Consider the following 57,671-nt stretch of genomic DNA (forward strand, 5'->3'; position numbering starts at 1 on the left):
TTCGGCATTTGGGAAATGCCGAGCAGCCCCAGAATTGCTGGCCGGCCTTGGTGCCCGACTTGTAGCTCCGAACCAGCAGGGCGCTGCCGCATTTCGGGCATTGCCGCTCGGCTGTCGGGTCGCTGCGGCGCTTGAGGTTTTGCACATGCTCGCGATGGGTGGCAAGCGTCGGCGCGCGGCGTCCGGCCTGCAGGGCTTCTAACATGGCGTCGACTTCGGCCTCGCTGAAAACCGCTTCCTCGTACGACTTCATGTAACGAATGAATTTGCTGCCTTGGGTGACGTTGGCCGGCATTGCGGTCTTGAACGTGCTGTCACCCACGAAGGTGATGACCGAATGCAGGTGCGTGGCGTCGACGCCCAACGTTGCCTCCAGCGCCTTGAGGTGCTTGTAGTTCTGCCGCAACGGGTTCTGGAACTTGAAAGTGCGCTTGTAGAGTTTCTGCGTCCACTGCGCCTGCTTTTCACTGCCGAAGATCCAGCCGCTCATGTTTTTGGTTTCCAGCACGAAAATGCCGTACACCGAGATGAACACATGATCAATCTGCGTGGTGCCGTCCGGGGTATCCAGGGTGATGTTGTGCAGGCTGCGATAGACCTGCTCGTCCAGCTTCAGCCAGACGAAGTAGCGCACCAGCAGCTCGCCAAGATACCCCTTGGTCGCGGGCTGCTTGAGTACCATCAGGAGTATGACGAGCGGGACGAACCAGCTCAGGGTGCCCGCGTACTGGCTGATAACTGCGATGAAGTCCATTTCTAGTTGCTCCAGGGTTCCATGGGGCTGCGGACTTTACCGAAATTGACGTGATAGCACGATGGAATTGCTCAGCATCGAAAATAAATGAGGTGATTTCTCATTCTCGTTCGGCCTGTGGATAAGGCCGGAATACAGGCCAGTTGCCGACCCTCCACGGAGCTAGAGAATGAGTTCGACACCGGTACCACAGCGCCATCCATTGAATCGTGCCTTGCACGCAGCAATTCTGGGTTTGGTAGTGAGCAGCTATGCATTGCCGTCGCTGGCGCAAACCTCGGGCGCTGATCAGAACACCCAGATGCAGCAGTGGAATATCCCTGGCGGCCCATTGGCGCCGGCGCTGGACCGCTTTGCCCGTCAGGCAGGGATCAGCCTATCCTTCGATGCGCAGAGCGTGGCAAATCGCACGACCCAAGGCGTGCAGGGCAGCCTGGCGCCATCGGCAGCACTGTCGACGCTGTTGCAGGGTACCGACTTGCAGGTCGAGCAGCAGGGCCCGAACGCCTACCTGGTCATCCCCCAGGCAAAGCCTGCCGGCCCGCTGGAGCTGGGCGCGACCGAGGACTACCGCCTGGCGCCTGTCATCATCAATGCCAAGGTCAAGGCCAGCGCCGACGATGACGCCAACTCGGTGGTTGCCAAGGAGCTGTGGGTTGGGGGCAAGGTGGCGACCAGCATCCTCAACACGCCCGCGTCCGTGTCTGTGGTGACCAACAAGGAAATGCAGCAGCGCAGCGTCAGCACCACCGAAGAGGCGCTGCAGTACACCCCCGGCGTGGTCAGCGACTACTACGGTTCGGACGACCGCAACGACTACTTCCTGATCCGCGGCTTCCAGGCCACCACCTACCGAGACGGCCTGACCCTCAGCTCGATGCGCGGTGTGCGCGAAGACCCTTACGCCTACGAGCGTATCGAAATTCTGCGGGGTGCCAACTCCACCCTGTTCGGCCCGGCAGACCCGGGTGGCTCGGTCAACTTCGTGACCAAGCAACCGCGCTTCGAGAAGTTTGGCCAAGGCTACGTGACCTACGGCTCCTATGACCATGCCGAAACCGGGATTGATGTAGGCGATGCGCTGAACGACGAACAAACCCTGGCCGGCCGCTTCACGGCCAAGATGCAGAACAGCGACCGCGAGTACGACCACTCCCAGGACGACAACCGCTTCGTGATGGGCGGCCTGACCTGGGCGCCAACCGACTTCACCTCGGCCACGGTGGTGCTGGATTACCTGAAGACCAACAGCTCGCCGAACAGCGGTGGCTACCCGCTGGACAAGGAGTACGACCGCAGCGACTTCTACGGCGAGCCCGGCTACAACTTCCACGATGTCGAGCGCACCAGCCTCAGCGGCAACATTACCCACGACTTCGACAACGGCTTCACCCTGCGCAGCAACCTGCGCTACAGCGAGCTGACCGATGACTTCGGCTATGTCTACCTGAGCGACAACGCCTCGCGTGTTGGCACCACCATTCCGCGTTACGTTTTCGGCACCGACAGCGATGCCGACCAGCTCAATGGCAACTTGATGCTGCAGTACGATGCGCAGTTCGAGCACATCGACAGCAGCACGCTGGTGGGCGTCGAGTACCTCGACTCGACGACCAAACAGAGCTCGGTCTACGGCCTGGCGCCTTCCATCGACATCGCCAACCCGGTATTCACCGGCGTGCCCGGCGGCATCACGCCCTATACCCGCAAAAAGAATGACGCCACCACCAAGGCGGTTTTCCTGCAGCAGAACCTGTCGTTCTTTGACCGCGTCATCGCGACCGCAGGCGTGCGCAATGACTCGATGGACCTGTCGAGCAAGGAATACATCGGTGGCGAGCAGACGGAAAAGGACAACTTCTCCGAAACCTCCTACCGCGCGGCACTGACCTATATCGTCAACGATGAAGTGTCGACCTACGTGAGCATGGTGGAGTCCGTCTCGCCCCCGCAAGTAGGCGTTACCCCGCAGACCGGCAAGCAATACGAAGTGGGCATCAAGTATTCGCCCATGGGCATGGACGCACTCTTCTCCGCCGCTGTTTACGACCTGACCCAGGAGAACGTCACCATTGCCGTGGTGTTGCCAAGCGGCATCATCGAGCAGCAGACGGTGGGCGAGTCACGCGTGCGAGGCCTTGACCTGGAAGCCAAGGCACAAGTCACGCAAGACATCAGCGTGATTGGTGCTTACTCCTACATGGAGTCCGAAGTGCTGCGCGGGTCGCTGTATGACGGCTCTTCCTTGAAGGGCAATGAATTCACCACTGCGCCCAAACACACCGCATCGCTGTGGAGCTACTACGACATACCTGGCACTGACGTGAGCGTCGGCCTGGGCGCGCGGTATGTGGGGGCGTACTACATGGATGCTGCCAATACCAAGAAGAGCGATGGGACCACGTTGTTTGATGCGGCGCTGAACTACAAGATCGCCAAAGGAACCGACCTGGCGCTGAATGTGAGCAACCTGTTTGACGAGCAACATGTGGTGGGGTCGGGGACGGCGAATTACTACAACCCGGGGCGGGAGGTGACGGCGAAGGTGAGTTATAGCTGGTAAGGCGGGTGAGGGTGGATGGGGGCGGGCTTTGGTTACTCGGTTGGTTCGCGGTGGTTCAGTGCTGCGAAATGCCTGCTCCCCCCCTTTCGCCCTCAAAGCGGCCCATACAGGAGTGCGTAATGGCCGGTTGGGAGCGCAAGACAGATACTCCCACGGGTTGCGGGCGAAAACTGCCTTGCAAGCTTCAACGCATCATGCCGAGATCGGTATCATCCAGTAGCGCTTTGCCCCAGGGCACAGAGGTAGTGCGCTGCACAGAACAGCTTCGGTTTATCTTCCATCAGCCCGTCGATGGTCAGGTCAAGCGCGTAGCCCATCAGTTCAGAGGCCTGTTCGCGGGCGTTTTGGCAAGGAATGCCGGCTTCGATGCGGAACAGTGGGAGGCTCTGCTTTTCACCTTGAAAGAAGATGGTTTTACCGACAGTGCATTTCGTGTCTTCGGTTGTCATTGTTCGATCTCCCTGGTTTTGCCGATGCAGTGGTCAGCCGGGCTGGTACAGGCTTGCTCGGTATGCGAATCAATGCATCGGTTGCGGATTGGTTGGCTAGCTGTATTTGCACCAGCGCTGATTCGAGTAATCGGCGCAGGGTTTCGAGCTCCTCCCGAATGTGCTGCATCGAGTCCTAACGTGGTAACTGAATACGTTTCTTCAGGTCTGAGGCATGACATGCTCAACGCTCATGCCGATTCTACGTGGGCGGCGGCGTATGGGAGGACAGAGCTGGGTGCGTATTTGATAGAGGGCCCGCATACCATAAGTGTTCTGGTTGTCGATAGTGGCACATGATGGCTATCCTGCGCACTTCAATAGCTAGCAAGAGCCGCACGCATGGAAAGCGTTTATTCGCATCTCTCTCCCCAGGGCGGATCATTCTGCTGTCGCACCAGAAAAGTTAAACGGGCACCGACTCATGCTCGATAAGTCATCCGCATGGGACCATCCTTTTTTTAAAGTACTTGCGAAAAACGACACGGGGCAGGCTTGTGGGCATCAGTCCGGACTGGTTGTGCCTATACCTATTCAGCAGTACCTCCCAGCAATCCAAGGTCAGCCATGCAAGGAAAAGCCATCCATAGCTATTCCGCTGACGGCTCACCTATATGCCGCTGGTGTCAGCCTTGGTGAGGTTGAAACCCGTTATCAAGTTCAATCCTGGGGTGGTCTCAAAAGGGAGCACAGGATAACTTTTGCGCTGATGCCTTTGCTGGGCTCTGCGCGTGCAGGTGATATTTTGCTGCTTCAGAGAAGGTTAGACTCCTGCGATGTATACCGGCTTGAGCTGCTGCCTCAAAATTCCATTCAACATGCTGCTGCACTAAAGCTCACGGGAAAGCGTCGCTGGGGGGCTCTAGATATTCTGAAGGTGCCTGAGTCCTTCGCTCAGGAGCTGGAAGAAGCTCTTGAGCAGGAGAGGGAAAGGCAAGCATCGGCGTTCTCGCTTTTCGAGGATGTCCCGGATATCAACGTATCTGTAGTCAAGAAATTTGCCCGCTCTCTGGCGTTCAGAAAAAGTGTTCTGATGCAGTACGGTAATCGCTGCGCAATTTGCAAGGTAGGGTTTCTGGCACCGGCTGGCCTCTATGGAGTGGAGGCTGCACACGTGGTTCCACGGTCCGAGAAGGGGACTGACGACGTTCGCAATGGCATCGCGCTCTGCAGAAATCACCACTGGGCATTCGATGCGGGCCTGTTCGGTGTAGGTGATGATCTGAAGGTGTTCGTCCCAGATTCAGTTGCTGCCATCTCTGCAAACAAGTCTCTGGCAGTTCTTCATGGCAGGAAAATCCTGCAGGCTGCCGACATTACACTGAGAGTAGATCCAGCAGCGTTCCGTTGGCATATGGCCAAGCTGTTGAATAGAAAATAAGGAAATACCCATGGAGTCACTCCGTCATCACTTCACTGGCATCGCTACCAAATACTTGTCTCGCGTTGATGCAACGCGAAACTCCAACCAGCATGAAATCGGGTCGAATGCCTTCGCAAGCATTCTAGGCCAGCCTGGTCATGTTTCTGTATTCCTGCGTGGTGTGTTCCTCTATTTCGGTGACGGTGCAGAAGAACCGCTTCGTGCCGCCGGGCAGCTGACTTGGTACGATGCCCGGCGTCATCAGCCACATCGAGGCCCTGAGTATCGCCTTTACTACCCGGATAATCCCGTTACGCTAAAGATGAACGAGACGGACTTCTGCATAGTCGCAGTCAAGCCTGACAACACGGTGATGATAATCGTCACGCCCCATGGTTCGACAAGCGAGAGGCAGCTGCGTTGGCTGTTTGGCATCGGCCACGTATCCAGTGATCGCTTCCAGACTCAGGAGGTACAGGGGGCACGGCAGGTCAGCATCATCGAAGCGATGATCCTTGAGGAGCTTGGGCTTGAGCCTATTGGTGGTGATGAAAACTGGCTTGGAGTACTGCTTGAGCGTTTTGGTCCCAGTTTTCCTACTACTGCAATATTCAGCCAATTTGCCCGAGAAACCTGCCCCCAGAATGTGAACAGTTTTGGCTCGGCCGATGCTGTTCTGATGGCGTGGATGGAGCACGAGGAAATGCTATTCCGCACACTGGAACGCCACCTTGTCCAGATTCAGCTGAATAGTGGTTTTGAGAGTGTCGAGCACTTTATCCGGGTCTCCCTAAGTGTTCAAAACCGAAGAAAGTCTCGTGTTGGCTATGCTCTCGAGCACCACCTTGCGGCTATCTTTACCGCGCATCAGATACCATTTGGCAGGCAGGTTCAGACTGAGAATCGAGCTACTGCAGACTTCCTATTTCCAGGACAGCGAGCCTACCTCGATCCGTTGTACCCAGATAACAGGCTGATGATGCTCGCCTCCAAATCAACCTGCAAGGACCGTTGGCGTCAGGTTCTGACCGAGGCAGCGCGTATCAGGGTCAAGCACCTGTTTACCCTAGAGCCTGGGATTAGTCTCCACCAGACGAACGAAATGCAGGCTCATAATCTTCAGCTTGTGATTCCCGGTAGCTTGTTTGGCAGTTACAGTCTGGCCCAGCAGCAATGGTTACAAAGTCTTGATCAGTACATCAGTAAGACTAAACAGATTATCGGAAGCTGAATCATGCAAACGCCACTTGGGCTTATCGCTGACCTTGATCTGGATAATCCGCAAACAGTGTACGACATCCTGGCGCAGGATAAGCATAGTATTGCCGAAGGTATGGTGGTTGAGAGTATTTTTGACCAAATTATCGAGCACATCCCTAAGGTGGTTGAGGGGGATTCTGCAATACTGCTCGATGTGGAAACATTCATTACTAGGGATCCGAAAAATTTTGGCAATGCGCATGCTTTTGTCTGGGCGCGTACAATGGGGGAGGGTTTGGGAAGGTACCTCCGCACACTGTCGAAAGGCTTTAATGTTTATTTGCTTAAGTGGTGTGATTCGTCAGTGAGCTTCAAGGCTGGGATCTTTCAGGCGGGACAGCCAATAAAATGGATGCCGCTTGAAGAACTTGTTGGGGGACTGGGGCATGAGCACTGTCAACGCTATGAGGTTGTTGAGAGTGTGCGTAACAGACAGCGTCAGCTCGGAGCCTTCTGGGGGTACTTGAAGGAGAGTCATGGAAAGTATCTTAAAGAACGTGTAGCATTGCCGCGACTTCTGGTCAATTGGGGGATTCAGCCGTGGTTCAAAAGTGTCTGGAATATTGATAGGGTTATTATTATTGGTGGACAAATCTGGGCTTTGGAAGTAAAGCATAAGTTCCCGTACGGAGAGCCCGGTCCCCTGAAGTTTGGACTGAATGTCGGCGAAGGATATATGCTCCGCGATCTTGCGAGGGTCGGCATAAAGGGACTTCACGCTATTGTGGTTAAACCTTATTGGAATACGAATGTAGGGTCATCCTACTTGGTATCCAACTACGATGTGCGAGACCAAGCCATGGTGGTGGGGATGACGATTAATGAAAGAGAAATTGGTAGGATTTTAGCGCGTTCATCTGAAAGCTCGCCTACTCATACTAGCGTTAATGGTAAGACGAAGCCAAAATACAAGCCGATGCTATTATCTGAATTTACGTCACTGTCGTTCCTTGCCAAGCGGGAGGAAATAGCCAAGCGTATTTGCCTCTTGCTACAGGGTAGGTTGAATGAGCCATGCAACGATGACCAGCTCAGAGCCTTGAAAATAGAAAAATAAGTGAATAACTGTGAGGTGGGCTGATTTGCAAAAAAGAAAATGCGCGGTAGTGCCCTAGGCCGGTGCTCAAAAAATAACTGCCGTAGCCAAGTGAAAGGCTGATGATCCTTGAAAGTTTCGTCGTTGAGGCGAGAGGCCTTGGGGTGGGCTTGAGACTACGCTTACGAATGAGCCAAAGAGGCGCTCGAATTGAGCCTGCCTCTTAGCTTTAGGTACTCGAAAATCGAGGATGCTTGACCTATGATTTTCAGCTGGTAAGAGCCATTTCCAGCTGTGACCTCTCTATATCTTGGACTTTCCCCTTGGCTGCCAGAATGCGTTCCTCCATCATTCGTGCGACCGCTTCGAAAACTGGTACCGCTACGGAGTTGCCGAACTGGCGGTACGCCTGCGTGTCAGACACGGGAATGATAAAGGTGCTTTCACCAGGTTTGTCGAACCCCATTAGCCGGGCGCATTCGTGAGGAGTCAGACGACGTGGGCGGTTCATCTGGTTAAGTTCGCTATGGAATTCCAGCTTTTCCGAAAAACCACGATCAACCAAAATCTCGGATCCGTCCTTATGGTAGCGTGCAGATAGCGTCCGCGCTACATCGTTTGGACCCGTTAATCCGAAGCCGAAACCGTTACCTTTTTCCCTGTGCTTTTGAGCGTACGTGTAAAGGTACTCCCAGAGTTTTGGCGTAAGGATGTACTTGCTGTCTACTTCCTTATCAAGAAGGTCGCCAAACGAGGGCAGTTGCGCTGGCTGGTATTTTACGATGTCCTTCAGTGTGAATCCTTGATGGACATTCAGATCCCTTCTGAAACCGACTAAGACGATCCGCTCACGGTGTTGCGGCAAAAACTTCGCCGCATCAATTACCTTCGGGTCTGTGCCCTTAGGTGCGTTAACATCAGCGACCTCGTAACCGAGCTCATCCAGCGTTTCGCAGATGATGCGGAAAGTATTGCCCTTGTCGTGGCTTTTGAGATTCTTCACGTTCTCGAGCAAAAACGCAGCTGGGCGCTTGGCTGCGATGATTCGAGCAACATCGAAAAACAGGGTGCCTTGGGTTTCACACTCGAATCCGTGCTTGCGACCTAGAGAGTTCTTTTTAGATACGCCCGCTAGTGAGAATGGCTGGCAAGGAAAGCCGGCAAGTAGTACATCGTGGTCTGGGATTTCGCGATCTATATTGCGGTAGGCCTCCTCGTCGCTGATCTCAGGCTTGTCTGAGAGGGTCACGGACCTGATGTCCAGGTTGAAACGATGGCGAATCGGATCGCAGTAATGGTTGGCCTTGTAGGTTCGGACCGCATACTTGTTCCATTCGGAGGTGAACAGGCATTCCCCCCCGATCGCTTCGAAGCCCTTACGGATCCCGCCAATCCCGGCAAAAAGATCGATGAAGGTAAACGTTCGCTTGCCTTCGACCCTGCGCGGAAGAAGCTCGCTCAACCGCTTGTGATCAACATATGAAAGCTTAGGAGATGCTTTGCCTTTGTACCAGCGGTTGATTGTTTCACGGCACCAATGGCCTGGGCTGGCTTCATTCAGTATTTCTGCGAGGAAACCTTGGTCATAAATCTCGAGTAGCTTGTGTAGTAGCGCTAAATCACTGCCTGCGTGGTTTCCGGACCGATCTGCAGTGGCAGAGACGTCGGCATAGGTGGAAGGTTGCTCATTATCAAGAAAATCCATTGAGTACCCCTCTGGGTCAAAACTGTGACGAAATGTCACTATTCTATCCCTATTGGAATGAATGTGAAGCGTTTTTGGCCGATCGCCTGATGGCATGGTATAAAACGCCATGAGTGCTGTATATAGATACAGTATAGGCCGAGCGCAAGGGCCCGACCAGAATACTCATATCCGTGATCTTGGCTTGAGCGGAGTCGCTGCTGTATAAGCGCCAGATGATCGATGATTTGGTGTGCCACAGTCGCCGGCCGCAGCCTATAGGTGATCGCTGAAAATCTCGCCTTTTTGGAGCAGATATGGACATAGTCGACCCGGATACCCGTTCCAAGATGATGTCCGCTATCCGGGGTAAGGATACCGTGCCGGAGATGATCGTCAGGCGCTTCCTGCATAGCCGGGGTTATCGCTATCGGATACATCGGAAGGATCTCCCGGGTAGGCCCGATCTTGTGCTCACTCGTTTGAAGGTCTGCATCTTCGTCCATGGCTGTTTCTGGCACCGCCATCCAGGTTGCGCCTTCGCAACAACTCCGAAGACACGCCCAGAATTTTGGAGCGAGAAATTGCAAAAGAACGTCATGAGAGATCTTGCCAATGTCGAAGCGCTTGAATCTGCGGGCTGGAATGTCCTAATCATCTGGGAATGCCAGCTGAAGAAGGATCCAGTAGCGTTGCATAGGTTGGATCAGAAACTGCGCCTTCTCGACGCCGCTCAATCGCCAACGTAACAATGTAGGAAGGCGTATCGAGTGCCACATCCTGATGTGGACGGTTTTGGACGTCGGAATGGCGTTTAACACCATCGGACATAGGAATGGATGAAACCTCAGAATGGCTTGGCTATAAGGTGGGGGCGCGGCTGTCGCTTATGGCGGCAAGCCCTCAAGCGACGAAGCCAGAAGAGCAGGCTTCAGTGGGCGCGCTATAGACGCCAAGCCGACCTTTACATACCAAGCCTCAGAACTGCTCATCCTCACCTAGGGGAACGCTTCGCGTCACGTACCTGAGGCAGGAGCCGTATGTGGTAGTTCCGAACGTACGGATCTGTGCGGGGGGCAGGTAACGGCCATCCCTACCGCGACCGATCGATCGGAGTGACGGGGCCAAGCGGCTGACGCTGACCCCTTTAAGCATCGCGGTGCGTGATTCAACGCATCATGCCGAGTTCTGCATCATCCAGTAGCGCTTTGCCCAAAGCACAGAGATAGTGCGCCGCCCAGATCAGTTTGGGCTTGTCTTCCATCAGCCCGTCGATGGTCAGGTCCCGTGCGTAGCCCATCAGTTCCGAGGCCTGCTCGCGAGCGTTTTGGCAAGGAATGCCGGCTTCGATGCGGAACAGTGGGTGGGTCTGGTTTTCGCCTTGAAAGAAGATGGTTTTACCAACTGTGCATTGGGTGTCTTCGGTTGTCATTGTTAAATCTCCCTGGTTCTGCTGATGCGCCGGTAAGCCGGGCTCCCACAGTTTTTCCGCTCGGTCTGCGAATCAATGCATCGGTTGCGGGTTGGCTGTTTGCTGTATTTGCGTCAGCGCGGATTCGAGTAGCCGCCGCAGGGTTTCAAGCTCGTGCATCGAGGCCATGATCAAAACCGATGCGGGTGACTTGGGCTGCATCAGTATTGCCTGCTGGGCTACGGCTTCTGCACAGAGCGCGTAGTCCGAGGCCATCATGATCGTGTCTTCCAGGGAGTGGAGGTGGTGGGGTGGGTCGGGGACTATCTTTAGCATGGCGTGGCTCCTGTCGTAGTGAAGCAACCACCCTCCGCGGCTAAACAGTAAGGTGGCAGCTGTACGCGGGTTAGCCGACCGGGACGTCAGGCACCCGGCGCACCCGAAGGTGCCCCACGCACAGCCGCCATAAAGCGCCAATGCCGATTGCTCGGAATTGCACGGCTGTGTTGTCTGACGAAAGCGGGCGGCTAAACCCGGTCGTTGAATGCCAACGACACGTCGAGACTAGAGACCGTATTTAACGTGTGCAACGGAAAACAGGCGCAGGCAGTATCTTTGGGAAACGCCCTACAAGAAAGGGGATAAATCCGAACTTTTCGACCCGCAGCGCCCAAATGCCAGGCACAAAAAAAGACGCCCGAGGGCGTCTTCTTTTTGGATTTGGTGGAGCCGGGGGGATTTGAACCCCCGTCCGCCAGTACTCCGCTGTCGGTACTACATGCTTAGCCGTGTCTACTGATTTAATCCGCAGCCGCCCGACGGGCAGGGTGCTTTGGATGAGTTGTGTAAGTTTTAGTCACTTCGCCCACAACGTGCTACGCGACGATCCTGTTCTGTATGACAATCATTTCGGGTTTACAGGCATCCCCTAGTGATTGCTGGAGCCGAAGCTACCAGAAGCAAAGGTCACTTACGCTGCGAGAGCGTAGGATTCCTCGCCGTAGGTTTCGTCATTGGCAACTATAGAAGTTGCAACAGTGGATTTACGAGTTCTGTTACCAACTCGGCATGCACCTAGAGTTTCGCTACCGGCGTCGAATCCTAATCGGCCCCGCACTAGCTCTTGGCTAACGCACCTTACGGCGCGTAGGACGGAGTATACGCCATTGCGCGGGCGACGTCGACAGCCGGTCCAGTCGCCCGCTTTTGGGCTTACGCGCCGCCGCTGCTGCTGCCGCTGCCTTTCTCGGTTTTTTCCAGGCGCTCCAGGACCTTGCTGGTAATGGCAATGCATTCCTTGGTATCGCCCGAGGCCTGGGCGGCCTTGGCTTTGTCGACGTGCTCGGTGATGGCTTTGTCCAGGCCTTCGGAAGTGGCGCCGGCGGTGGCCATGCTGTCGTCGATCTTTTGCAGGTTGGCGGCGCAGAGGTCATCGGCGGCGAACACCGGCGAAGCCAGCAGGGTGGCGGCCGCGAACAGGGCCGAAAGTGCGGTACCTTTCATGGGTGTCTCCTCTGGGGCCTCTGGAAGGTGGGCCTGTAAGGTGGACTGCGGGGGATTGGCGGGGGTTCCATCGGGATGTGGCGGGGCGATATTGAGGTGGGGATGGCACCGGCGTTGCCGGTGTTCGCGGGTGAACCCGCGGATACGGCGGGCTGTGTATAACCACCGATGTGTGGGCACCACCAATCGGTGTAGGGGCGGGTTTACCCGCGAATGCGGTGGTGGCTGCGACGGTGGACGACGGGTAGAGATTTGCCAGCAGGGCTGGCCTCTTCGCGGGTAAACCCGCTCCTACGGGGGGGCTGTGTATAACCACCGATGTGGGCACCACCAATCGGTGTAGGGGCGGGTTTACCCGCGAATGCGGTGGTGGCTGCGACGGTGGACGGCGGGTGGGGATTGGTCAGCAGGGCCGGCCTCTTCGCGGGTGAACCCGCTCCTACGGGGGGGGGGCTGTGTATAACCACCGTTGTGTGGGCACCACCAATCGGTGTAGGGGCGGGTTTACCCGCGAATGCGGTGGTGGCTGCGACGGTGGACGACGGGTAGAGATTGGCCAGCAGGGCCGGCCTCTTCGCGGGTAAACCCGCTCCTACGGGGGGGCTGTGTACAACCACCGATGTGTGGGCACCACCAATCGGTGTAGGAGCGGATTTACCCGCGAATGCGGTGGTGGCTGCGACGGTGAGCGGCGGGTAGAGATTGGCCAGCAGGGCCGGCCTCTTCGCGGGTAAACCCGCTCCTACACAGCGCTCCCCACCTATATCAACGCGTTAGAGGCTGCGTGGCCGGGTGACGCGGTCCACCAGGTAGACCAGGCCGTGGTAGTCGATGCCGCTGTGGCTCGACAGGCCAATCTCGCAGGTGCGGCTGGTGGAAATACCTTCGCTGCAATACTGCACGGCGTCCTTCAGGCTGCGCAGCGAGTGGGCGTTCAGCTCGGGGGTGGTGAAGCCTTTGTCACCGGCAAACCCGCAGCAATGAATGCCTTCCGGGATCACCACCTGTTTGCTGCAACGCCGCGCCAGGTCGATCAAGGCCTGGCTTTCGCCCAAGTGCTGGGTGCTGCAGGTCACGTGCACGGCTACCGGTTCGTCCTGGGGGGTGAACTCCAGTCGGTCAAGCAGGTGGGTGCGGATGAAGCGCACTGGGTCGTACAGGTCCAGCCGGGTGTCGCCCAGGTCCTGCACCAGGCGCAGGGTGCAGGGGCTGGTGTCGCAGTAGATCGGGTCGAGGCCACCGCGGCTGGCGTGCAGCAGGGCGGTGATCAGTTCCTGGCGTTTGTGTTCGGCCTGCTCGGGGTAGCCCTTGGAGGCGAACGGCTGGCCGCAGCACAGGCTGTCGGCGTTGTCGGGGAACACCACCTGGTAACCGGCCTTTTCCAGCAGGGCGCGGGTTTTGTCCAGCAGCGAGCTTTGCTCGCGGTCGGCATAGGCCGGGCCCATTACCCGGGAAACGCAGGCAGCCAGGTACACCACGCGGGGGCGGGCGTCGTTGCTGGTGGCGCCGAAGGCCAGGGGGCGCAGCGGTTGCGGCATGGCCGGGGTCCATTGGGGCAGGCGGCCTTTGCTGGCTTTGCTCAGCGAAGCGCTCAGGCGGCCCAGGCGCGGGGCGCCTAGCAGCTTGCGTGCGGTGTTGGCGGCGGTCAGGGTCAGGCGCGCACCGCTTAGGGCAGTGTGGAAATGCTCGGCCAGCCAGTTGGCGGTTTTAGCGTGGTCGGCGGCCTGGCTGCGCAGTTTCTTCACCAGCTCGCCGGTGTTGATGCCGACCGGGCAGCGCTGGGCGCACAGGCCGGTAGCGGCGCAGGTGTCGATGCCCTGGTACTGGTAGCTTTGCATCAGTGCGCGGGTATCGATGCCGGCGCGCTGCTTGGCCTGGATGTCACGCCACATGACGATGCGCTGGCGCGGGCTGAGGGTCAGGCCCTTGGACGGGCACACCGGTTCGCAGAAGCCGCACTCGATGCACTTGTCGACAATTTCGTCGGCGGCAGGCAGCGGCTTGAGGTTTTTCAGGTGGATATCCGGGTCGTCGCTCAACACCACGTCAGGGTTGAGGATGCCGTTGGGGTCGAGCAGGCGCTTGAGCTTCCACATCAGCTGGTAGGCGTCGTGCCCCCACTCCAGCTCCACGAAGGGCGCCATGTTGCGCCCGGTACCGTGTTCGGCCTTGAGCGAGCCGCCAAACTCCACCGCCACCAGCTGCGCCACGTCGTCCATGAACGCCTGGTAACGGGCGACTTCTTCGGCGCTGTTGAAACCTTGGGTAAAGACGAAGTGCAGGTTGCCTTCCAGCGCGTGGCCGAAAATGATCGCTTCGTCATAGTGATGCTTGTCGAACAGCTGGATCAGGCGGTTGACGCCTTCGGCCAGTTGCTCGACGGGGAAGGTCACGTCTTCGATGATGACCGTGGTGCCGGTCTGGCGCACGGCACCGACGGCGGGGAAAGTGTCCTTGCGGATTTTCCACAGCTGGTTGTACACGGCCGGGTCTTCGCTGAAGTCCACCTGCTGTTCCAGCGGGAAGTCGGCGATCGAGGCCATGATCTGCTGCAGTTGCTCGTGCAGCAGGCTCTGGCTGGCGGCGCGGGATTCGATCAGCAGGGCGCAGGCATTGTCCGACAGGCCTTTTACCCACAGCGGCATGCCGGGCATGTTCTGCACCGAGCGCAGGCTGCGGCGGTCGAGCAGTTCCACGGCCGAGACCGGCTGCTGCTTGAGCACGGGTACCGCGCGGCAGCAGCTTTCGACGCTGGGGAACACCAGCAGGGCGCTGGCCTTGTGCGGGTGGTCGGGCACGGTGTCGTACGTGACGGCGCTGATGAAGCCCAGCGTGCCTTCCGAGCCGACCAGCAGGTGCTGCAGGATGTCCAGCGGCTGGTCGTAGTCTACCAGTGCGTTCAGCGACAGGCCCGTGGTGTTCTTCAGCCTGTATTTGTGCCGGATGCGTTCGGCCAGCGCGGTGTTGGCGCGGGTTTCGCGGCCCAGGCGGGCCAGTGCTTCCAGCAGATCGGCGTGGCTGCTTTCGAAGGCGGCGACGCTGGCCGGGTCTTCGCTGTCCAGGCGGGTGCCGTCGGCCAGCACCAGGCGCAGGCCCGCCAGGGTGTGGTAGGTGTTCTGCGCGGTGCCGCAGCACATGCCACTGGCGTTGTTGGCGACGATGCCGCCGATCTTGCAGGCGTTGATCGAGGCCGGGTCGGGGCCGATCTTGCGCCCGAAGGGGGCCAGCCAGGCGTTGGCCTGGGCGCCGATCACGCCGGGTTGCAGGCGAATCTGCTCGCCCTGGCGACGGATTTCGCGGCCGTTCCAGTTATCGCCGAGCACGATCAGCACCGAGTCGCTGATGGCCTGGCCAGACAGGCTGGTGCCGGCAGCGCGGAAGGTGACCGGCACCCGCTCGCGCTGGGCCAGTTTGATCAGGCCGACCACTTCGTCCTCGGACTCGACGCGCACCACCAGCTTGGGGATCAAGCGGTAGAAGCTGGCGTCGGTGCCGAAGGCCAGGGTGGAGGTGGGGTCGTCGAAGCGGCGTTCGGCGGGGATCAGGCGCTCGGCATCACGCAGGAACGCGGCGGGCAGGCTCATGCAGTCTCCTCGCGGGGCTGTGGCGTCTGTGCGCTACATGCCCCGGGTCATTCAGGCGGTGGTTCTTGCAGGCGTTCAGGCGCCCAGTTCGCGTACCAGCGAGTCGCGGGTGATCTCGCTGATCGACTTGGCACCGGTCAGCACCATGGCCACGCGCATTTCCTTTTCGAACAGCTCAAGCAGGTTTTTCACGCCGGCCTGGCCATGCACGGCAAGGGCGTAGAGGAAGGCGCGGCCGATCAGTACGGTGTCGGCACCCAGGGCGATCATGCGCACTACGTCCAGGCCACTGCGAATGCCCGAGTCGGCCAGGATCTTCAGGTCGCCTTTGACCGCGTCGGCAATGGCCGGCAGGGCACGGGCGCTGGACAGCACGCCGTCGAGCTGGCGGCCGCCGTGGTTGGACACCACGATACCGTCGGCACCGAACTTGACCGCATCGCGGGCGTCATCGGCATCGAGAATACCCTTGATGATCATCGGGCCGTCCCAGAACTCGCGGATCCACTCCAGGTCTTTCCAGGAAATGGACGGGTCGAAGTTGTTGCCCAGCCAGCCGATGTAGTCGGCAAGGCCGGTGGGGTTGCCACGGTATTTGGAGATGTTGCCCAGGTCATGCGGGCGGCCCATCACGCCCACGTCCCATGCCCACTCGGGGTGAGTCATGGCTTGCAGCACGCGGCGCAGCGGGCCGTTCTTGCCGCTCATGCCAGAGTGGGCGTCGCGGTAGCGGGCACCGGGTACGGGCATGTCCACGGTGAACACCAGGGTCTTGACGCCGGCGGCCTTGGCCCGCTCCAGGGCATTACGCATGAAGCCGCGGTCCTTGAGTACATACAGCTGGAACCACATTGGCCGGTTGATGGCGGGCGCCACTTCTTCGATCGGGCACACCGACACAGTCGACATCGTGAACGGGATGCCGTGGGCCGCCGCTGCACGCGCGGCCTGCACTTCGCCACGGCGGGCGTACATGCCGGTGAGGCCGACCGGGGCCAAGGCCACCGGCATGCTCAGGGTTTCGTCGAACAGCTTGGTTTCCAGGCTGAGCTCGGACATGTTGTTCAGCACGCGCTGGCGCAGGGCGATGCCGGCCAGGTCCGAGACGTTGTGGCGCAGGGTGTGCTCGGCGTAGGCGCCGCCGTCAGCGTAGTGGAACAGGAAGGGGGGCAGCTTGCGTTGGGCCGCGGCGCGATAGTCGGTAGAGGCAGAAATGATCATGGATTCTCGCAGCGTTGCTTGTGGGAGTGCCGGGCGCGCGACGGCGCCCGGCCCCTTTCACTTTAGTGATGAACCAGCATGCCGGTCAGCCAGTAAGCCTGGACCAGGGTGATCAGGCCGACGATGGTGGCGAAGAACAGGCTGTGCTTGACGGTAAAGCGGAACAGGTCGGATTCCTTGCCGACCAGGCCGGTAGCGGCGCAGGCCACGGCGATCGATTGCGGCGAGATCATCTTGCCGGTTACGCCGCCGCTGGTGTTGGCTGCCACCAGCAGGGTGTCGTTGACCCCGATCTGGTGCGCGGTGGTGGCCTGCAGCGAGCTGAACAGGGCGTTGGACGAGGTGTCCGAGCCGGTCAGGAACACGCCCAGCCAGCCGAGGAACGGCGAGAAGAACGGGAACGCGGCGCCGGTACCGGCCAGCACCAGGGCCATGGTCGAGGACATGCCCGAGTAGTTGGTGACGAAGGCGAAGGCCAACACCATGCCGATCGACAGAATCGGCCAGCGCAGTTCCCAGAAGGTTTCTTTGAAAGTGGTAAGACCAGTTTTGAAGTTGATCTTCAGCACCGCCATCGAGATCAGCGCCGAAAGGAAGATCGCGGTGCCGGTGGCGGAGATCGGGTCCAGCTTGAACACCGCTGGCATGGCGGTCGGCGCGGCAACGATCGGTGCGGTCTTGATCACCAGCTGGTCGAGGTGCGGGATGGCGAAGTTGAACACGAAGTTGTACATCGCGCCGCCCGGAGCGAAAGCCGCCTTGAACGGCTTCAGGGTCCAGATGGTGACCAGCACGGTGAGGATCAGGAACGGCGACCAGGCCTTGAAGATCTCGCCAAAGCTGTACGGGCTAGGCTGGCTGCCGCTTGGCTGCACAACGGCTGCGCCGACACTGCCTTTGGCCTCGCTGAACGCACGCTTGGGCTGCCAGACTTTCAGGAACAGGGTGAGGCAGATCAGGCTGGCCAGGGCCGAGGTGATGTCTGGCAGTTCCGGGCCGATGAAGTTCGAGGTGAAGTACTGGGTGACGGCAAAGCTCAGGCCGGCGACCAGGGCGGCAGGCCAGGTTTCCTTCACGCCACGCAGGCCATCCATCATGAACACCAGCCAGAACGGCACGAACAGCGACAGCAGCGGCAGCTGGCGGCCGGTCATGGCGCCGATGTGGAAGGCGTCGATACCGGTGACCTGGCCGGCCACGATGATCGGGATGCCCAGGGCGCCGAAGGCCACTGGCGCGGTGTTGGCGATCAGGCACAGGCCGGCAGCGTACAGCGGGTTGAAGCCCAGGCCCACCAGCAGTGCGGCCGTGATGGCCACCGGTGCGCCAAAGCCTGCCGCACCTTCGAGGAAGGCGCCGAAGCAGAAGCCGATCAGCAGCACTTGCAGGCGCTGGTCGTCGGTAATCGACAGCACCGAGCTGCGGATCACTTCGAACTGGCCGCTCTTGACCGTGAGTTTGTACAGGAACACCGCGGCAACGATGATCCAGGCAATTGGCCAGAGGCCATAGAGGAAGCCGTAACCCGCGGCGGCGAGGGCCATGTCGACAGGCATCTGGAAGGCGAAGATCGCCACCAGGATCGACAGCGCGAGGGTGATGCTGCCCGCTACGTGGCCCTTGAGGCGGAACACGGCGAGGGCCAGGAAGAAGAACACGATAGGGATGACCGCCGCCAGTGCGGACAGGCCAAGACTACCAAGCGGGCTATAGAGTTGTTGCCAGGTTTGCATATGGGGTGGCCCCTAATTGTTGTTGGTCAGGCACTGGCATTGGATAATTGGTAAGACCAATTTACAATGACTGGGCGCTAGGTTAAAAGCGCTGCCGTGGGTGTGTCAATTTGTCCTGTGCAAAACTTTGGTCGCGTACCGATGAGCGGGCATCTGATGTGCTGGGAAAATCGCGGCTTGATGGGTGTTTGCGTGGCCTGGATCGGCGAGAATAGACACCCCCTGAAATTTGCCGGGGGTTTGTGGAGAGCATGTGATGGTTTTTGATCAGGTACGCCAACGGCGCCTGTCCGACGACATTGTCGATCGGCTGGAAGGGATGATTCTGGAAGGCACGCTGACCTCGGGGCAGCGGCTGCCGGCCGAGCGCGTCCTGGCCGAGCAGTTTGGTGTGTCCCGCCCGTCACTGCGCGAGGCGATCCAGAAGCTGGTGGCCAAGGGGCTATTGGTCAGCCGTCAGGGCGGGGGCAATTTTGTGGCGGAGTCTTTGGGGTCCACCTTCAGCGACCCGTTGCTGCAGTTGCTCGAGCACAGTGCCGAAGCGCAGCGTGACCTGCTCGAGTTCCGCCATACCCTGGAGGCGTCCTGCGCCTATTACGCTGCCCAGCGTGCCACCGAGCCGGACCGGGCACGGTTGAAGGCGGCCTTCGATGCGCTGCAGGATTGCTATGCCAGGGTCGATGAGGTGACCCGTGCGGAAGAGGGCGCGGCTGATGCGCGCTTCCACCTGGCGATCGCCGAGGCCAGTCATAACGCGGTGTTGCTGCACACCATCCGGGGGCTGTTCGACCTGCTCAAGCGCAACGTGGTGACCAACATCGGCGGCATGTACCAGCAGCGCACCGAAACCCGGGACATGCTGATCAGCCAGCACCGGGAACTGTACCTGGCGATTGTCGAGGGCAGGGCGGAGGATGCGCGAGAGGTGTCCAGCCGGCACATTTTGTATGTGCAGGAGGTGCTGCATGAGGCGCACGAAGAAGCGCAGCGGGTGGCGCGGGCAGAGCGGCGCAGCGGGCGCTGAAACTTTTATGGGCAGTACCGGCCTCTTCGCGGGCAAGCCCGCTCCCACAGGATAGGCGCCGGGCTTGAATCTGGTGCCATTCCTGTGGGAGCGGGCTTGCCCGCGAAGAGGCCGGAACAGGCTGAAGAGTAGTTACTCTTCCTTGCCCTTGTTCCGCACAGCCCGCTGCAGCTCGCGGTTGGAATCGCGTTCGCGCATGGTGTCGCGCTTGTCGAATTCCTTCTTGCCCTTGCCCAGTGCGATTTCGCACTTGATCAGGTGCTTGCTCCAGTACAGCGCCAAAGCCACACAGGTGTAGCCTTTTTGCGCCACAGCCGCTTCCACGCGCTCGAGCTCGCGCTTGTTCAGCAGCAGCTTGCGGGTGCGTGTAGGGTCGGCGATGACGTGGGTGCTGGCCGTGGTCAGCGGGGTGATGTGGCTGCCGAACAGCCAGGCCTCACCGTCCTTGAGCAGCACGTAGCTGTCAGTCAGGTGCGCCTTGCCGGCTCGCAGGCTTTTTACTTCCCAGCCGGACAGGACCAGCCCGGCCTCGAACTTGTGTTCGATGAAGTAATCGTGTCGCGCTTTCTTGTTTTGCGCGATGGTCCCGGTCGGATGTTTTTTTTGCTTAGCCATAGGGGCGGCATTATAGGCAAGTCCGCGCGTCGTCCGCTATGGGATTTCGGTGTGCTTGAGCCACTGGAATGAATACCGGACAATACAAACCCTGTCATACGCACAGAACCTGTTTTCGGCACGCTGCGAAGCGCCGCCACCCAGCCTTGGAAGTGACGCCTGGATGACTACCCATATTCAACGCTCCGCCCTGCTGCCATACCCCGCCCAGGCGCTTTACGATCTGGTCAACGATGTGGCCAGCTACCCTGAATTTTTGCCGTGGTGCTCGGCCTCGACGGTGATCGAAACCAGCGATACACACATGCGTGCCAAGCTCGAAGTGGCCAAGGGTGGCATGAGCCAGCACTTCGTGACGCGTAACGTGCTGGTGCCGGGGCAGTCCATCGAAATGAACCTCGAAGAAGGGCCGTTCACCCAGCTGCATGGTGTTTGGGTGTTCAAGGCGCTGGGTGAAAAAGCCTGCAAGATCAGCCTGGACCTGTCCTTCGATTACGCTGGGCCGATTGTGCGCGCCACGTTGGGCCCGCTGTTCAATCAGGCGGCCAACACACTGGTCGATGCGTTCTGTCAGCGTGCCAAGCAATTGAATGCCTGACGGATAAGGCACAAACAAAAAGCCCGGACCAGGTCCGGGCTTTTTTGCATCTGCTGTTCCCGCTTAGCGGGTTTCCAGCGGTGCCGGGGTCGGGACCGGGGTGGTCTCGATGGTGTCGATCTCGCGCTGGATGGACTCTTCGGTCGAACCAGGCTTGGCCGGTTTTTCTTCAGGTTGCGCTGCCGGCTGTTCGGTCTGGCCTGGCTCGGTGGCCGGGCTGACGGTGGTATCGCTGCTGCCGCCGAGGATTTCCTGATCGCGGCTGACGCCTGGCATGAAGTCGCCAGACAGGCTGACCAGTTGATCGCTTTCGTTGAAAAATACACTCATGCGTTCTTGCTGGCGCTTACCGCCACCAGGCTGCAGGCTGTACAGGTAATCCCAACGATTGGTGTTGAAGGTGTCCTGAATAAGCGGGTTGCCCATGATAAACCTTACTTGCCGGCGGGTCATTCCCGGGCGTAATTGGTCTATCATGTCTTGCGTGACGACATTGCCCTGCTGGATGTCGATTTTGTAAACCCCGGGAAACGAGCAACCGGCGAGTGCGAGCAGTCCCACTAGGGTGAGGCTGGTTAGCAAGAGCTTGGTGTTTTGCATCGGTGGGCGACTTCCACTATCTTGGCTGGACAACGTAAACCCCGATCATACCCGTATTAAGAGAAGCTGCGAAGCAGCATCGGCGAGAAAGCTGACCATGGTTGAAAATAGCGAATTGCGCAAAGCCGGTCTCAAGGTGACCCTGCCTCGAGTCAAGATCCTTCAGATGCTCGACTCTACCGAGCAGCGTCACATGAGTGCAGAGGATGTCTACAAGGCGCTGATGGAGGCTGGCGAGGATGTAGGCCTGGCCACCGTCTATCGCGTGCTGACCCAGTTCGAGGCGGCGGGTCTGGTGGTTCGCCACAACTTCGACGGCGGTCATGCAGTGTTCGAGCTGGCCGATGGCGGTCACCACGACCACATGGTGAACGTGGATACCAGTGAAGTCATCGAATTCATGGATGCCGAAATCGAGAAGCGCCAGCGCGAAATCGTGGCCGAGCATGGCTTCGAGCTGGTGGACCACAATCTGGTCCTGTATGTGCGTAAGAAGAAGTAACGGTTTTTCGTTATGGATAGCAAAGGCGACCTTCGGGTCGCCTTTGTGCTTTCTGGGGCTGAAAGATGTGTTGTCCGTGCCGGCCTCTTCGCGGGCGCGCCCGCTCCCACAGGTACACCTCAGGTTTCAGATCCTGTGATCACCCAGTGGGAGCGGGCGTGCCCGCGAATCGTCCTGGAAAAGCAAGGCTCAGGCCTTGCCGCTCACCACCATCTTGCGTGCATGGGCCAGGGACTCCTTGGTCAGGTCGATCCCGCCGAGCATCCGCGCCACTTCTTCCACGCGCTCACGCTTGCCAAGGCTAGCCACGGCGGTGTGGGTGGTGTCGCTGTTGCGCACCTTGTGCACGAACAAATGGTGATGCCCCTGCGCCGCCACCTGCGGCAGGTGGGTCACGGTCAGTACCTGGCCGCGTTCGCCCAGGCGCCGCAGCAGTTGGCCGACGATTTCTGCCGTTGGCCCGCCAATGCCCACGTCGACTTCGTCGAACACCAGGGTAGGAATGCGCGAGGTCTGCGCGGTAATGACCTGGATCGCCAGGCTGATACGCGACAGTTCGCCACCCGACGCCACCTTCGCCAGGGCCTTGAGCGGCTGGCCAGGGTTGGCACTGACCAGCAGTTCGATCTGCTCCAGGCCATGGGGTGACAGTTCGGTGCCTTCGTTCGCTGTCAGTTCGATGCAGAAGCGCCCGCCAGGCATGCCCAGGCGCTGGATTTCCTGCTCCACCGCGCCTGCCAGCTGCTGCGCTGCTTGCTGGCGCAGGCCGCTGAGTTCGCGTGCCTTCTCTTTATAGTGCTGGGCGTAGGCGGCAAGCTCTTCGCCCAGCCGCTCGATCGACTCGTCACTGGCGTTAAGGCCTTCCAGCTCCTCCATCAGTTGCTGTTGCAGGTGGGGCAGTTCGGTGGGGTGCACCCGGTGTTTGCGCGCCAGGGTGTAGATGGTGTCCAGGCGCTCTTCCAGGGCTTGCAGGCGCATCGGGTCGGCGTCGAAGTTGTCGAGGAAGCGGTTGAGTTCGCCCACGGCTTCCTCGACCTGAATCTGCGCGCTGGCGATCAGGTTGGCCGCTTCGCTCAGCGCCTTGGGCGAGTTGGTGGCGGCACCCAGGCGGTTGAGGCTGGAGGTGAGGGCGCTGAGCACATTGCCCGAATCGCTTTCGCTGCACTGGTCGATGACCTGGCGGCAGATGCCGAACAGGGCTTCGGCGCTGGTCAGGTTCTTGTGTTCCTGTTCCAGCTGCTCCAGTTCGTGCTCGCCCAGGCCGAGGTTGTCCAGTTCTTCCAGCTGGTAACTGAGCAGCTGGTGGCGGGCGCGCTGCTCGTCGCCCGAGTTGGACAGGCGCTCCAGCTCCAGGCGGGTCTGGTTCCAGCGCTTGGCTGCAAGCTGTACCTGGCGGGCCAGGTCGACGGCGCCGGCATACTCGTCAAGCAGGCGACGGTGGGTGTCGGTCTTGAGCAGGGACTGGTGCTCGTGCTGGCTGTGGATATCGATCAGCAGTTCGCCCAGCGCCTTGAGGTCGCCGAGCGGGCAGGGCGTGCCGTTGATGTAGCCGCGGCTGCGGCCTTCGGCGGTGATCACCCGGCGCAAGATGCACAGGCCTTCGTTGTCCAGGTCGCGCTCGGCCAGCCAGGCGTGCGCTTCGGGAATGTCCACCAGGTCGAAGGTGGCCAGGATGTCCGCCTTGTCGGTGCCGGGGCGCACCACGCCGCTGTCGGCACGGTCGCCCAGGGCAAGGCCGAGGGCGTCAAGCATGATCGATTTGCCGGCGCCGGTCTCGCCAGTGATGACGGACATGCCACGGGCGATTTCGAGGTCGAGGTGCTCGACGATGGCGTAGTTGTGAATGGACAGGTGCACCAGCATGGGGTCGGCTCCCGGAAATCAGGTCTGGTTATTTATACAGTACTTTTTTCAGGCCTGCCAATGCCCCTTCGCAGATTATGTTGCAGCCTTGAAAACCACCTTGCCCCTTGAACCTGGTTTTTCCGGCCCCATATAGCCGACATCCAAGGCGAGCCTGGCTCGCAGTCCACAAAATTGCGCAGGAGAGACCCCATGGCTGATGAGCAGCTGAACGAGAAAGACCTTAACGTGGAAGAAACCGGTGCAGGCAATGCAGCTGATACCCGTGTTCTGGAGCTCGAGGAACAGCTGGCCGCAGCCAAGGATCAGGCGCTGCGCGCCGTTGCCGACCTGCAGAACGTACGCCGTCGTGCCGAGCAGGATGTGGAGAAAGCCCACAAGTTCGCCCTGGAGAAGTTCTCCAGCGACTTGCTGCCGGTGATCGACAGCCTGGAACTGGCCCTTGCTCACTCCAGTGCCGACGATGAGCACGTCAAGCAGATCCGCGAAGGTGTCGAGCTGACCCTGAAGATGTTCCAGGACACCCTCAAGCGCTACAACCTTGAAGCCGTCGACCCGCACGGCCAGCCGTTCAACCCTGAGCACCACCAGGCCATGGCCATGCAGGAAAACGCCGAGGTCGAGCCAAACAGCGTGTTGAACGTGTTCCAGAAGGGTTACCTGCTGAACGGCCGCCTGCTGCGCCCCGCCATGGTGGTGGTCAGCAAGGCGCCGAGCGCGGCGCAACCCTCGATCAATGAAAAGGCTTGAAATCCTTCGGGGCATCCCCATCTAGGTGTCAAGCCTTCAAGTATTACCGCAGTTGGCCAAAGTAGTCGCTGCTACCAAATTCAAGTTTCGGGAGAGTTAACATGGGTAAAATCATCGGTATCGACCTGGGGACCACCAACTCGTGCGTCTCCATTCTGGAAAACGGTAACGTCAAAGTCATCGAAAACGCCGAAGGTGCGCGTACTACCCCTTCGATCGTGGCCTACGCCAACGATGGCGAAATCCTGGTTGGCCAGTCGGCCAAGCGCCAGGCGGTCACCAACCCGCACAACACCCTGTTCGCAGTGAAGCGCCTGATTGGCCGCCGCTTCGAAGAAGATGTCGTGCAGAAAGACATCAAGCTGGTGCCGTACAAGATCGTCAAGGCGAACAACGGTGACGCCTGGGTCGAGGCTGCTGGCAAGGAAATGGCTCCGCCGCAGATCAGCGCCGAAGTCCTGAAGAAAATGAAGAAGACCGCCGAAGACTACCTCGGCGAGCCAGTCACCGAAGCGGTCATCACCGTTCCGGCCTACTTCAACGACAGCCAGCGTCAGGCTACCAAAGACGCCGGCCGCATCGCTGGCCTGGACGTAAAACGCATCATCAACGAGCCGACTGCCGCTGCACTGGCTTACGGTATGGACAAGGCCAAGGGCGACCACACCGTCATCGTTTATGACCTGGGTGGTGGTACCTTCGACGTTTCGGTCATCGAAATCGCCGAAGTCGACGGTGAACACCAGTTCGAAGTACTGGCTACCAACGGCGACACCTTCCTGGGTGGCGAAGACTTCGACATGCGCCTGATCGACTACCTTGTCGACGAGTTCAAGAAAGAGTCGGGCATGGACCTGAAGAACGATCCTCTGGCCCTGCAGCGTCTGAAAGAAGCCGCAGAAAAAGCCAAGATCGAGCTGTCGTCCGCTCAGTCGACCGACGTCAACCTGCCGTACATCACTGCAGATGCCACCGGTCCTAAGCACCTGAACGTGAAGATCTCCCGCGCCAAGCTGGAGTCGCTGGTCGAAGACCTGGTCAAGCGTACCATCGAGCCTTGCCGCATCGCCCTGAAAGACGCCGGCATCGACGCCAGCAAGATCGACGACGTGATCCTGGTCGGCGGTCAGACCCGTATGCCGCTGGTGCAGAAAGAAGTGGCCGACTTCTTCGGTAAAGAAGCGCGCAAGGACGTCAACCCGGACGAGGCCGTCGCCATGGGCGCTGCCATCCAAGGCGCGGTACTGGCCGGTGACGTGAAAGACGTCCTGCTGCTGGACGTAAGCCCGCTGACCCTGGGTATCGAAACCATGGGCGGCGTGATGACCGCGCTGATCGAGAAGAACACCACCATCCCGACCAAGAAGTCGCAGGTGTTCTCGACTGCCGACGACAACCAGAGCGCCGTGACCATTCACGTGCTGCAAGGTGAGCGTAAGCAGGCTGCGCAGAACAAGTCGCTGGGCAAGTTCGACCTGGCTGACATTCCGCCAGCACCGCGCGGCGTGCCGCAAATCGAAGTGACCTTCGACATCGACGCCAACGGCATCCTGCACGTAGGTGCGAAAGACAAGGCCACCGGCAAGACTCAGTCGATCGTGATCAAGGCCAACTCCGGCCTGTCGGACGAAGAGATCGAGCGCATGGTGCGTGACGCCGAGGCCAACGCCGAGGAAGACCGCAAGTTCGAAGAGCTGGCTGCTGCCCGTAACCAGGGTGACGCGCTGGTACACTCGACCCGTAAGATGGTCGCTGATGCAGGTGACAAGGTTACCGCTGAAGAGAAAACCGCCATCGAGGCCGCCGTTGTTGCCCTGGAAGCCGCTGTCAAAGGCGACGACAAGGCTGCCATCGACGCCAAGGTTGAAGAGCTGTCCAAGGTCTCTGCCCCGGTTGCCCAGAAGATGTACGCCGAGCAGTCGGCTGAACAGCCTCAGGGTGGCGCGCAGCAGGCCGAGCCGGAAGCCAAGCACGATGACGTGGTTGACGCCGAGTTCGAAGAAGTGAAAGACAACAACAAGCAGTAATCCCTGCATGTTGTCGGCCGGTTCACCGTCGTTTGCCGGTGAGCTGGTAGGATGTCGCCGCGCGGGGGCTTGCTCCCGCGTTGGCGTATCTGGAATTCGAGAATTTTTACAGCATCTGTCAGCGGCTCTTGAGGGTCGCACGCGGGTGCTGATGGCGTGGCGCAGATGCCACACGCCCAACAAGGTGCAAATGACCTATGTCCAAGCGTGATTATTATGAGGTCCTGGGTGTCGAGCGCGGCGCCACTGAAGCGGACCTCAAGAAGGCTTACCGCCGTTTGGCGATGAAGTACCACCCGGACCGCAACCCGGGCGATAAAGAATCGGAAGACAAGTTCAAGGAGGCCAACGAGGCCTACGAAGTGCTGTCGGACGCGAGCAAGCGTGCGGCCTTCGACCAGTATGGCCATGCAGGTGTCGACCCAAGCATGGGTGGCGGTGGTGCCGGCTTTGGTGGTGCCAACTTCTCCGACATCTTCGGCGATGTGTTCAGCGACTTCTTCGGCGGCGGTGGTCGCGGTGGCGGTCGAGGCGGTGCCCAGCGCGGCAGCGACCTGCGCTACACCCTGGAGCTGAACCTGGAAGAAGCGGTGCGTGGCACCACGGTCAGCATCCGCGTGCCCACCCTGGTCAACTGCAAGCCTTGCGACGGTTCCGGTGCCAAGAAGGGCTCGACCCCGTCGACCTGCCCGACCTGTGGCGGCATCGGCCAGGTACGCATGCAGCAAGGCTTCTTCTCGGTGCAGCAAACCTGCCCGCGCTGCCATGGCCAAGGCAAGATCATTACCGACCCGTGCACTTCGTGCCATGGTGAAGGTCGTGTCGAGGAATACAAGACGCTGTCGGTCAAGGTGCCGGCAGGTGTCGATACCGGCGACCGTATCCGTCTGTCGGGTGAGGGCGAGGCCGGTACTCATGGTGGCCCGACTGGCGATCTGTACGTGGTGATCAGCGTGCGTGAGCACGAGATTTTCCAGCGCGACGGCAAGCATTTGTACTGTGAAGTGCCGATCAGCTACACCGATGCTGCCCTGGGTGGCGAGCTGGAAGTGCCGACCCTGGATGGTCGCGTGAAGCTGAAGATTCCGGAAGGCACCCAGACTGGTAAGCAGTTCCGTCTGCGTGGCAAGGGCGTTGCCCCGGTGCGTGGTGGTGGTGCGGGTGACCTGCTGTGCCGTGTGGCCGTAGAAACCCCGGTCAATCTCAGTCGCCGTCAGCGCGAGCTGCTCGAAGAGCTGCGTGATTCGCTGGAAGGTGACAGTTCCCACTCGCCCAAGGCCAGCGGCTGGTTCGATGGTGTGAAGCGCTTCTTCGGCGATCTCTGACAAGGAACAGGTTATGCGACGTATTGCAGTGATGGGCGCGGCGGGGCGGATGGGCAAAACCCTCATCGAAGCCGTGCAACAAACCCCGGGCGCGGGGCTGACTGCGGCGATCGATCGCCCTGACAGCTCGTTGGTCGGGGCTGATGCCGGAGAGCTGGCGGCACTTGGCCGAATTGGCGTGCTGTTGTCCGACGACCTGGCCAAGGTTGCCGACGAGTTCGATGTGCTGATCGATTTCACTCACCCCTCGGTGACCCTGAAAAACCTCGCGTTCTGCCGCAAGCACGGCAAGGCGATGATCATCGGCACGACCGGTTTTACAGTCGAAGAGAAGCAGTTGTTGGCGGAGGCCGGCAAGGACATTCCAATCGTGTTCGCCGCCAACTTCAGCGTGGGTGTCAACCTTAGCCTCAAGCTGCTGGATATGGCTGCGCGGGTGCTGGGCGATGATGTCGATATCGAAATCATCGAGGCGCACCACCGGCACAAGGTCGATGCGCCGTCGGGTACTGCACTGCGCATGGGTGAAGTGGTTGCCAATGCGCTGGGCCGTGATCTGCAGGAAGTGGCCGTGTATGGCCGTGAAGGGCAAACCGGCGCGCGTGATCGCAAAACCATCGGTTTCGCCACCGTGCGTGCCGGCGATGTGGTGGGCGATCACACCGTGTTGTTCGCTGCCGAAGGCGAGCGCCTGGAAATCACCCACAAGGCCTCCAGCCGCATGACCTTCGCCAAGGGTGCCGTGCGTGCGGCGCTGTGGCTGGACGGGCGCGAGCCGGGGCTGTACGACATGCAGGATGTGCTTGAGCTGCGTTAAGCCGTGAGTGTGGTGTGGGCTTCTTCGCGGGCTTGCCCGCTCCCACAGGTGCGGCGTTGCTCTTGGGCTGGTGCGATCCCTGTGGAAGCGCACCAGCCCGCGTAGAAGCCAACACAGATGTCAGTCTGTCGCATTGATGTGTTTTAGAGACACATCCGCGGTAGACCGAAAACACACTTTTCTGTAAGCTACAGCTTTAGTGTGTCCACTAAAAGCGCGCAGCGAATTGAATTCAGCACATGAAAGCGGGGTGACGTGTCCATACGTCACTCCGCTTTTTTGCAACCTGCGATCGCCCTTTCATGCTTGATTTACGGGAGGTCTTCTTGACAAAGCCAGCCATACTCGCCCTTGCCGACGGCAGTATTTTCCGCGGTGAAGCCATCGGTGCCGACGGTCAGACCGTTGGTGAGGTGGTATTCAACACCGCTATGACCGGCTACCAGGAAATCCTTACAGACCCTTCCTACGCGCAGCAAATCGTTACCCTGACCTACCCGCACATCGGCAACACCGGTACTACCCCGGAAGACGCCGAGTCGAACCGCGTCTGGTCCGCAGGCCTGGTCATCCGTGACCTGCCGCTGCTGGCCAGCAACTGGCGTAACACCCAGTCGCTGCCTGAGTACCTCAAGGCCAACAACGTCGTCGCCATCGCCGGCATCGACACCCGTCGCCTGACCCGTATCCTGCGTGAAAAGGGCGCCCAGAACGGCTGCATTCTGGCAGGTGACAACATCAGCGAAGAAGCTGCCATCGCCGCTGCCCGCGGCTTCCCGGGCCTGAAGGGCATGGACCTGGCCAAGGTCGTCTCCACCAAGGAACGTTACGAGTGGCGCTCCAGTGTGTGGGAGCTGAAAACCGACAGCCACCCGACCATCGACGCTGCCGACCTGCCGTACCACGTGGTTGCCTTCGACTATGGCGTCAAGCTGAACATCCTGCGCATGCTGGTGGCCCGCGGCTGCCGCGTGACCGTGGTACCAGCCCAGACCCCGGCCAGCGAAGTGCTGGCACTCAACCCGGACGGCGTGTTCCTGTCCAACGGCCCTGGTGACCCTGAGCCGTGCGACTACGCGATCCAGGCGATCAAGGAAATCCTCGAAACCGAGATTCCGGTATTCGGCATCTGCCTCGGCCACCAGCTGCTGGCCCTGGCGTCCGGCGCCAAGACCGTGAAAATGGGCCACGGCCACCACGGTGCCAACCACCCGGTCCAGGACCTGGATACCGGTGTGGTCATGATCACCAGCCAGAACCACGGCTTCGCCGTTGACGAGGCGACCCTGCCGGGTAACGTTCGCGCCATTCACAAGTCGCTGTTCGACGGCACCCTGCAGGGTATCGAGCGTACCGACAAGAGCGCGTTCAGCTTCCAGGGCCACCCTGAAGCGAGCCCGGGCCCGACCGACGTCGCGCCTCTGTTCGATCGTTTCACCGATGCCATGGCCAAGCGCCGCTGAGCATCCTGCTTCAAGGCCCCGGGCCGGCACACGCCGCGCCCGGCAGCGCCTGACCCAGATTGTTCAAAGCGGCTTGCCGACTGACCCCGGATTTGAGTGACCACCATGCCAAAACGTACAGACATCAAAAGCATCCTGATTCTCGGCGCTGGCCCGATCGTGATCGGCCAGGCCTGCGAATTCGACTACTCCGGCGCCCAGGCCTGTAAAGCCCTGCGCGAGGAAGGTTTCCGCGTCATCCTGGTGAACTCCAACCCAGCCACCATCATGACCGACCCGGCCATGGCCGACGCCACCTACATCGAGCCGATCAAGTGGCAATCGGTGGCCAAGATCATCGAGAAAGAGCGCCCGGACGCCGTCCTGCCGACCATGGGTGGCCAGACCGCCCTGAACTGCGCCCTGGACCTGGAGCGCCACGGCGTTCTGGAGAAGTTCGGCGTGGAGATGATCGGTGCCAACGCTGACACCATCGACAAGGCCGAAGACCGTTCGCGCTTCGACAAGGCCATGAAGGACATCGGCCTGGAGTGCCCGCGCTCCGGTATCGCCCACAGCATGGAAGAGGCCAATGCGGTCCTCGAGAAGCTCGGCTTCCCATGCATCATTCGCCCGTCGTTCACCATGGGCGGCACCGGCGGCGGTATCGCTTACAACCGTGAAGAGTTCGAAGAAATCTGCACCCGTGGTCTGGACCTGTCGCCGACCAAAGAGCTGCTGATCGACGAATCGCTGATCGGCTGGAAGGAATACGAGATGGAGGTGGTCCGCGACAAGAAGGACAACTGCATCATCGTCTGCTCGATCGAAAACTTCGACCCGATGGGTGTGCACACCGGTGACTCGATCACTGTTGCCCCGGCACAGACCCTGACCGACAAGGAATACCAGATCATGCGCAACGCCTCGCTGGCGGTGCTGCGTGAAATCGGTGTGGAAACCGGCGGTTCCAACGTCCAGTTCGGCATTTGCCCGAACACCGGCCGCATGGTCGTCATCGAGATGAACCCGCGCGTATCGCGTTCGTCCGCCCTGGCCTCCAAGGCCACCGGCTTCCCGATCGCCAAGATCGCCGCCAAGCTGGCCATTGGTTACACCCTCGACGAGCTGCAGAACGACATCACTGGCGGTCGCACCCCGGCGTCCTTCGAGCCGTCGATCGACTACGTCGTCACCAAGCTGCCACGCTTCGCCTTCGAGAAATTCCCGAAAGCCGACGCCCGCCTGACCACCCAGATGAAATCCGTGGGTGAAGTCATGGCCATCGGCCGTACTTTCCAGGAATCCCTGCAGAAAGCCCTGCGCGGCCTGGAAGTCGGCGCCTGCGGCCTCGACCCGAAAGTCGACCTGGCCAGCCCGGAAGCCGCCAGCATCCTCAAGCGCGAACTGACCGTGCCGGGTGCCGAGCGTATCTGGTATGTGGCTGACGCCATGCGTTCGGGCATGACCTGCGAAGAAATCTTCAATCTGACCGGCATCGACATGTGGTTCCTGGTGCAGATGGAAGACCTGATCAAGGAAGAAGAGAAGGTCAAGACCCTGGCCCTGTCGGCAATCGACAAGGACTACATGCTGCGCCTCAAGCGCAAGGGCTTCTCGGACCAGCGCCTGGCAGTGCTGCTGGGTATCACCGACAAGAACCTGCGTCGCCACCGCCACAAGCTGGAAGTGTTCCCGGTGTACAAGCGCGTCGACACCTGCGCCGCCGAGTTCGCCACCGACACCGCCTACCTGTACTCCACCTACGAGGAAGAGTGCGAGGCCAATCCGTCGACCCGCGACAAGATCATGATCCTGGGTGGCGGCCCGAACCGTATCGGCCAAGGTATCGAGTTCGACTACTGCTGCGTACACGCCGCCCTGGCGCTGCGTGAAGACGGTTACGAGACCATCATGGTCAACTGCAACCCGGAAACCGTCTCCACCGACTACGACACTTCCGACCGCCTGTACTTCGAGCCGTTGACCCTGGAAGACGTGCTGGAAGTCTGCCGCGTCGAGAAGCCGAAGGGCGTGATCGTTCACTACGGCGGCCAGACCCCGCTGAAGCTGGCCCGCGCTCTGGAAGAAGCTGGCGTGCCGATCATCGGTACCAGCCCTGACGCCATCGACCGCGCCGAAGACCGTGAGCGCTTCCAGCAGATGGTTCAGCGCCTGAGCCTGCTGCAGCCGCCAAACGCCACCGTGCGCAGCGAAGAAGAAGCTATCCGTGCTGCGGGCAGCATCGGCTACCCGCTGGTCGTGCGTCCGTCCTACGTGCTGGGCGGCCGGGCCATGGAGATCGTCTACGAGCTGGACGAGCTCAAGCGCTACCTGCGTGAAGCGGTACAAGTGTCGAACGACAGCCCGGTACTGCTCGACCACTTCCTCAACTGCGCCATCGAGATGGACGTGGATGCGGTGTGCGACGGCACCGACGTGGTCATCGGCGCGATCATGCAGCACATCGAGCAGGCCGGCGTACACTCCGGCGACTCGGCGTGCTCGCTGCCACCTTACTCGCTGAGCAAGGAAGTGCAGGACGAAGTCCGCGTTCAGGTCAAGAAAATGGCGCTGGAGCTGGGCGTAGTCGGCCTGATGAACGTGCAGTTGGCCCTGCAGGGCGACAAGATCTACGTGATCGAAGTCAACCCGCGTGCCTCGCGTACCGTACCGTTCGTGTCCAAGTGCATCGGCACGTCCCTGGCGATGATCGCAGCCCGTGTCATGGCGGGTAAAACCCTGAAAGAGCTGGGTTTCACACAGGAAATCATCCCGAACTTCTACAGCGTGAAGGAAGCCGTCTTCCCGTTCGCCAAGTTCCCAGGGGTTGACCCGATCCTCGGCCCTGAGATGAAATCGACCGGTGAAGTCATGGGTGTCGGTGACAGCTTCGGTGAAGCCTTCGCCAAAGCCCAGATGGGTGCCAGCGAAGTGCTGCCGACTGGCGGTACCGCGTTCATCAGCGTGCGCGACGACGACAAGCCACAAGTGGCCGGCGTTGCCCGCGACCTGATCGCCCTGGGCTTCGAAGTGGTTGCCACTGCCGGCACCGCCAAGGTTATCGAGGCGGCTGGCCTGAAAGTGCGCCGTGTGAACAAAGTGACCGAAGGTCGCCCTCACGTGGTCGACATGATCAAGAACGACGAAGTGTCGCTGATCATCAACACCACCGAAGGTCGCCAGTCGATCGCCGACTCCTACTCGATTCGTCGCAATGCGCTGCAGCACAAGATTTACTGCACCACTACCATTGCGGCTGGTGAAGCCATCTGCGAAGCGCTGAAATTCGGTCCGGAAAAGACCGTTCGTCGCTTGCAGGATCTGCATGCAGGACTGAAAGCATGAGCATTACCAAATACCCGATGACCGTCCAGGGCGCTCGCGCCCTGGAAGAAGAGCACCTGTTCCTGAGCAAGACCGAGCGCCCGCGCCTGAGTCAGGCCATTGGTGAAGCGCGTGAGCTGGGTGACCTCAAGGAAAACGCCGAATACCATGCCGCCCGTGAGGAGCAGGGCATGGTCGAAGCGCGTATCCGTGATATCGAAGGCCGTCTGCAGAATTCGGTGGTCATCGATGTGACCACCATCCCTCACACCGGCAAGGTGATTTTCGGTACCACCGTGGTACTGGCCAACACTGAAACCGATGAAGAGGTGACCTACCAGATCGTTGGCGAGGATGAAGCTGACGTGAAGCAGGGCAAGCTGTCGAGCGGCGCACCCATTGCCCGTGCCATCATCGGCAAGGAAGAAGGTGATACTGTCGTCGTCAAGACGCCTAGTGGCACGGTCGAGTACGAGATTGTCGAAGTCAAGCACATCTGACCGACGCCTGCGGGCGCCATCCCTCGAGGGGATCCTCTGGCAACTGGCCCAGGTTTTTTGGGTCGGTGGCCTGTGGGTGTTCCATGTCGGGCTGGTGCCTGCGCTCAAGGTCAGTGGCCTGGCCCCGCTGCTGGTGCAGGATATCGCCGGGCAGATCGACCGCTGGTTGATCGGCGTGGCGTTGCTTGGCTTGTTGACCCAGCTGGCAGTGCTGGCGAGGGTGGACGGCCTGGCGGCCTGGTGGCGGCAGTTCCGCGGCCAGATGCTGTTGCTCGGCTTCGGTGCCTGCGTGGGGTATTACACCTTGCGCTACGGTATTTCCGTGGGCGAGCGCTGGCAGATGTTCTGCTTCCTGGTGCTGGGCTTTTCCGGCATCGTGCTGGTGGCCCAGCCGGTACCGGTCAGGGCGCGTTCACCGCGCCACTGATCGGAGCTACCGTTACTTGTAACGGTGGATGTTGGACAGCTGCTTGTTCGGCTGTGGGTTCTTGCGGTAGATCAGGGCTTTCTTGCCGATGGTCTGCACCAGCTCGGCACGGCCGGCCTTGCACAGCTCGGCGATGGTCTCGGCGCGTTCCTCGCGGTCTTCCGAGCGAATTTCGACCTTGATCAGCTCATGGTCGACCAGAGCGCGCTCCAGTTCGGCGATCACGCCTTCATTCAAACCGTTGCCAGCAACGATCAGGACCGGCTTCAGGTCATGACCAATGGACTTGTATTGCTTCTTCTGCTCGTTATTGAGCGGCATAATCTGACCCTTTCCGTCTGATTCTGTAAAATTGACCGGCATTTTACCCGAGGGCCACCGGCTCCGCCCAGTCAATCACGACGCATATCATCGAGGTGCCCCGTGGTACAACGTTCCAAAAGCAGCGCAAACTGGCTGCGAGAGCATTTCAACGACCCTTTTGTGAAGCAGGCGCAGAAGGATGGGTATCGCTCGCGTGCGAGCTACAAACTGCTGGAGATCCAGGAGAAGGACCGCCTTATCCGCCCAGGCATGAGCGTGATCGACCTCGGCGCGGCCCCTGGTGGCTGGTCCCAGGTGACCAGTCGTCTGATTGGTGGCCAGGGTCGCCTGATCGCTTCCGACATTCTGGAAATGGACTCGATCGCCGACGTGACCTTCATTCAAGGTGACTTCACCCACGACGAAGTGCTGCAGCGCATTCTCGAAGCGGTGGGCGATTCGCATGTAGACCTTGTGATTTCCGACATGGCCCCCAATATGAGTGGTACGCCCGCGGTGGACATTCCGCGTGCCATGTTCCTCTGCGAGCTGGCCCTCGATCTGGCGACCCGCGTACTCAAGCCCGGGGGCGACTTCCTGATCAAGATTTTCCAGGGCGAAGGTTTTGACGTGTACCTGAAGGACGTGCGCAGCAAGTTCGACAAGGTGCAAATGCGCAAGCCGTCGTCGTCACGGGACCGTTCCCGCGAGCAATACCTGTTGGGCAGGGGCTTCAAAGGGTAATGAAAGGTGTGAAGCGGGGTGGTCGATAGTTAATTCCAATCGGCCACTGCGTCAGGATCGTCCGAACTTCGTGTAGTCTAGCTTTCACAAAGGGTTACAGACGGTGCCTGCGGCTGCGTAGGTAATGTAGTAAGTTAGGGCGATGAATATCATGCGAGGCACGGCTGCGTCGTGCGCCGGCCTCAGAGGGTAGCTAATTGAACGACATGGCAAAGAATCTGATCCTGTGGTTGATCATCGCAGCTGTCCTGGTGACAGTGATGAACAACTTCTCCAGCCCTAACGAGCCGCAGACCCTCAACTACTCCGACTTCATCCAGCAGGTCAAGGATGGCAAGGTCGAGCGTGTGACCGTCGATGGCTACATCATTACTGGCAAGCGCACCGATGGCGACAACTTCAAGACTGTGCGCCCGGCCATCACCGACAATGGCCTGATCGGCGATCTGGTCGACAACCACGTGGTCGTCGAAGGCAAGCAGCCTGAGCAACAGAGCATCTGGACGCAGTTGCTGGTGGCGAGCTTCCCGATCCTGGTGATCATTGCCGTGTTCATGTTCTTCATGCGCCAGATGCAAGGTGGCGCGGGCGGCAAGGGCGGGCCGATGAGCTTCGGCAAGAGCAAGGCACGCCTGCTGTCCGAAGATCAGGTCAAGACCACGTTGGCTGACGTTGCGGGCTGCGACGAGGCCAAGGAAGAGGTTGGCGAGCTGGTCGAGTTCCTGCGCGATCCGGGCAAGTTCCAGCGCCTGGGTGGCCGTATCCCGCGCGGTGTGCTGATGGTCGGCCCACCCGGTACCGGTAAGACCCTGCTGGCCAAGGCCATCGCGGGCGAGGCGAAAGTACCGTTCTTCACCATTTCCGGTTCGGACTTCGTGGAAATGTTCGTGGGTGTCGGTGCCAGCCGTGTGCGCGACATGTTCGAGCAGGCCAAGAAGCACGCCCCGTGCATCATCTTCATCGACGAAATCGACGCCGTTGGTCGCCATCGTGGCGCCGGCATGGGCGGCGGTCACGACGAGCGTGAGCAAACCCTCAACCAGTTGCTGGTGGAGATGGACGGCTTCGAGATGAACGATGGCATCATCGTCATCGCCGCCACCAACCGTCCGGATGTGCTCGACCCTGCGCTGCTGCGCCCCGGCCGCTTCGACCGCCAGGTTGTGGTTGGCCTGCCGGACATTCGTGGTCGTGAGCAGATCCTCAAGGTGCACATGCGCAAGGTGCCGATCGGCGAGAACGTCAACCCGGCGGTCATCGCACGGGGCACCCCAGGCTTCTCCGGTGCCGACCTGGCCAACCTGGTCAACGAGGCTTCGCTGTTTGCCGCGCGTTCCAACAAGCGCCTGGTCGAAATGAAAGAGTTCGAGCTGGCCAAGGACAAGATCATGATGGGCGCCGAGCGCAAGACCATGGTCATGTCCGAAAAGGAAAAGAGAAACACGGCTTATCACGAGGCCGGCCACGCCATTGTCGGTCGCCTGGTGCCTGAGCACGACCCGGTCTACAAGGTTTCGATCATCCCGCGTGGTCGTGCCTTGGGTGTGACCATGTTCCTGCCGGAAGAAGACCGCTACAGCCTCTCCAAGCGTGCGCTGATCAGCCAGATCTGCTCGCTGTATGGCGGCCGTATCGCCGAGGAGATGACCTTGGGCTTCGATGGCGTGACCACTGGCGCGTCCAACGACATCATGCGCGCCAGCCAGCTCGCTCGTAACATGGTGACCAAGTGGGGCCTGTCCGAGAAGCTCGGCCCGCTGATGTATGCAGAGGAAGAGGGCGAGGTGTTCCTCGGCCGCAGTGCCGGTAGCCAGCATGCCAGCGTGTCCGGCGAGACTGCCAAATTGATCGACTCCGAGGTGCGCAGCATCATCGATCAGTGCTATGCCACTGCCAAGCAGTTGCTGATCGACAACCGCGACAAGCTCGAGGCGATGACCGAAGCGCTGATGAAGTACGAGACCATCGATGCCGATCAGATTGACGACATCATGGCTGGGCGCACACCACGTGAGCCACGTGATTGGGACGATGACAAGCACTCGGGCACGCCTGCGGCCCAGGATGAGCGTCCGGAATCGCCAATCGGCGGCCCAGCGGCTGAACACTAAGGGCATCTATGAGCTCAGTGCAGTACCCCACCCGGTTGCCTTGCGGCAACCGGGTTCTTGATTTGTCGCATACCCATGTCATGGGTATTCTCAATATCACCCCCGATTCCTTCTCCGATGGCGGTCGTTTCAGTCAGCGCGACGAGGCCCTGCGCCACGCCGAAGCGATGGTTGCCGCCGGCGCAACGCTGATCGACATCGGTGGCGAGTCCACGCGCCCGGGTGCGCGTGCAGTCTCGGTGACCGAGGAGCTGGAGCGTGTGGCGCCAATGGTCGAGGCCATCAACAGTCGCCTCGACGTGGTCATTTCGGTCGATACCTCCACGCCTGCTGTCATGCGTGAAGCCGCGCGCCTGGGGGCCGGGCTGATCAACGACGTGCGGGCCCTGGAGCGCGATGGCGCCCTGGACGCTGCGGCGGATACCGGTCTGCCGGTGTGCCTCATGCACATGCGTGGCGAGCCAGGCAACATGCAGGACGATCCGCAGTACCAGGACGTGACCGCCGACGTCACTCGTTATCTTGAACAGCGGATGGCCGCCTGCGCAGCAGCGGGCATCGACGCTGATAGAATCATCCTTGACCCAGGCTTCGGTTTCGCCAAGACACTGGCGCACAATCTGAGCCTGTTCAAGCACATGGAAGCGCTCTATCGCCTTGGGCGCCCACTGCTGGTGGGCGTTTCACGAAAGAGCATGATCGGCCTGACGCTGGAACGTCCGGTCGGCGAGCGCTTGTACGGCAGCCTTGCGCTGGCGGCGTTGGCCATGACCAAAGGGGCGAGCATCCTTCGGGTACATGACGTGGCCGAAACCGTTGATGTGGTACGCATGATCGCTGCGGTGCAAAACGCCGAATAAGAACATTGGAGTCCCTATGAGCAGAAAATACTTTGGTACCGACGGCATTCGTGGCCGCGTCGGCGAATACCCGATCACGCCTGACTTCATGCTGAAGCTTGGCTGGGCGGCCGGCATGGCCTTCCGCAAGCAAGGCCATTGCCGCGTGCTGGTAGGCAAGGACACGCGTATCTCCGGCTACATGTTCGAGTCCGCACTCGAAGCCGGCCTGTCCGCGGCAGGTGCCGATGTGATGCTGCTCGGGCCGATGCCGACACCGGCCATCGCCTACCTCACGCGTACCTTCCACGCCGAAGCCGGCATCGTCATCAGTGCCTCGCACAACCCGCACGATGACAACGGCATCAAGTTCTTCTCGGGTCAGGGCACCAAGCTGCCGGACGAGGTCGAGCTGATGATCGAAGAGCTGCTCGACCAACCGATGACCGTTGTCGAGTCGGGCAAGCTGGGCAAGGTTTCGCGTATCAACGATGCCGCCGGCCGCTACATCGAATTCTGCAAGAGCAGCGTGCCGAGCAGCACCAGCTTCGAAGGCCTCAAGCTGGTGGTCGACTGCGCCCATGGTGCTACCTACAAGGTTGCGCCCAGCGTATTCCGTGAGCTGGGTGCCGACGTGACCGTGCTGCATGCGCAACCGGACGGCCTGAACATCAACGAAGGTTGCGGCTCGACACACATCGAATCGCTGCAGGCCGCTGTACTGGTCGGGCATGCCGATCTCGGCATTGCCTTTGACGGTGACGGCGATCGCGTGCTGATGGTCGACCACACGGGCGCCATCGTCGACGGTGACGAGCTGCTGTTCATCATTGCTCGCGACCTGCAGGAACAGGGCAAGCTGCAAGGCGGGGTGGTCGGTACGCTGATGAGTAACCTGGGCCTGGAGCTGGCGCTCAAGGACCTGGACATCCCGTTTGTGCGGGCCAAGGTCGGCGACCGTTACGTCATGGCCGAGCTGTTGGAGCGTGAATGGCTGGTCGGCGGTGAAAACTCCGGTCACGTCGTGTGCTGCAACCACACCACAACGGGCGACGCGATCATTGCCGCGCTGCAGGTGTTGATGGCGCTCAAGCGCCGGGGCGAAACCCTGGCCCAGGCCCGTCAGGCCCTGCGCAAGTGCCCGCAGGTGCTGATCAATGTGCGCTTTGGCGCCAGCAAGGTCGACCCGCTGGAGCACCCCGCCGTCAAGGAAGCCAGTGCCAAGGTCACCGAAGCGCTGGCGGGGCGGGGGCGTGTGCTGTTGCGCAAGTCCGGTACCGAGCCGTTGGTGCGGGTCATGGTTGAGGGCGAGGACGAAAGCCAGGTGCGGGCCCATGCTGAAGCGCTGGCCAAACTGGTCGGCGAAGTTTGTGTCTGAAGGCGCTTGCCAGCGCAGATCTGGTTGGGTAAGATCTGCGCCCACTTTGACCGACGAGGTAAAGCATGCGTCGCCCTATGGTAGCTGGTAACTGGAAAATGCACGGTACCCGCGCTAGCGTCGCTGAGCTGACCAAAGGCTTGAGTAATCTCGCCTTGCCGAGCGGAGTGGAAGTCGCCGTATTTCCACCGGCCTTGTTCATCAATCAGGTGATTGATGGCCTGGCAGGTAAAGAAATTACTGTCGGCGCACAGAATTCTGCTGTACAACCCGAACAGGGTGCGCTGACCGGGGAAGTTGCTCCCGAGCAGCTGGTTGAAGCAGGTTGCAAGTTGGTGTTGATTGGCCATTCGGAGCGTCGCCAGATTATTGGTGAAACCGACGAAGTGCTCAATCGCAAGTTTGCAGCAGCCCAGGCCAAAGGCTTGAAGCCAGTGCTTTGCATAGGGGAAACCCTTGAGGAGCGCGAGGCTGGCAAGACGCTCGAAGTTGTCGGGCGTCAACTAAGCAGTATCATCGAAGCATTCGGTGTTAAGGCTTTTGCCGATGCAGTAATTGCCTATGAGCCTGTATGGGCCATCGGTACGGGCCTTACGGCCACGCCACAGCAGGCCCAGGATGTGCACGCCGCCATCCGCGGCCAGTTGGCGGCAGAAGATGCTGAAGTGGCTGCGAAGGTGCAGTTGCTATACGGCGGCAGCGTGAAGGCGGCCAATGCGGCCGAACTGTTCGGCATGCCGGATATCGATGGGGGTCTCATTGGTGGGGCTTCCCTGAACGCAGACGAATTCGGTGCAATTTGTCGCGCCGCAGGAAACTGAACAAATGCTGGAAACAGTCATCGTTGTTTTTCATCTGTTGGCAGCGCTGTCGCTTGTAGTGCTGGTTCTGTTGCAACAGGGTAAAGGTGCTGAAGCAGGTGCATCTTTCGGCGCGGGGGCCTCAAACACCGTGTTCGGGAGCCAAGGCTCTGCAACGTTCCTAAGTAAATTAACTGCTATACTCGCTGCCACTTTCTTTTTGACAGCACTTGGGTTAGGATACTTCGCGAAGCAACAAGCTCACCAGCTTAGCCAAGCAGGTCTTCCAGATCCAGCAGTGCTAGAAGTGAAAGAGCCGCAAAAACCGGCAGTTAATGATGATGTACCGGTGCTCCAACAGCAGAAGAGCGAAACCACCAATAATACGGGTGATGTACCTCCTCCGGCTCAAGAGCAGAAGTAACGGGTTTCAAGTAGTAGTATTGCCGAGGTGGTGGAATTGGTAGACACGCAACCTTGAGGTGGTTGTGCCCATAGGGTGTAGGGGTTCGAGTCCCCTTCTCGGTACCAATTAAAGCTTGAGAGCCCGCTTTAGCGGGCTTTCTTGTAGGTGAATGTTTGGATTTGACCCTCAACAGGGTTCGGTCTTATACTTTTGCCCCAGCTTTGTCGCGGGGTGGAGCAGCTTGGTAGCTCGTCGGGCTCATAACCCGAAGGTCGTTGGTTCAAATCCAGCCCCCGCAACCAGCTTCAGCGGAGCCCCTTTTCAGGGGCTTTTTGCTAACCGAACAGTTTCGGCGTCGTTGTCCTACGGCGCTTTCAGGGATGGGCGCTTCGCCCATTTTTTATTTGCACAGCATGCACGAGGGGGTTCAGGTGTCGAGCAAGCTAGAACAGTTGCAGGCCTTGTTGGCCCCGGTTGTCGAGGGTCTGGGCTATCAGTGCTGGGGGATCGAATACGTTTCCCAGGGTAAGCATTCGGTACTGCGCATCTACATCGACAAGGAAGGCGGTATTCTGGTGGACGACTGCGAAGCAGTCAGCCGTCAGGCCAGCGCAATCCTCGATGTGGAAGATCCAATCAGCAGTGAGTACACCCTCGAGGTGTCTTCTCCAGGCATGGATCGCCCACTGTTCACGCTGGAACAGTTTGCCTCGCATGCCGGCGAACAAGTGAAGATCAAGCTGCGCTCACCCTTCGAGGGTCGTCGTAACTTCCAGGGCCTTCTCCGCGGTGTGGAGGAGCAGGATGTGGTGGTCCAGGTGGACAACCAGGAGTTCCTGTTACCGATCGACTCGATCGACAAGGCCAATATTATTCCCAGTTTTGACTGAGACGTGCCGGGCCCGGCGGACTATCCGGGCCCAATGGCTTGCGCAAGGCGAGGCGTACGATGAGCAAAGAAGTACTGCTGGTTGTTGAATCGGTATCCAACGAAAAAGGTGTACCGCCCGGCGTCATTTTCGAAGCGCTGGAAGTGGCCCTGGCCACTGCAACCAAAAAACGTTTTGAAGACGAAGTCGACCTACGTGTGGAAATCAACCGCCACACCGGTAGCTACGAGACTTTCCGTCGCTGGACCGTGGTCGACGAAGCCGATCTTGATGATCCGGCGATCGAGACCTGGCTGGACAAGATCAAGGACACCCACCCTGAAGCCAAGGTTGGTGACGTGATCGAAGAGAAGATCGAGTCCATCGAGTTCGGTCGTATTGCCGCCCAGACCGCCAAGCAGGTCATCGTGCAGAAGGTCCGTGAGGCCGAACGTGCCCAGGTGGTCGATGCCTACCGTGAGCGCGTTGGCGAGATCATCTCCGGTACCGTAAAGAAGGTTACCCGCGACAACGTCATCGTTGACCTGGGCAACAACGCCGAGGCCTTGCTGGCTCGCGAAGACATCATTCCGCGCGAAACCTTCCGTGTTGGCGTGCGCCTGCGTGCGCTGCTCAAGGAAATTCGCACCGAAAACCGTGGCCCACAGCTGATTCTGTCGCGCACCGCGCCGCAGATGCTGATCGAGCTTTTCCGCATTGAAGTGCCGGAAATTGCCGAGGGCCTCATCGAAGTCATGGCTGCTTCCCGTGATCCGGGTTCGCGAGCCAAGATTGCCGTCCGCTCCAAGGACAAGCGTATCGATCCGCAAGGTGCCTGTATCGGCATGCGTGGTTCGCGCGTCCAGGCCGTATCCGGGGAGCTGGGTGGTGAGCGTGTGGATATCGTCCTGTGGGACGATAACCCGGCGCAGTTCGTCATCAACGCCATGTCGCCGGCTGAAGTCGCGGCGATCATCGTTGATGAAGATGCCCATGCCATGGACATCGCCGTCGCCGAGGACAACCTGGCCCAGGCCATTGGCCGTGGCGGTCAGAACGTTCGCCTGGCCAGTCAGTTGACCGGCTGGACCCTGAACGTGATGACCGAGAAGGACATCCAGGCCAAGCAACAGGCCGAAACCGGTGACATCCTGCGCAATTTCATCGAGGAACTGGAAGTCGACGAGGAGCTGGCCCAAGTGCTGGTCGACGAAGGCTTCACCAGCCTTGAAGAAATTGCCTACGTACCGTTGGAAGAAATGCTCAACATCGATGGCTTTGACGAAGACATCGTCAATGAGCTCCGCGCTCGAGCCAAGGACCGTTTGTTGACCAAGGCCATCGCTACCGAAGAAAAACTGGCAGACGCCCACCCGGCCGAAGACCTGCTCTCCCTTGAGGGCATGGACAAAGACCTGGCGGCTGAACTGGCGGTGCGCGGCGTGGTTAACCGCGAAGACCTGGCCGAGCAGTCGATCGACGATCTGCTCGACATCGACGGCATCGACGAAGAGCGTGCCGGCAAGTTGATCATGGCCGCCCGAGCCCACTGGTTCGAGTAATTAGGCGCGGCCTGAGGAGAGAAGTGCATGACGCAAGTCACGGTGAAAGAACTGGCCCAAGAGGTCGAGGCACCGGTAGAGCGCCTGCTGCAGCAGATGCGTGAGGCAGGTCTGCCGCACACCGACGCCGGTCAGGTAGTGACCGACAATGAGAAGCAGACCTTGCTGACTCATTTGAAAAGCAGCCACAAGAGCAAGGCGGAAGAGCCGCGCAAGATTACCTTGCAGCGCAAAACCACCAGCACCCTGCGTGTCGCCGGTAGCAAGAGCATCAGCGTAGAAGTACGCAAGAAGAAAGTTTTCGTTCAGCGCAGCCCTGAAGAAATCCAGGCTGAGCAGAAGCGTGAGCTGGATGAGCGCCGCGCGGCTGAAAATGCCGCTCGCGACAAGGTCGAGGCCGAAGTTCGCCAGCGCAACGAAGAGCAGGCTCGCCGTCAGGCCGCCGGCTCCGCAGCCGCCGCCCCTGCGCCTGCTGCCAAGCCAGAGCCGGCTCCTGCCGCTGCTCCGGTCGCTGCTCCGGCCCCGGTAGTCGCAGACGCCCCGGCCTCTGAAGACGCCGCAGCCCGTGCTGCCGAGCGCAAGAAAGACGAGACCCGTCGCAACGAAAGCCGTACCCGTGATGACGACCGTCGTCGTGGCGAGGCACCTCGCGTGTCGATCAAGGTCAAGGTCAAGGAGAAGGAAAAGGCGCCGACTCCGCGTGCCGCTCCGCGCACTACCGACGAAGAGAGCGATGGCGCTCGTCGTGGTCGTGGTGGCAAGAGCAAGCTGAAAAAGCGTAATCAGCACGGCTTCCAGAACCCGACTGGCCCCGTCATCCGTGACGTGACCATCGGCGAGACCATCACGGTCTCCGAGCTGGCCAACCAGATGTCCGTCAAGGGCGCTGAAGTGGTCAAGTTCATGTTCAAGATGGGGACCCCGGTTACCATCAACCAGGTGCTCGACCAGGAAACCGCTCAGCTGATCGCCGAAGAGCTGGGCCACAAGGTCACTCTGGTCAGCGATACCGCCCTGGAAGACTCCCTGGCCGAATCGCTGAAGTTCGAAGGCCAGACCGAGTCGCGTGCGCCGGTGGTTACCGTCATGGGTCACGTTGACCATGGTAAGACCTCGCTGCTCGACTACATCCGTCGTGCCAAGGTTGCCGCTGGCGAAGCCGGTGGTATCACCCAGCACATCGGTGCCTACCACGTGGAAACCGACCGCGGCATGGTCACCTTCCTCGATACCCCAGGTCACGCTGCGTTTACCCAGATGCGTGCCCGTGGTGCCAAGGCGACCGACATTGTCATCCTGGTGGTGGCGGCGGACGACGGTGTGATGCCACAAACCCGCGAAGCCGTTCAGCATGCCAAGGCAGCCGGTGTTCCGCTGGTCGTTGCGGTGAACAAGATCGACAAGCCAGGTGCTGACCTCGATCGCATCCGTAACGAGCTGTCCGTCGAAGGCGTTACCTCTGAGGACTGGGGTGGTGACACGCCGTTCGTCAAGGTTTCGGCGAAGATGGGTACCGGTGTCGACGAGCTGCTCGAAGCCGTTCTGCTGCAGGCCGAGATCCTCGAACTGACCGCTACCCCAACCGCGCCAGGTCGTGGTGTGGTTGTCGAATCGCGCCTGGACAAGGGCCGTGGCCCGGTGGCGACCATCCTGGTTCAGGACGGTACCCTGCGTCAGGGCGACATGGTCCTGTGCGGTTCCAACTATGGCCGCGTTCGCGCCATGCTCGACGAGAACGGCAAGCCTGTGAAGGAAGCTGGCCCGTCGATCCCGGTCGAGATCCTCGGCCTGGACGGTACTCCGGAAGCCGGTGACGAGCTGTCCGTGGTTGCCGACGAGAAGAAAGCCCGTGAAGTTGCCCTGTTCCGTCAAGGCAAATATCGCGAGGTCAAGCTGGCCCGTGCTCACGCCGGCAAGCTGGAAAACATCTTCGAGACCATGGGTCAGGAAGAGAAGAAAACCCTCAACATCGTTCTCAAGACCGATGTGCGTGGTTCTCTGGAAGCGCTGCAGGGTTCGCTCGGCGGCCTGGGCAACGACGAAGTGCAAGTGCGCGTGATTGGTGGTGGCGTCGGTGGTATCACCGAGAGCGATGCCAACCTGGCGCTGGCTTCGAATGCAGTACTGTTCGGCTTCAACGTGCGTGCCGATGCCGGTGCGCGCAAGATCGTCGAGCAGGAAGGTCTGGATATGCGTTATTACAACGTGATCTACGACATCATCGAAGACGTCAAGAAGGCCCTGACCGGCATGCTCGGCAGCGATGTTCGCGAGAACATCCTGGGTGTCGCCGAAGTGCGTGACGTGTTCCGTTCGCCGAAGTTCGGCGCCATCGCTGGCTGTATGGTCATCGAGGGTACCGTGTACCGCAACCGTCCGATTCGCGTACTGCGTGATGACGTTGTGATCTTCGAAGGCGAGCTGGAATCGCTGCGTCGCTTCAAGGACGATGCTTCCGAAGTCCGTTCTGGCATGGAGTGCGGTATTGGCGTCAAGAGCTACAACGACGTCAAGGTCGGCGACAAGATCGAAGTCTTCGAGAAAGTCCAGGTGGCTCGTACCCTTTAAGGGCGAGCGAGCCGCAAGCGCCTGCTACAGGGCGGCTTGCGGTACCTCTTCAGGTAGCGCCCGGTCAGGCATTCGTCTGTCCGGGCGTTTGCCGCTTTAAGTTACAGGTAGCAAGAATGGCCAAAGAATATAGCCGTACCCAACGTATTGGCGATCAGATGCAGCGCGAGCTGGCCGAGCTGATCCGTCGCGAAGTCAAGGATCCGCGTGTCGGTCTGGTGACTATCACCGCCGTGGACGTGAGCCGTGACCTGGGCCATGCCAAGGTGTTCATCACCGTCATGGGCGAGGAAACCCCGGATGCCGTGCAGCAGTCGCTCAAGGCATTGAATAGCGCCGCCAGCTTCCTGCGTCTGCACCTGGGGCGTTCGATGCAACTGCGCAGCGTGCCGCAGCTGCACTTCCATTTCGATGAAAGTGTCAGCCGTGGTGTGCACCTGTCGGCGCTGATCGAGCGTGCAGTGGCCGAAGACCGCCTGCACAAGGATGCCGACGAGTCGGACACCAAGGAGTAAGCGGTGGCCCAGGTCAAACGTATCCGCCGCAATGTCAGCGGCATCATCCTGCTCGACAAGCCGCTGGGCTTCACTTCCAATGCCGCCTTGCAGAAGGTGCGTTGGCTGCTGAATGCGGAAAAGGCCGGCCATACCGGTAGCCTCGACCCGCTGGCGACCGGCGTGTTGCCGCTGTGCTTCGGTGAAGCGACCAAGTTTTCGCAGTACTTGCTGGATTCCGACAAGGGCTACGAAACCGTCATGCAGATGGGGCAGACTACCAACACCGGCGATGCCGAGGGTGAGGTGCTGCAGACCCGCGACGTGACCGTTGGTCGCGCCGACATCGAAGCACTGCTGCCACGTTTTCGCGGCCCGATCAGCCAGATACCGCCTATGTACTCGGCGCTCAAGCGTGACGGCCAGCCGTTGTACAAGCTGGCACGTGCAGGAGAGGTAGTGGAGCGCGAGGCGCGTTCTGTTACTATTAACCGCTTGGAGTTGCTCGAGTGCGAAGGTACCCGTGCGCGGCTGAGCGTAGGATGCAGCAAAGGCACCTATATCCGCACGCTGGTGGAGGATATCGGTGAAGCCCTTGGTTGCGGCGCCTATGTCGCCGAGCTGCGCAGGACCCAGGCAGGGCCCTTTGCGCTGGCACAGACGGTCACCCTCGAGGAACTCGAACAGGCCCATGCCGAAGGTGGCAACGAAGCGCTCGACCGCTTCCTGATGCCATCGGACAGCGGGCTGCAGGACTGGCCGTTGGTCAGCCTGTCGGAACACAGTGCGTTCTACTGGCTGCATGGCCAGGCGGTACGCGCGCCGGACGCGCCACAATTTGGCATGGTTCGGGTACAGGATCACAATGCACGCTTCATCGGTATCGGTGAAGTGAGCGAAGACGGGCGCATTGCGCCGCGTCGGCTGATTCGGTCGGAATGACCGAAACCGCGGGGTCAGGAAGTTGCCGAGCCCCACGGCATCAAGGGTGGCTGTCAGTAGGCACGGTCACACCTTTTTTATTAATACAGGGATTTGTCCCTGGCCTATTGGACCCCGCATGCGGGATCCGTTATCAGGAGAAGCCAAATGGCCCTCAGCGTTGAAGAAAAAGCTCAGATCGTTGCCGAATATCAGCAAGCCGCCGGCGATACCGGTAGCCCGGAAGTGCAGGTTGCTCTGCTGACCGCCAACATCAACAAGCTGCAAGGCCACTTCAAGGCCAACGACAAAGACCACCACTCCCGTCGTGGTCTGATCCGTATGGTCAACCAGCGTCGTAAGCTGCTGGATTACCTGAAGGGCAAAGACACCACTCGTTACAGCGCCCTGATCGGTCGCCTGGGCCTGCGTCGCTAATAGCGGCCTGGTCAGTGGTGTGCGTGGGGTGTCGCAGGCTTCGGCAGGGCTGTTTTGCAGCGCTGCCGTTGGGCACTTCACGCGTATCTCCGAGGTTGGCAGCCTGGCAATGCTGAGCGGTTTTTCCGCTTGGTGCCAGGCTCCCAGCCTCGTGTTGTATCTGGACGGTCAATGGGGCCGATTCCCCGTTCTGCCCAAGAATTCGCAAGAAACCAGTTCCCCCAAGAGCCACTGAAAAAGGTAGGAAACCGTGAACCCGGTAATCAAGACTTTCCAGTTCGGTCAATCGACCGTCACTCTCGAAACGGGCCGTATTGCCCGTCAGGCAACCGGCGCCGTGCTGGTTACCGTCGACAACGACGTCACCGTGCTGGTGACTGTGGTAGGCGCCAAACAGGCTGATCCAGGCAAGGGTTTCTTCCCGCTGTCGGTTCACTACCAGGAAAAGACCTACGCCGCTGGCAAGATCCCAGGTGGCTTCTTCAAGCGTGAAGGCCGTCCTTCCGAGAAAGAGACGCTGACCTCGCGCCTGATCGACCGTCCGATCCGTCCGCTGTTCCCGGAAGGCTTCATGAACGAAGTGCAGGTCGTCTGCACCGTGGTTTCCACCAGCAAGAAGACCGACCCGGACATCGCTGCGATGATCGGTACCTCGGCTGCCCTGGCCATTTCCGGCATTCCGTTCGAAGGCCCGATCGGCGCTGCCCGCGTTGCCTTCCACGAAAGCACTGGCTACCTGCTGAACCCGACCTATGAGCAACTGGCTGCCTCGAGCCTGGACATGGTCGTTGCCGGTACCTCCGACGCTGTACTGATGGTTGAGTCGGAAGCTCAAGAGCTGACCGAAGACCAGATGCTGGGTGCCGTACTGTTCGCCCACGACGAATTCCAGGCTGTTATCCAGGCTGTCAAAGAGCTGGCTGCCGAAGCTGGCAAGCCGACTTGGGACTGGAAACCTGCCGTTGCCAACACCGAGCTGTTCAATGCTATCCGCGCCGAGTTCGGCGAAGCGGTTTCGCAGGGTTACACCATCACCGTCAAAGCCGACCGCTACGCGCGTCTGGGTGAGCTGCGTGACCAGGCGGTTGCCAAGTTCTCCGGTGAAGAAGGCCAGCCTTCGGCTTCCGAAGTAAAAGAGATCTTCGGCGAAATCGAATACCGCACCGTTCGCGAAAACATCGTCAACGGCAAGCCACGTATCGACGGCCGCGACACCAAGACTGTACGCCCGCTGAACATCGAAGTCGGTGTGCTGCCGAAAACTCACGGTTCGGCACTGTTCACCCGTGGCGAAACCCAGGCCCTGGTCGTTGCGACCCTGGGTACTGCCCGTGATGCCCAGCTGCTGGACACCCTCGAAGGCGAGAAGAAAGACCCCTTCATGCTGCACTACAACTTCCCACCGTTCTCGGTAGGTGAGTGTGGCCGCATGGGCGGTGCTGGCCGTCGCGAAATCGGCCACGGCCGTCTGGCCCGCCGTTCGGTTCAGGCCATGCTGCCTGCTGCTGACGTGTTCCCGTACACCATCCGTGTGGTTTCGGAAATCACCGAATCCAACGGTTCCAGCTCCATGGCTTCGGTCTGCGGTGCATCCCTGGCCCTGATGGACGCCGGTGTGCCGATGAAGGCGCCGGTTGCCGGTATCGCCATGGGCCTGGTCAAGGAAGGCGACAAGTTCGCAGTCCTGACTGACATCCTGGGTGACGAAGACCACCTGGGCGACATGGACTTCAAGGTAGCCGGTACCGCCAAGGGCGTCACCGCGCTGCAGATGGACATCAAGATCAACGGCATCACCGAAGAGATCATGGAAATCGCCCTGGGCCAAGCCCTGGAAGCGCGCCTGAACATCCTCGGCCAGATGAACCAGGTCATTGGCCAGTCGCGTACCGAACTGTCGGCCAACGCCCCGACCATGATCGCGATGAAGATCGACACCGACAAGATCCGCGACGTCATCGGTAAAGGCGGCGCCACCATTCGCGCCATCTGCGAAGAGACCAAGGCTTCGATCGACATCGAAGACGACGGCTCGATCAAGATCTTCGGCGAAACCAAGGAAGCGGCAGATGCTGCCAAGCAGCGCATCCTGGGCATCACCGCTGAGGCCGAGATCGGCAAGATCTACGTCGGCAAGGTTGAGCGCATTGTCGACTTCGGCGCCTTCGTCAACATCCTGCCTGGCAAGGACGGTTTGGTGCACATCTCCATGCTGAGCGATGCTCGCGTCGAGAAAGTCACCGACATCCTCAAGGAAGGCCAGGAAGTTGAAGTGCTGGTACTGGACGTGGACAACCGCGGCCGTATCAAGCTGTCGATCAAGGACGTCGCTGCGGCCAAGGCCTCGGGCGTCTAAGCGACCGTCACGCAATAGAGAAAGGGCCCTTCGGGGCCCTTTTTTCATGGGGACGGGAACCTTTTGCGGACTTGCATCTTGCATGCAGGTTTACCGCGCAGATTGCAAAATGCACGACCACCGAAGTGATGGATATTTGTTAACTCATTGATTTAAAAGGAAATAATAGAAGCGGCAAAGCTGGCACAGCCCCTGCAACTACCTTCATACCTGACGCCAGGACATACGGCGCAGACCTTTCGAAAAACAGGAGTGACCCACATGAAGAAGTTCGCCATTGCTGCCGCTACTGCTACCGCTCTGACCCTGACCATGGCTAACGGTGCATTCGCCGCTGAGCCAACCCAGGCTCCAGTCATGTTGGCGGCCAACACCGTCGACAACGCCAAGCAAGAAGGCTCCGACACTTGGATCACTACCAAGGTCAAAGCTGATCTGCTGACTGAAAAAGGCATCCCAGGCAGCGACATCAAAGTCGAGACCAGCCAAGGTGTTGTTTCGCTGTCTTCTGATGTGAAGGTTACCGAATCGCAGAAAGCAGAAGCGGTGCGCATTACCAAGAACATCAAAGGCGTCAAGAGCGTAATGTCTGACGGCCTGAAAGCCGAATAAGGAATGTCCCGTCGGCCAAATGGATTTGGCCACTTTCATCGAAGCCCTGGCCCGTGCCAGGGCTTTTTCTTGCGCTCAATACACCGGGTTGCGCGCGATCACATCGCTTTCGAAGCATTCCTGCTCAAGGATCAGAGGCTCCACCAATGGACGGCTGTCGCGAAAATGCGCGGTCTGGGTATGCGCGTCATACGCCGCATCATCGCGGTAGATTTCGTACAGGTAGATCACCTCCGGGTCGGCCCGGTCCTGCGACACATCGAACACCAGGCAGCCTGGCTCACTCGCCACGGAGGCTGCAGCATTGTCCTTGATTGCACTGAGGAAAGCTTCGGCGCATCCAGGCTTCACTCGGGTCTTGATGAACAGGCTATACACAAATCTCTCCTTTTGTTTTAAATTCAATAATGAATTGTATACAAAAATGGAGCTTCGCCAATGTCCGAATTGCCCGCCCGTCCTGGCCGCCTGAACGGCCTGCGCCATATCGCCCTGCTGGTGCCCAACCTTGAGGAATGTGAGCGTTTCTACGTCGATGTGCTGGGCATGGAAGTGCTGAACCGCGCCAATGAGGATCTGGTGTACCTCACCTGCGGTAACGACAACCTGTCATTGGGGCGTGGGGCAGGGGCGGCCAACGGGTTGCAGACCCTGGATCACTACGGGTTCATTGTCGACAGCGTGGAGGAGTTGGAAGCCTGGTACCAGTACTTCAAGGCTCATGGCGTGACCTTGCTCGACCGGCCGTTCAACCATGGTGACGGCGCACGCAGCTTCCACCTGCTGGACCCGGCCGGGAACAAGGTTCAACCGCTGTATCACCCGGCGGTGTCGGGGCAGCGGTTGGTTTGAGGCCCGTACTGGCCTCTTCGCGGGCATGCCCGCTCCCCCAGGTATTGCGCAGGCCTGTGGGGCGGGCATGCTTGCGAAGAGGCCAGGCCTGCCAGAGGGGATTACTCGGCATCCAGGTGCATCGGTGTCACCACCCGGTCATCGCTCTGAGGCTGCCCCAGGCTGGTGTCGATGAAGTACACCCGGTCGTCTTCCAGCTTGCCCTTGTCGACCAGGTAGTCCTTGATGCTGCTGGCCCGCTCCTGGCCCAGTGTACGCAGCAAGGCGGTACTCTCAGCCCAAGACTTGATCACCGCGGCGCGCAGCTTGGCGGTACGCTCGTCACGGCTCAGTTGCTCCCATTCTGCTGGCGGCTGCTGTTTCAGGCGGGTGCGGTAGATGCCTTCGAGCATCGCGGGCTTGTCGCTGTCGTCCACCACCAGCATCGAGGCATTGGCCGGCACCTTGTCACCCCGTCGCTGCAGGATCTTGTACCAGGTGGCCTGGTACTCACGCTCAAGGCGCTGCTGGGCAATCAACGGGCCGTCGCTGGCCTGGGCGCTGGTGCCTTCGATTTCCAGGCGCAGTTCCGGGCGCTCTTTCAGCGCGGATGCCAGCTTGTCCAGGGACGACTGGGCCTCGCTGCTGAGTTCGCTGGAGCCGGGGGCGAACGCCACGTTGCCAAGGTCTTCCGAGCTGCCGCCGCTGATCAGCCCGCCAATGAATTTGAATGGCGCCTGCGCCGCGCGCAGCACCAGGTTGCGCAGGGTTTGCCAAACAATCGGCATCACGCTGAATTGCGGGTTGTTGAGGTCGCCAGACACCGGCAGCTCGATCGAGATCTTGCCCTCGGTATCCTTCAGCAATGCCACCGCCAGGCGGATTGGCAGGTCGACCGCATCCGGGCTGTCGACTTTCTCGCCCAGCTGCAGTTGTTCCACTACTACCTTGTTCTCGGCCTTGAGTTGGCCGTTGGTGATCAGATAGTGCAGGTCCAGGTTCAGCCGGCCCTTGCGGATGCGGAAGCCGGCGAACTTGCCGGAGTAGGGCGTCAGCGTGGTCAGTTCGACGCGCTTGAAGCTGGTGGCAATGTCCAGGCTGGCCAGTGGGTTGAACGGGTTGAGTGCGCCCTTGATGGTGACCGGTGCGTAGCGGTCTACCTTGCCCTTGACGTCGACCTTGGCCGGCTGTGGCTTGCGGTTGTCGATGGTGCCGATCTGGCCGTTGAGTTGCTGGATGGCCGTGGCGAAGTTGGGGGTAAGCGACAGGTCGGCAAAGTTGGCCGAGCCGTCGTTGATGTCGATCTGCCCGATATGGATGCCAAGCGGCTTGTTGTTGCTCGCCGTGGTCGGCTTGGGCTGGCTGCTCGCCGGGGCGTCGGCCGGTTGCGGGATCAGCAGGTCATTGACATTGGTGGTGCGGTCTTCGTTGATGATGAAGCGTGCATAGGGCTGCAGCAGGGTCACCTTGTCGATCGACAGAGCATCGCCGTGCACGTAGGACAAGCCATCGACGTTCACCTGCTGCCATTTGACGAAGTCGCGGCTCTTGATGGTGTCGAGTGTGTGCAACTGGCTGACCTGCGCCTTGCCGGTCACATTGAAGGCCAGCGGCGCGGTGTTCTTCAGGTCGACCTTGAGGTCGCTGGAGAGCATGCCGCTGCGCAGCTCCAGCAGGATGAACGGGCTGATGTAGGCCTGGGCCACACGCAGGTCGATGTCGCGGGTGCTCACATCCAGCTTTGCCCATATCGGTGCCAGGTTGACCTGGCCTGCGGCCTGCAGCTTGCCTTGCTTGCCCACACCGGTATCGAGTTTGAGGGTGAAGGGCGACTGGTTGAGGCTGTCGAAACCTTGCAGGTCGGCGTTGAGGGGGCCAATGTCCAAGGCTACCGGTTCCTTCTGGCTGCGATCTGCCAGGTGCACCAGGTAGTTGCGCAACTGCACGTCCTTGAGCAGCACTTGCCAAGGCTTGCTTGGCTCTTTGGCAGCTTTCTCTTCAGGCGTAGGTTCTGCGGCAGCCGGCTCGGCCTTTTCCTTCGGCGTGGCCTTGGCGGGTTGGCTGGCAAACAGCTTCTGCCAGTCGAGCTGGCCATCTTTTTCCAGCGCCGCCCAGGTTTCGAGCTTTTCGCTGCGGACCTTGCCCACGGTGACCTGCTGCTTGACCATATCGATGGAGGTTTCGCTAACCTCCAGGCTTGCCAGGCGTGCCAACGGTCGGCCATCCGGCGCCTTGATGGCGAATGGCGCGATGCGCACGGAGACGTTATCCAGCAGCAGTTCGGTCTGTTTGGCGAGGTTGAGCTTGTAATGCGTATCGAGGCTTACCACGCCGTCTTCCAGCACCAGTGGCACGGCATCGCGCACGTAGGGCCAGAACAGCTTCATCTTGCCGTCAGTGACCTTCAGTGTGCCTTCGGAGGCGATCGGCGACAGGCTCAGGGTGCCCTTCCAGTCGATGCGTCCGCCATTGGGGCCGCTGGCCACCAAGGTCATGTCGGCATTGTCGTTGGGCAGGGTGCTGAGGTTTTTCAGCTCCAGATTCATGTTGTCGTAGAGGAACTCGATCGGCTCGCTGGGCCGCAGGTCCTCGAAGTGCAGGTAGCCGTCGACGAGCTTGATGCTGCCAATACGCAGCGGGAACGGGTCGCTGGGCGGCTCTTCGGGTTTGGCTTCGCTGGCCGGTAGTTTGAACAACCCGGTCAGGTTGAGGGTACCGTCCTTGGCGAACAGCACTTCGTTGCGCGGCTTGTCGAGTTCCACCGCTTCCAGATGCAGGGCTTTGGTCCACAGGCTGTCGAGCGAGGCGTTAGCGTAAAGACGCTCGAAGCCGACCTGCTCCTTGCCCGGCTCGCCGATCTGCAGGCCCCACAGCGTCAGCTCGAGGCTGAAGGGGTTGAGTTCGATCCGTTCGAGGTGGGCCGGCACGGTGGCGTATTGGGCCAACTGCTGGTTGGCGATGCGCAGTGCGACACCGGGAAGAATGAGAAAGCCGAGCAGGCTATACAGGGCTACCAAGGCCACGATTGCGCCAGCGGCGCGAGTCAATCCTTTGTACATGTGTCGCTTCGTCAGTCTAAGCAGGAGTGCTTGGAGTATGGCACGTTAAATCAGTTCCGCAGGGGCCACCCTTTGCGCTCAATCAATGCCCATGCGCCGTTTGGCTCGGTGTGCCGAACCGTCGCGCATTGCCCAGCGCAGTACCGGCGCGGTGCGGCGCAGGCCCAGGCGGATCAGGCGCTGCTGCAGGGGCCCGTGCTGCAGGCCGAGCAGGGCCTGGGCCCAGCCGGGCAGCAAGTCGATACCCGCGTGCAGCATCAGTTTGCCAACCGGCTGTGCCAGGCGGCTGGGGGCAGGGGCGTCGAGCAGGATTCGTATCACCTCATGGCTGCGCGCATCACAATGCAGCTGCGGGCGTATGTGTTGCAGATAGTCTTCAACTTGCTGACACGAGCGCGGCACGTCACGGGCGCCAAGGCGCTCGGCGATCAGGGCGATTTCGTTGTAATAGGCATCCTGCTCGGCGCGTGGCAGGCGTGGGTTGCGGTAACGCAGGTGGGCAGCGAGGAAACGGCTGACCTCCGCTACATGCACCCAGGTCAACAGGTCCGGGTCGCTGGCCGCATAGGGGCGGCCATCTGGTGCCGTGCCGGTGACCTGCAGGTGAATGGTGCGCACTTTGTCGATCAGCCACTCGGCATCGCCCGTGGCGCCGAAGGTGGTGCCGGAAATGAACTGGCTGGTGCGGCGCAAGCGGCCGAGCAGGTCTTCACGAAAGTTGGAGTGGTCCCACACACCGGCCAGGGCCAGGGGATGCAACAACTGCAGCATCAGCGCGCTGATGCCACCGACCAGCATGCTCGGAAAGTCGCCATGTACCCGCCAGCTGATGCTGTGCGGGCCGAACAGGCCGGGGTCGCCCTTGGGCGATTCCAGGTCGAGCTGGCCGAGGGCCAGCCCGGTGAGGCTCATGACCTGGGTTTCGATGCGGCGACGAAGGGCTTCCATGGCGACCTGCTGTGCAGGGCGGCCATGATGGGTGGCCGCCGGTTACTGGTTGAGGCGTTTGTCGATCAGGCCCTGTACCACGCTTGGGTCGGCCAGGGTCGAGGTATCGCCCAGGTTTTCCAGCTCATTGCAGGCGATTTTGCGCAGTATACGCCGCATGATCTTGCCTGAGCGCGTCTTGGGTAGCGCTGGCGCCCACTGAATCAGCTCAGGCTTGGCGAAGCTGCCGATTTCCTTGCTGACCAGGGCCAGCAGCTCGGCCTTGAGCGTATCATCTGGCGTCACGCCATTCATGGTCGTGACGAAGGCGTAGACGCCTTGGCCCTTGAGGTCGTGGGGGTAGCCGACCACCGCGGCTTCGGCCACGCTGTCATGCAGCACCAGTGCACTTTCCACTTCAGCGGTGCCGATGCGGTGCCCGGACACGTTGATCACATCGTCGATGCGCCCGGTGATCCAGTAGTCGCCATCGGCATCGCGACGGGCACCGTCGCCAGTGAAGTAGTAGCCGGGCAAGGGCTTGAAGTAGGTGTCGACCATCCGTTGGTGGTCGCCGTAGACGCTGCGGATCTGCCCGGGCCAGCTGGCTTTGATCGCCAGCACGCCAGCGCCGGGGCCTTCGATCAGTTTGCCTTTTTCGTCCAGCAGCACCGGTTGCACGCCGAACATCGGCTGGGTGGCGCAGCCGGGTTTGAGTGACTGTGTGCCGGGCAGTGGGGTGAGCATGATGCCGCCGGTTTCGGTCTGCCACCAGGTATCCACAATCGGGCAGCGCTTTTGCCCAACCTCCTCGAAATACCATTCCCAGGCTTCCGGGTTGATCGGCTCGCCGACGCTGCCCAGCAGACGCAGGCTTTTGCGTGAGGTGCTCTGCAGTGGCGCGGAGCCCTCACGCATCAGTGCGCGCAGGGCGGTCGGGGCGGTATAGAAGATGTTCACCTGGTGCTTGTCCACCACCTGCCAGAAGCGCGAGGTATCCGGGTAGTTGGGCACGCCTTCGAACATCAGCGAGATTGCGCCATTGGCCAGCGGGCCATAGACGATGTAGCTGTGGCCGGTCACCCAGCCGACATCGGCGGTGCACCAGAACACCTCGCCGTCACGATAATCGAACACCACCTTGAAGGTCATCGTTGCCTGCAGCAGGTAGCCGCCGGTGGTATGCAGCACCCCTTTGGGTTTGCCGGTGCTGCCGGAGGTGTAGAGGATGAACAGCGGGTCTTCGGCCTCCATCGGTTCTGGGGGGCAGTCGTCGCCGGCATCCTTCGTCGCTTCGTGATACCAGAGGTCTCGGCCCTCGGTCCAGGCAACATCGCCGCCAGTGCGGCGCACCACCAACACGCTACTGACCGCTGGGCAGCTGGCCAGGGCCTTGTCGACGTTCTGTTTCAGCGGGATGCGTTTGCCGCCACGCACGCCTTCATCGGCGGTGATCACGGTGCGGCAGTCGGCATCGAGAATGCGGTCTCGCAAGGCATCGGGGGAGAAACCGCCGAACACCACCGAGTGGATGGCGCCGATGCGGGTGCAGGCGAGCATGGCGAAGGCGGCCTCGGGAATCATTGGCATGTAGATGCACACCCGGTCGCCTTTCTTCACACCGCGCGCTTTCATTGCATTGGCCAGGCGGCAGACCTGACGGTGCAGTTCGCGGTAGGTGATGGCCTTGGAGTCCTTGGGATCGTCGCCTTCCCACAGCAGGGCCGTTTGCTCGCCGCGCTGGGCCAGGTGACGGTCGATGCAGTTGTAGCTGACGTTGAGTTGCGCACCGTCGAACCAGCGGGCCTTGCCGGTATGCAGGTCGCATTGCTGCACGCTTGACCACGGTTTGATCCAGTCCAGGCGTTTGGCCTGTTCGGCCCAGAAGGTGTCTGGGTCTTCGACCGACTGGCGGTAGAGGCGGCGGTAGTCTTCGGGGGTGAGGGCGGCGGACTGGCTGACGGCCAGGGCCTGGGGGTATTTGCGGATATCGAACATGGCGGGTGGTCCTGCTCTTGTAAGGGGCGATGGACTGC

At 60.2% G+C, this 57,671-nt stretch carries 47 protein-coding genes, 2 tRNA genes, 1 other RNA gene and 1 pseudogene (1 of these 51 cut by a window edge); 33 read left to right on the top strand and 18 right to left on the bottom strand.

All coding sequences use genetic code 11. The annotated features are described in order from the left end of the window. Positions 1-754 carry the 5' portion of a nuclease-related domain-containing protein gene (locus C4Q27_RS15455; protein ID WP_104887032.1) on the bottom strand. The gene continues 17 nt to the left of window position 1, outside the view, so 754 of the gene's 771 nt are visible here — the first part of the coding sequence; it begins with the start codon at positions 752-754; the stop codon falls past the left edge of the window. Between the two features lie 169 nt (positions 755-923). On the opposite strand from C4Q27_RS15455, the gene C4Q27_RS15460 reads away from it, so the two are divergent. Next, the gene (locus C4Q27_RS15460; protein ID WP_104887033.1) at positions 924-3,317 is read left to right on the top strand and encodes a TonB-dependent siderophore receptor; all 2,394 of its coding nucleotides are present in this window, start codon (positions 924-926) and stop codon (positions 3,315-3,317) included. A gap of 184 nt (positions 3,318-3,501) precedes the next feature. On the opposite strand, the pseudogene C4Q27_RS15465 reads toward C4Q27_RS15460, so the two are convergent. Next, positions 3,502-3,766 (bottom strand): annotated as a pseudogene (locus C4Q27_RS15465) (DUF3077 domain-containing protein). 463 nt (positions 3,767-4,229) lie between these two features. On the opposite strand from C4Q27_RS15465, the gene C4Q27_RS15470 reads away from it, so the two are divergent. From C4Q27_RS15470 to C4Q27_RS15480, 3 genes are read left to right on the top strand one after another with little or no spacing between them, the layout of a single operon-like run. Next, positions 4,230-5,186 carry an HNH endonuclease gene (locus C4Q27_RS15470; RefSeq protein WP_104887034.1) on the top strand — a complete coding sequence of 319 codons (957 nt, stop codon included), beginning with the start codon at positions 4,230-4,232 and terminating at the stop codon, positions 5,184-5,186. Between the two features lie 10 nt (positions 5,187-5,196). Continuing rightward, the gene (locus C4Q27_RS15475; protein ID WP_104887035.1) at positions 5,197-6,399 is read left to right on the top strand and encodes a type II restriction endonuclease; all 1,203 of its coding nucleotides are present in this window, start codon (positions 5,197-5,199) and stop codon (positions 6,397-6,399) included. Positions 6,400-6,402: 3 nt separating this feature from the next. After that, the gene (locus tag C4Q27_RS15480) at positions 6,403-7,485 is read left to right on the top strand and encodes a hypothetical protein (protein ID WP_104887036.1); all 1,083 of its coding nucleotides are present in this window, start codon (positions 6,403-6,405) and stop codon (positions 7,483-7,485) included. Positions 7,486-7,732: 247 nt separating this feature from the next. Here C4Q27_RS15480 and dcm read toward each other — a convergent pair whose 3' ends face one another. After that, on the bottom strand, positions 7,733-9,169 hold the full coding sequence (dcm, locus tag C4Q27_RS15485) for a DNA (cytosine-5-)-methyltransferase (RefSeq protein WP_104887037.1): 1,437 nt from the start codon (positions 9,167-9,169) through the stop codon (positions 7,733-7,735). Positions 9,170-9,465: 296 nt separating this feature from the next. On the opposite strand from dcm, the gene C4Q27_RS15490 reads away from it, so the two are divergent. Beyond that, positions 9,466-9,897: a very short patch repair endonuclease gene (locus C4Q27_RS15490; protein ID WP_104887038.1), complete on the top strand. Its 432-nt coding sequence runs from the start codon at positions 9,466-9,468 to the stop codon at positions 9,895-9,897. Positions 9,898-10,316: 419 nt separating this feature from the next. Here C4Q27_RS15490 and C4Q27_RS15500 read toward each other — a convergent pair whose 3' ends face one another. From C4Q27_RS15500 to C4Q27_RS15540, 7 genes are all read right to left on the bottom strand, one after another. Beyond that, positions 10,317-10,580: a DUF3077 domain-containing protein gene (locus C4Q27_RS15500; RefSeq protein WP_003249898.1), complete on the bottom strand. Its 264-nt coding sequence runs from the start codon at positions 10,578-10,580 to the stop codon at positions 10,317-10,319. A gap of 72 nt (positions 10,581-10,652) precedes the next feature. Beyond that, a complete protein-coding gene (locus C4Q27_RS15505) occupies positions 10,653-10,895 on the bottom strand; it encodes a hypothetical protein (RefSeq protein ID WP_003249899.1) in 243 nt (80 codons plus the stop codon). 385 nt (positions 10,896-11,280) lie between these two features. Further along, positions 11,281-11,672: a transfer-messenger RNA gene (gene ssrA / locus C4Q27_RS15510) on the bottom strand. A 99-nt stretch (positions 11,673-11,771) separates the two neighbouring features. Next, complete coding sequence (locus C4Q27_RS15515) at positions 11,772-12,062, bottom strand: hypothetical protein (protein ID WP_004576166.1); 291 nt, start codon at positions 12,060-12,062, stop codon at positions 11,772-11,774. A gap of 773 nt (positions 12,063-12,835) precedes the next feature. Continuing rightward, entirely contained in the window at positions 12,836-15,646 is a 2,811-nt protein-coding gene (locus tag C4Q27_RS15530; protein ID WP_104887040.1) for an FAD-binding and (Fe-S)-binding domain-containing protein, read from the bottom strand. 75 nt (positions 15,647-15,721) lie between these two features. After that, positions 15,722-16,867 (bottom strand): FMN-dependent L-lactate dehydrogenase LldD, encoded by a 1,146-nt coding sequence (gene lldD / locus C4Q27_RS15535; RefSeq protein ID WP_003249907.1) that lies wholly within the window; start codon positions 16,865-16,867, stop codon positions 15,722-15,724. A gap of 62 nt (positions 16,868-16,929) precedes the next feature. Beyond that, a complete protein-coding gene (locus C4Q27_RS15540) occupies positions 16,930-18,600 on the bottom strand; it encodes a lactate permease LctP family transporter (protein WP_010955372.1) in 1,671 nt (556 codons plus the stop codon). A gap of 256 nt (positions 18,601-18,856) precedes the next feature. Here C4Q27_RS15540 and C4Q27_RS15545 point away from each other — a divergent pair, with 256 nt between their 5' ends. After that, complete coding sequence (locus C4Q27_RS15545; RefSeq protein WP_010955371.1) at positions 18,857-19,624, top strand: FCD domain-containing protein; 768 nt, start codon at positions 18,857-18,859, stop codon at positions 19,622-19,624. A gap of 132 nt (positions 19,625-19,756) precedes the next feature. On the opposite strand, the gene smpB is transcribed toward C4Q27_RS15545, so the two are convergent. After that, positions 19,757-20,239: an SsrA-binding protein SmpB gene (smpB, locus tag C4Q27_RS15550; protein ID WP_003249914.1), complete on the bottom strand. Its 483-nt coding sequence runs from the start codon at positions 20,237-20,239 to the stop codon at positions 19,757-19,759. A 163-nt stretch (positions 20,240-20,402) separates the two neighbouring features. Between smpB and C4Q27_RS15555 the strand changes: the two genes are divergently transcribed. After that, the gene (locus C4Q27_RS15555) at positions 20,403-20,837 is read left to right on the top strand and encodes a type II toxin-antitoxin system RatA family toxin (RefSeq protein WP_014592414.1); all 435 of its coding nucleotides are present in this window, start codon (positions 20,403-20,405) and stop codon (positions 20,835-20,837) included. Between the two features lie 63 nt (positions 20,838-20,900). Here the strand turns inward: C4Q27_RS15555 and C4Q27_RS15560 are convergent, their stop codons facing one another. Further along, complete coding sequence (locus tag C4Q27_RS15560) at positions 20,901-21,437, bottom strand: outer membrane protein assembly factor BamE (protein WP_010955369.1); 537 nt, start codon at positions 21,435-21,437, stop codon at positions 20,901-20,903. Between the two features lie 97 nt (positions 21,438-21,534). Here C4Q27_RS15560 and fur point away from each other — a divergent pair, with 97 nt between their 5' ends. After that, positions 21,535-21,939: a ferric iron uptake transcriptional regulator gene (gene fur, locus C4Q27_RS15565; RefSeq protein WP_003249922.1), complete on the top strand. Its 405-nt coding sequence runs from the start codon at positions 21,535-21,537 to the stop codon at positions 21,937-21,939. A 189-nt stretch (positions 21,940-22,128) separates the two neighbouring features. On the opposite strand, the gene recN is transcribed toward fur, so the two are convergent. Then, positions 22,129-23,802: a DNA repair protein RecN gene (gene recN, locus C4Q27_RS15570; RefSeq protein WP_064493339.1), complete on the bottom strand. Its 1,674-nt coding sequence runs from the start codon at positions 23,800-23,802 to the stop codon at positions 22,129-22,131. A 192-nt stretch (positions 23,803-23,994) separates the two neighbouring features. Between recN and grpE the strand changes: the two genes are divergently transcribed. From grpE to C4Q27_RS15610, 8 genes are all read left to right on the top strand, one after another. Next, positions 23,995-24,552 (top strand): nucleotide exchange factor GrpE, encoded by a 558-nt coding sequence (grpE, locus tag C4Q27_RS15575; RefSeq protein WP_010955367.1) that lies wholly within the window; start codon positions 23,995-23,997, stop codon positions 24,550-24,552. A gap of 101 nt (positions 24,553-24,653) precedes the next feature. Further along, positions 24,654-26,579, top strand: a complete 1,926-nt coding sequence (dnaK, locus tag C4Q27_RS15580; protein ID WP_010955366.1) for a molecular chaperone DnaK — start codon at positions 24,654-24,656, stop codon at positions 26,577-26,579. A gap of 197 nt (positions 26,580-26,776) precedes the next feature. Further along, the gene (gene dnaJ / locus C4Q27_RS15585) at positions 26,777-27,904 is read left to right on the top strand and encodes a molecular chaperone DnaJ (RefSeq protein ID WP_020193785.1); all 1,128 of its coding nucleotides are present in this window, start codon (positions 26,777-26,779) and stop codon (positions 27,902-27,904) included. Between the two features lie 13 nt (positions 27,905-27,917). Continuing rightward, a complete protein-coding gene (gene dapB / locus C4Q27_RS15590; RefSeq protein ID WP_003249933.1) occupies positions 27,918-28,721 on the top strand; it encodes a 4-hydroxy-tetrahydrodipicolinate reductase in 804 nt (267 codons plus the stop codon). Between the two features lie 326 nt (positions 28,722-29,047). After that, positions 29,048-30,184 carry a glutamine-hydrolyzing carbamoyl-phosphate synthase small subunit gene (gene carA / locus C4Q27_RS15595; RefSeq protein ID WP_003249935.1) on the top strand — a complete coding sequence of 379 codons (1,137 nt, stop codon included), beginning with the start codon at positions 29,048-29,050 and terminating at the stop codon, positions 30,182-30,184. Positions 30,185-30,289: 105 nt separating this feature from the next. After that, positions 30,290-33,511, top strand: coding sequence for a carbamoyl-phosphate synthase large subunit (carB, locus tag C4Q27_RS15600; protein WP_010955363.1), 3,222 nt, complete (start codon positions 30,290-30,292; stop codon positions 33,509-33,511). A gap of 2 nt (positions 33,512-33,513) precedes the next feature. Continuing rightward, positions 33,514-33,990, top strand: a complete 477-nt coding sequence (greA, locus tag C4Q27_RS15605; protein ID WP_024717413.1) for a transcription elongation factor GreA — start codon at positions 33,514-33,516, stop codon at positions 33,988-33,990. Continuing rightward, on the top strand, positions 33,968-34,417 hold the full coding sequence (locus C4Q27_RS15610; RefSeq protein ID WP_012053750.1) for a hypothetical protein: 450 nt from the start codon (positions 33,968-33,970) through the stop codon (positions 34,415-34,417). The genes greA and C4Q27_RS15610 overlap by 23 nt, the downstream gene beginning before the upstream one ends. Positions 34,418-34,429: 12 nt before the next feature. Here the strand turns inward: C4Q27_RS15610 and yhbY are convergent, their stop codons facing one another. After that, the gene (yhbY, locus tag C4Q27_RS15615; RefSeq protein ID WP_003249945.1) at positions 34,430-34,738 is read right to left on the bottom strand and encodes a ribosome assembly RNA-binding protein YhbY; all 309 of its coding nucleotides are present in this window, start codon (positions 34,736-34,738) and stop codon (positions 34,430-34,432) included. A gap of 102 nt (positions 34,739-34,840) precedes the next feature. Between yhbY and rlmE the strand changes: the two genes are divergently transcribed. From rlmE to C4Q27_RS15700, 16 genes are all read left to right on the top strand, one after another. Beyond that, positions 34,841-35,464 (top strand): 23S rRNA (uridine(2552)-2'-O)-methyltransferase RlmE, encoded by a 624-nt coding sequence (gene rlmE / locus C4Q27_RS15620; protein WP_003249947.1) that lies wholly within the window; start codon positions 34,841-34,843, stop codon positions 35,462-35,464. Positions 35,465-35,670: 206 nt separating this feature from the next. After that, positions 35,671-37,575 carry an ATP-dependent zinc metalloprotease FtsH gene (gene ftsH, locus C4Q27_RS15625; RefSeq protein ID WP_012053749.1) on the top strand — a complete coding sequence of 635 codons (1,905 nt, stop codon included), beginning with the start codon at positions 35,671-35,673 and terminating at the stop codon, positions 37,573-37,575. Between the two features lie 8 nt (positions 37,576-37,583). Further along, positions 37,584-38,435: a dihydropteroate synthase gene (gene folP / locus C4Q27_RS15630; protein WP_019438969.1), complete on the top strand. Its 852-nt coding sequence runs from the start codon at positions 37,584-37,586 to the stop codon at positions 38,433-38,435. Positions 38,436-38,451: 16 nt separating this feature from the next. Further along, a complete protein-coding gene (gene glmM, locus C4Q27_RS15635; protein WP_020193783.1) occupies positions 38,452-39,792 on the top strand; it encodes a phosphoglucosamine mutase in 1,341 nt (446 codons plus the stop codon). A gap of 65 nt (positions 39,793-39,857) precedes the next feature. Then, complete coding sequence (gene tpiA, locus C4Q27_RS15640) at positions 39,858-40,613, top strand: triose-phosphate isomerase (protein ID WP_003249956.1); 756 nt, start codon at positions 39,858-39,860, stop codon at positions 40,611-40,613. A 4-nt stretch (positions 40,614-40,617) separates the two neighbouring features. Next, positions 40,618-41,016, top strand: a complete 399-nt coding sequence (gene secG / locus C4Q27_RS15645; RefSeq protein ID WP_020193781.1) for a preprotein translocase subunit SecG — start codon at positions 40,618-40,620, stop codon at positions 41,014-41,016. A gap of 21 nt (positions 41,017-41,037) precedes the next feature. Further along, positions 41,038-41,123: transfer RNA gene (locus tag C4Q27_RS15650), tRNA-Leu, on the top strand. 100 nt (positions 41,124-41,223) lie between these two features. After that, positions 41,224-41,300 (top strand) — tRNA-Met (locus C4Q27_RS15655). Between the two features lie 129 nt (positions 41,301-41,429). Next, on the top strand, positions 41,430-41,888 hold the full coding sequence (gene rimP, locus C4Q27_RS15660; protein ID WP_003249960.1) for a ribosome maturation factor RimP: 459 nt from the start codon (positions 41,430-41,432) through the stop codon (positions 41,886-41,888). Positions 41,889-41,947: 59 nt separating this feature from the next. After that, positions 41,948-43,429, top strand: coding sequence for a transcription termination factor NusA (gene nusA, locus C4Q27_RS15665; RefSeq protein ID WP_003249963.1), 1,482 nt, complete (start codon positions 41,948-41,950; stop codon positions 43,427-43,429). Between the two features lie 27 nt (positions 43,430-43,456). Next, complete coding sequence (gene infB / locus C4Q27_RS15670; RefSeq protein ID WP_003249965.1) at positions 43,457-45,997, top strand: translation initiation factor IF-2; 2,541 nt, start codon at positions 43,457-43,459, stop codon at positions 45,995-45,997. A gap of 116 nt (positions 45,998-46,113) precedes the next feature. Next, positions 46,114-46,512, top strand: coding sequence for a 30S ribosome-binding factor RbfA (gene rbfA, locus C4Q27_RS15675; protein ID WP_003249967.1), 399 nt, complete (start codon positions 46,114-46,116; stop codon positions 46,510-46,512). Between the two features lie 3 nt (positions 46,513-46,515). After that, positions 46,516-47,433, top strand: a complete 918-nt coding sequence (gene truB / locus C4Q27_RS15680) for a tRNA pseudouridine(55) synthase TruB (protein WP_003249968.1) — start codon at positions 46,516-46,518, stop codon at positions 47,431-47,433. Positions 47,434-47,580: 147 nt separating this feature from the next. Next, positions 47,581-47,850: a 30S ribosomal protein S15 gene (rpsO, locus tag C4Q27_RS15685; RefSeq protein WP_003249971.1), complete on the top strand. Its 270-nt coding sequence runs from the start codon at positions 47,581-47,583 to the stop codon at positions 47,848-47,850. A gap of 250 nt (positions 47,851-48,100) precedes the next feature. Then, entirely contained in the window at positions 48,101-50,206 is a 2,106-nt protein-coding gene (gene pnp / locus C4Q27_RS15695; protein WP_064493341.1) for a polyribonucleotide nucleotidyltransferase, read from the top strand. Positions 50,207-50,467: 261 nt separating this feature from the next. After that, a complete protein-coding gene (locus tag C4Q27_RS15700) occupies positions 50,468-50,818 on the top strand; it encodes a BON domain-containing protein (protein WP_003249976.1) in 351 nt (116 codons plus the stop codon). A gap of 75 nt (positions 50,819-50,893) precedes the next feature. Here C4Q27_RS15700 and C4Q27_RS15705 read toward each other — a convergent pair whose 3' ends face one another. Further along, positions 50,894-51,196 (bottom strand): putative quinol monooxygenase, encoded by a 303-nt coding sequence (locus tag C4Q27_RS15705; RefSeq protein ID WP_064493342.1) that lies wholly within the window; start codon positions 51,194-51,196, stop codon positions 50,894-50,896. 60 nt (positions 51,197-51,256) lie between these two features. Between C4Q27_RS15705 and C4Q27_RS15710 the strand changes: the two genes are divergently transcribed. After that, complete coding sequence (locus C4Q27_RS15710; RefSeq protein WP_010955354.1) at positions 51,257-51,670, top strand: VOC family protein; 414 nt, start codon at positions 51,257-51,259, stop codon at positions 51,668-51,670. A 101-nt stretch (positions 51,671-51,771) separates the two neighbouring features. Here C4Q27_RS15710 and C4Q27_RS15715 read toward each other — a convergent pair whose 3' ends face one another. From C4Q27_RS15715 to acs, 3 genes are all read right to left on the bottom strand, one after another. Then, a complete protein-coding gene (locus C4Q27_RS15715; protein WP_104887041.1) occupies positions 51,772-54,708 on the bottom strand; it encodes a DUF748 domain-containing protein in 2,937 nt (978 codons plus the stop codon). Between the two features lie 78 nt (positions 54,709-54,786). Next, positions 54,787-55,656, bottom strand: a complete 870-nt coding sequence (locus C4Q27_RS15720; RefSeq protein WP_010955352.1) for an oxygenase MpaB family protein — start codon at positions 55,654-55,656, stop codon at positions 54,787-54,789. A 42-nt stretch (positions 55,657-55,698) separates the two neighbouring features. Next, a complete protein-coding gene (acs, locus tag C4Q27_RS15725) occupies positions 55,699-57,633 on the bottom strand; it encodes an acetate--CoA ligase (protein ID WP_104887042.1) in 1,935 nt (644 codons plus the stop codon). Between the last annotated feature and the right edge of the window lie 38 nt (positions 57,634-57,671).

It is taken from the genome of Pseudomonas sp. SWI36 (genome assembly GCF_002948105.1).
Taxonomy (GTDB): Bacteria; Pseudomonadota; Gammaproteobacteria; order Pseudomonadales; family Pseudomonadaceae; genus Aquipseudomonas; species Aquipseudomonas alloputida.

What these genes read in the sequence shown, in the direction of transcription:
- C4Q27_RS15460 (WP_104887033.1), top strand. Translation starts at nt 924, where the DNA reads ATGAGTTCGACACCGGTACCACAGCGCCATCCATTGAATCGTGCCTTG.
- C4Q27_RS15470 (WP_104887034.1), top strand. Translation starts at nt 4,230, where the DNA reads ATGCTCGATAAGTCATCCGCATGGGACCATCCTTTTTTTAAAGTACTT.
- C4Q27_RS15475 (WP_104887035.1), top strand. Translation starts at nt 5,197, where the DNA reads ATGGAGTCACTCCGTCATCACTTCACTGGCATCGCTACCAAATACTTG.
- C4Q27_RS15480 (WP_104887036.1), top strand. Translation starts at nt 6,403, where the DNA reads ATGCAAACGCCACTTGGGCTTATCGCTGACCTTGATCTGGATAATCCG.
- dcm (WP_104887037.1), bottom strand. Translation starts at nt 9,169, where the DNA reads ATGGATTTTCTTGATAATGAGCAACCTTCCACCTATGCCGACGTCTCT.
- C4Q27_RS15490 (WP_104887038.1), top strand. Translation starts at nt 9,466, where the DNA reads ATGGACATAGTCGACCCGGATACCCGTTCCAAGATGATGTCCGCTATC.
- C4Q27_RS15500 (WP_003249898.1), bottom strand. Translation starts at nt 10,580, where the DNA reads ATGACAACCGAAGACACCCAATGCACAGTTGGTAAAACCATCTTCTTT.
- C4Q27_RS15505 (WP_003249899.1), bottom strand. Translation starts at nt 10,895, where the DNA reads ATGCTAAAGATAGTCCCCGACCCACCCCACCACCTCCACTCCCTGGAA.
- C4Q27_RS15515 (WP_004576166.1), bottom strand. Translation starts at nt 12,062, where the DNA reads ATGAAAGGTACCGCACTTTCGGCCCTGTTCGCGGCCGCCACCCTGCTG.
- C4Q27_RS15530 (WP_104887040.1), bottom strand. Translation starts at nt 15,646, where the DNA reads ATGAGCCTGCCCGCCGCGTTCCTGCGTGATGCCGAGCGCCTGATCCCC.
- lldD (WP_003249907.1), bottom strand. Translation starts at nt 16,867, where the DNA reads ATGATCATTTCTGCCTCTACCGACTATCGCGCCGCGGCCCAACGCAAG.
- C4Q27_RS15540 (WP_010955372.1), bottom strand. Translation starts at nt 18,600, where the DNA reads ATGCAAACCTGGCAACAACTCTATAGCCCGCTTGGTAGTCTTGGCCTG.
- C4Q27_RS15545 (WP_010955371.1), top strand. Translation starts at nt 18,857, where the DNA reads ATGGTTTTTGATCAGGTACGCCAACGGCGCCTGTCCGACGACATTGTC.
- smpB (WP_003249914.1), bottom strand. Translation starts at nt 20,239, where the DNA reads ATGGCTAAGCAAAAAAAACATCCGACCGGGACCATCGCGCAAAACAAG.
- C4Q27_RS15555 (WP_014592414.1), top strand. Translation starts at nt 20,403, where the DNA reads ATGACTACCCATATTCAACGCTCCGCCCTGCTGCCATACCCCGCCCAG.
- C4Q27_RS15560 (WP_010955369.1), bottom strand. Translation starts at nt 21,437, where the DNA reads ATGCAAAACACCAAGCTCTTGCTAACCAGCCTCACCCTAGTGGGACTG.
- fur (WP_003249922.1), top strand. Translation starts at nt 21,535, where the DNA reads ATGGTTGAAAATAGCGAATTGCGCAAAGCCGGTCTCAAGGTGACCCTG.
- recN (WP_064493339.1), bottom strand. Translation starts at nt 23,802, where the DNA reads ATGCTGGTGCACCTGTCCATTCACAACTACGCCATCGTCGAGCACCTC.
- grpE (WP_010955367.1), top strand. Translation starts at nt 23,995, where the DNA reads ATGGCTGATGAGCAGCTGAACGAGAAAGACCTTAACGTGGAAGAAACC.
- dnaK (WP_010955366.1), top strand. Translation starts at nt 24,654, where the DNA reads ATGGGTAAAATCATCGGTATCGACCTGGGGACCACCAACTCGTGCGTC.
- dnaJ (WP_020193785.1), top strand. Translation starts at nt 26,777, where the DNA reads ATGTCCAAGCGTGATTATTATGAGGTCCTGGGTGTCGAGCGCGGCGCC.
- dapB (WP_003249933.1), top strand. Translation starts at nt 27,918, where the DNA reads ATGCGACGTATTGCAGTGATGGGCGCGGCGGGGCGGATGGGCAAAACC.
- carB (WP_010955363.1), top strand. Translation starts at nt 30,290, where the DNA reads ATGCCAAAACGTACAGACATCAAAAGCATCCTGATTCTCGGCGCTGGC.
- yhbY (WP_003249945.1), bottom strand. Translation starts at nt 34,738, where the DNA reads ATGCCGCTCAATAACGAGCAGAAGAAGCAATACAAGTCCATTGGTCAT.
- ftsH (WP_012053749.1), top strand. Translation starts at nt 35,671, where the DNA reads ATGGCAAAGAATCTGATCCTGTGGTTGATCATCGCAGCTGTCCTGGTG.
- folP (WP_019438969.1), top strand. Translation starts at nt 37,584, where the DNA reads ATGAGCTCAGTGCAGTACCCCACCCGGTTGCCTTGCGGCAACCGGGTT.
- glmM (WP_020193783.1), top strand. Translation starts at nt 38,452, where the DNA reads ATGAGCAGAAAATACTTTGGTACCGACGGCATTCGTGGCCGCGTCGGC.
- tpiA (WP_003249956.1), top strand. Translation starts at nt 39,858, where the DNA reads ATGCGTCGCCCTATGGTAGCTGGTAACTGGAAAATGCACGGTACCCGC.
- secG (WP_020193781.1), top strand. Translation starts at nt 40,618, where the DNA reads ATGCTGGAAACAGTCATCGTTGTTTTTCATCTGTTGGCAGCGCTGTCG.
- nusA (WP_003249963.1), top strand. Translation starts at nt 41,948, where the DNA reads ATGAGCAAAGAAGTACTGCTGGTTGTTGAATCGGTATCCAACGAAAAA.
- infB (WP_003249965.1), top strand. Translation starts at nt 43,457, where the DNA reads ATGACGCAAGTCACGGTGAAAGAACTGGCCCAAGAGGTCGAGGCACCG.
- rbfA (WP_003249967.1), top strand. Translation starts at nt 46,114, where the DNA reads ATGGCCAAAGAATATAGCCGTACCCAACGTATTGGCGATCAGATGCAG.
- rpsO (WP_003249971.1), top strand. Translation starts at nt 47,581, where the DNA reads ATGGCCCTCAGCGTTGAAGAAAAAGCTCAGATCGTTGCCGAATATCAG.
- C4Q27_RS15700 (WP_003249976.1), top strand. Translation starts at nt 50,468, where the DNA reads ATGAAGAAGTTCGCCATTGCTGCCGCTACTGCTACCGCTCTGACCCTG.
- C4Q27_RS15710 (WP_010955354.1), top strand. Translation starts at nt 51,257, where the DNA reads ATGTCCGAATTGCCCGCCCGTCCTGGCCGCCTGAACGGCCTGCGCCAT.
- C4Q27_RS15715 (WP_104887041.1), bottom strand. Translation starts at nt 54,708, where the DNA reads ATGTACAAAGGATTGACTCGCGCCGCTGGCGCAATCGTGGCCTTGGTA.
- C4Q27_RS15720 (WP_010955352.1), bottom strand. Translation starts at nt 55,656, where the DNA reads ATGGAAGCCCTTCGTCGCCGCATCGAAACCCAGGTCATGAGCCTCACC.
- acs (WP_104887042.1), bottom strand. Translation starts at nt 57,633, where the DNA reads ATGTTCGATATCCGCAAATACCCCCAGGCCCTGGCCGTCAGCCAGTCC.